Origin of the sequence: Variovorax ginsengisoli (assembly GCF_030486595.1) — a bacterium.
In the GTDB taxonomy this organism is placed as follows: domain Bacteria; phylum Pseudomonadota; class Gammaproteobacteria; order Burkholderiales; family Burkholderiaceae_C; genus Variovorax; species Variovorax ginsengisoli_B.
Genome location: NZ_JAUJZH010000011.1, coordinates 108721 through 165092, shown reverse-complemented (window position 1 = coordinate 165092; position 56372 = coordinate 108721). Strand labels below are relative to the sequence as shown.

Genomic DNA, 56372 nt, shown 5'->3' with positions numbered 1-56372 from the left:
GCGTCCTCGGTGCGCAGGCCGATGCCGGCCATCAGCACGGCGGCGCCGGTGCCGGCGCCGGCCTTCAGCCAGCTCCGCCGGCCGCAGCAATCCTGGATCGATGTCATGGGCGTTCCTCTGTGGTTGTCCGGCCGATGATGCGGCGATCGATGCCGAAAATCCAGCCGGCGCGCGGCGCTAGAAGACGCGCTTGACAAAGGTTTGCGAGCCATCGATGCTCGCCGCCGGATGTGTTCCATGGACTCGGCCGACGCGCACGACACATCGTGGGAACCCATGAGAACAACGAATCTGGAGGTTGGACGGGCACTTCGGTTCCGCCCTGTTGACCCTGCATGAGCACTTCGCAAGACCAGAAGCTTTCGCGTGGCGCCCTGATCGCGCTCGTCGTCGGGTCCATGATCGGTTCGGGCATCTTCGCGCTGCCCTCGGCCTTCGGCCGTTCGACCGGTGGCCTCGGCGCACTGATCGCATGGACCATCGCCGGCACCGGCATGCTGATGCTCGCGCTGGTCTTCCAGACCCTGTCGATGCGACGGCCCGACCTCGACACCGGCATCTATGCCTACGCCAAGGCCGGCTTTGGCAACTACCTGGGTTTCGCGTCCGCGGTGGGCTACTGGATCGGCTGCTGCCTGGCCGACGTCGCTTGCCTGGTGCTGATCAAGGCCACGCTGGGCCAGTTCTTCCCGGTCTTCGGCGATGGCTCGACCGCGGTCGCGATCGTCTCCGCCTCCGTGATCTTGTGGGGCGTGCATGTGCTGGTGCTGCGCGGCGTCAAGGAGGCGACGGCGCTCAACACCATCGCGACCGTGGCCAAGATCGTGCCGATCGCGGTCTTCCTGGTGGTCGCCGCCGCCGGCTTCAAGGCCGACATCTTTGCCTGGAACTTCTGGGGCGGCGAGGAGCGCAGCCTGTCGAGCGTCGCGAGCCAGGTCCGCAACACCATGCTGGTGACGGTGTTCGTGTTCGTGGGCATCGAGGGCGCCAGCGTCTATTCGCGCCACGCGAGAAAGCGCGAGGACGTCGGCGCCGCCACCGTGCTCGGCTTCCTGGGCGTGCTGTGCCTGCTGATCCTGGTCACGATGTTCTCGTACGGCGTGTTGCTGCGCCCCGACCTGCAGGCGCTGCCGACACCCGCGATGGCTGGCGTGTTCGCCTCGATCGTAGGTCCCTGGGGCCTGGTCTTCATCAGCGTCGGGCTGCTGATCTCGATCCTCGGCAACTACCTGTCGTGGTCGCTGCTCGCGGCCGAGGTGCTGCATTCGGCGGCCAAGAACCAGACCATGCCGAGCTTTCTCGCCCGCGAGAATGCCAACAAGGTGCCGTCCGCCGCGCTGTGGCTGACCAACATCGTGATCCAGCTCTTTCTGCTCGTGACCTGGTTCGCCGAGTACGCCTTCACGATGGCGCTGAAGATGACGAGCTCGATGACGCTCGTCCCCTACCTGCTGGTCGCCGCCTACGGGCTCAAGCTCGCATGGACCGGCAAGACCTACGAGCAGGACGGCCGCAGCCGCACGGGCGACTGGGTGCGCGGCGCCATCGCGACGCTCTACGCCGCGGGCATGCTGTATGCGGGCGGCCTGAAGTTCCTGCTGCTCTCGGCGATCCTCTACGCGCCGGGCACCATCCTGTACTTCCTCGCCCGGCGCGAGCAGAAGGAGCGGATCTTCACCGGGCCCGAGATGGTCGTCTTCGGCGTGCTGGTGCTCGCTGCGATGGCGGCGCTGTGGGCGCTGGTGTCCGGCTCGATCACGGTGTAGTGTGAGGGTGACCATGCCGATCCCCGTCTCGACCCGATGGCTCGCCGCCTTGGCCTTACTGCTGCTGCCGCTGGCGGCGCTGGCACAGACGGCCTCCACCTTGCAGGCGGTCAACATGCGGGCCGGTCCCGACCGCGTTTTCCCGGTCGTGAGCTGGCTGCCGGCGCGCACGCCGGTGCGGGTGTTCGGCTGCACCACGCGCTGGCGCTGGTGCGATGTCGCCGCCGGCCGCAACCGCGGCTGGGTCGATTCGCGCTATCTCTCGAATGCGGTGCGGCGGGCGCCGATCGTCAATTTCTCGGTGCCGACCTACTGGGACCGGCATTACCGCGGACGGCCCTGGGACGTCGATCGCAACCAGTGGTCGAACTGGCGTTCGCCCGGGTTCCGGCCGCCGCCGCCGCCGCCGATGCGGCCGCCTCGATGAACCACGCCGCTTCGCATTTCACCAAGGAGAGACCCCTCATGCACCGCTTCGTCTACATCGTGCTGATCGTGATCCTGGCCGGCATCGTCCTGCTGTTCAAGTTCCAGAACCTGGAGTCCGCGACCGTCTCGCTGTTCTCCATGAGCATCACGCTGCCGATCTCGGTGCTGGTGCTGCTGATCTACGTGCTGGGCATGTTCACAGGCGGCTTCGTGCTGAGCCTGCTGCGCTCGCTGGCGCACGGCGCCACGCGCCGGCCCTGAAGCCGCCTCTGTTTACTCGATTTTTCAACAAGCTAGAAAGACATCCATGAGCAATTTTTGGGACCTGATTCAATTGCTGCTGTCGACCTTCGTCCTGATCGTCTACCTGCTCATCCTGTTCCAGATCATCGGCGACCTGTTCCGCGACTCGGAGCTGGGCGGCGGATCGAAGGTGCTGTGGATCATCGGCCTGGTCGTGATCCCGGGCCTCACGGCGATCCTCTACATCGTGATCCGCGGCCGGGGCATGGCGGAGCGGCAGCGTGCCAGCCTGCAGCGCGCCAAGTCCGACACCGACGCCTACATCCGCGAAGTGGCCGGCAAGTCGCCGGCCGAGCACATCGCGGATGCCAAGGCGCTGCTGGACGCCGGCACCATCACCCCGGAAGAATTCGCCAGGCTCAAGGCCAAGGCCCTGGCCTGAGCAGCGCGCCGACGCGCGTCAGAGCAGGTCCTCGGGCACCAGCGGCTGCAGCAGCAGCCGTTGCAGCGTGTTCCATGGCGACACGCCCGGCTCGGTGTCGACGCCCTGGTCGTCGTCCTCGTTCGGCGACACCCACGCGAGCGCGCTGCCTTGCGTCTCCAGCCGCAGGGCGTAGGCCTCGTTCTTCATCGCGTCGATCAGGCGCAGCGCTTCCCTGGCCAGTGCCGGGCTGTCGATCGCGACCCCGAGCTCGGTGTTGCGTCGCGCCGAGCGCGGGTCGAGGTTGAGCGAGCCGAGCAGCACCACTTCCTGGTCGATCACCATCAGCTTCGCGTGCAGGCGACCGCGCGACGAGCCGCTGAAGAAAGGCTGGCTCGCATTGGCGGAGGGCTGGGCGCTGATCTCGTACAGCCTGACGCCGGCGCGCAGGATCGGCCGCCGGTAGCGCGCATAGCCGATGTTGACCAGGGCCGAGTCGTTGGCCGACAGCGAGTTGGTCACCAGCGTCATCTCGACGCCCTTGCGCTGCAGGCTGTGCATCACCGCCATGCCGCGCGTGCCGGGCACCAGGTAGGGCGAGCTCACCACCAGTTCGCTGCGGGTGCCGAGCATCTGGCTAACTGCGCCGGTCATCAGGCTGCCGGCCTCGAGCTCGTCGCCGATCTGCAGCCGCTTGGACGGCTGGTCGGCGACGGCGTAGGCGAGGCCGGGGACCAGGCTCAGCCGGTTTGCCGCCAGTTCCTTGCCGACCGGCTCGCGTCCCAGCAGGTCGCGCGCGGGCAGTCCGGGATCGATCGGTGCCGCGCTGTCGGGCAAGAGGCGCGCGAGCGCGGCCGTGCGCGCGGACTCGGGGCCGAGCGGTCGCACCAGGGACTTGGCCGGAAAGGATTCTTCGCTGTTCCAGTAGCGGTCGAAGAGCACGCCGAGCTGGGGCACCACGCGACCCGCGGCGATGGCGTCGAGGTCGATGAAGTTCGCCACCGGGTCGCGGCCGAAGTAGGCGTCGGCGATGTTGCGGCCGCCGATGATGGCCAGCGCGCCATCGGCGATCATCAGCTTGTTGTGCATCCGGTGATCGAGCCGGGGCAGGTCGCCGAGCGAGGTCGCGATGCGCCCGGCCAGGCTTTGGCGGGCGCAGCAGAACGGGTTGAACAAGCGGATCTCGAAGTTCGGCAGGTCGACCAGCGCCTCCAGCAGCGGCTCGGCGCTCGCGCTGTTGAGGTCGTCAAGCAGCAGCCGTACGCGCACCCCGCGCTGGGCGGCGTCGCGCAGCGCGGCGAACACGGCACGCCCGGACTCGTCGTTGTCCATGATGTAGACCTGCAGGTCCAGGGTGCGCGTGGCGCGGCCGATCAGCGCCAGCCGGGCATCGAGGCCGTAGGCGCCCAGCGGCAGCAGCCGGAAGCCCGACTGGGCGCTGGCCGGCAGCGCGGACTCGGCCAGCCGGGCCAGCGGGCTTTGATCCGGCGCGGCGGGAAGACTGGTCGACACCGGCCGCTCCACGCCTGCCGGCAGCGAGCCGCAAGCGCCCAGGGCCAGGGCCAGCGCAAAACCAAGCATGCAGGAACCGAAGCGTCGCCAATTCATGGCCGCAAGCCTACCCGGTGGCGGGCCAATATCCCTTCGGCGCTTGAATCCGGCCGATCCGCGCCAAGATAGCGGCATGATTCCGTTTTCAATCCTCGATCTCTCCCCCGTCACCGAAGGCAGCGATCCCGCGCAGTCCTTTCGCAATTCGCTGTCGCTGGCGCGGCATGGCGAGAAGCTGGGCTACCGCCGCTACTGGCTGGCCGAGCACCACGGCATGCCGGGCATCGCGAGCGCGGCCACGGCGGTACTGCTGGCCCACATCGGCGCCGGCACCTCGACGATCCGGATCGGCGCCGGCGGCGTGATGCTGCCGAACCATTCGCCGCTGGTGATCGCCGAACAGTTCGGCACCCTGGAATCGCTGTACCCGGGGCGCATCGACCTCGGCCTCGGCCGCGCGCCCGGCTCCGACCAGCGCACCGCGCAGGCGCTGCGGCGCGACCTTCAATCCGATTCGGACCAGTTCCCGCAGGACGTCGTCGAACTGATGGACTTCATGTCGAAGGAGCCGCGCCAGCCGGTGCTCGCGGTGCCCGGCCGGGGGCTCGAGGTGCCGGTGTGGATCCTCGGATCGAGCACTTTCGGTGCCCAGCTCGCGGCCCATCTCGGCCTGCCCTATGCCTTCGCCTCGCACTTCGCGCCGCAGCAGCTGATGCAGGCGATCCGCATCTACCGCGAGACCTTCAAGCCCTCGGCGCAACTCGCCAAGCCTTACGTGATGCTGGGCTTCAACGTGTTCGCGGCCGAGACCGACGAGGAAGCCGCGTTCCGCGCCACATCCTGGCAGCAGGCCTTCGTCAACCTGCGCAGCGGCCGGCCGGGGCGCCTGCCGCCCCCGGTCGCCAACTATCGGCAGAAAGTCGGCCCGGCCGAGAACGCCTTGCTCGATTCGGTGCTGTCGTGTTCGGCGGTGGGGTCGCGCGACACCGTGCGCGCCGGCATCCAGGCCTTCGTCGAGCGCACCGGTGCGGACGAGCTGATGATCACCTCGCAGGTCTTCGACCACGACGCGCGGCTGCGCTCCTACGAGATCCTGGCCGAACTCCGCGACCAGCTGCCCGCGCGCTGAATTGACCCGCCGCCGGCACCGGCTTGGCCGGTGCTGGGACAATGCCAGCCCTATGGAAAAGCAGCGCATCGTGGTGGGCCTGAGCGGCGGAGTCGACTCCGCGGTCACGGCGCACCTGCTGAAGCAGCAGGGCCACGAGGTGGTCGGCATCTTCATGAAGAACTGGGAAGACGACGACGACAGCGAATACTGCTCGTCGAACATCGACTTCGTCGACGCCGCCAGCGTGGCCGACGTGCTGGGCATCGAGATCGAGCACGTCAATTTCGCCGCCGACTACAAGGACCGCGTGTTCGCCGAATTCCTGCGCGAGTACCAGGCCGGCCGCACGCCGAATCCCGACGTGCTGTGCAATGCCGAGATCAAGTTCAAGGCCTTCCTCGACCACGCGATGCGGCTCGGCGCCGAGAAGATCGCCACGGGGCACTACGCACGCGTTCGCCGCAACGCGGCCAGTGGCCTGCACGAACTGCTCAAGGGACTCGATCCGGCCAAGGACCAGAGCTACTTCCTGCATCGCCTGAACCAGCAGCAGTTGTCGAAGACGCTGTTCCCGGTCGGCGAGCTGCACAAGACCGAGGTGCGGCGCATCGCCGACGAGATTGGCCTGCCGAACGCGAAGAAGAAGGACTCCACCGGCATCTGCTTCATCGGCGAGCGCCCTTTCCGCGAGTTCCTCAACCGCTACATCTCGAAGGAGCCGGGCCCGGTGCGCGACGAGCGCGGCCGCCAGATCGGCGAGCACCAGGGCCTGAGCTTCTACACGCTGGGCCAGCGCCAGGGGCTGGGCATCGGCGGCATCAAGGCCAAGGGCGCCCGGCGCGGCGCCGGCGACCACGCGCCATGGTTCGTGGCGCGCAAGGATGTCGCCGACAACACGTTGTGGGTGGTGCAGGGTCACGACCATCCGTGGCTGCTGTCGTCGGCGCTCGAGGCCGACGATGCGAGCTGGGTCTCGGGCCAGGCGCCGGCGCCCGGCGCGCTGGCCGCCAAGTCGCGCTATCGGCAGGCCGACGCGTCCTGCCGGATGGGCGAGGGGCGCGATGGCGCCTTCCGCCTCGAATTCGAAGAACCGCAATGGGCCGTCACACCGGGCCAGTCGGCCGTGCTGTACGACGGCGAGGTCTGCCTCGGTGGCGGCGTGATCGCGAACTAGGGCGTGTTAACACAAACGAAGTCCGTCGGCGATCAGCGCGAAGCTGATGAAGCCGATGAACATCACATCGAGTTTTTTGAAGCGAGAGAAGATCCGGCGGTAGCCTTTGAGGCGCCGAAAGAGGCGTTCGATCTCATTGTGACGTTTGTACATCGCTCGGTCGTACTCCCATGGCGTCATCGGGGTTTGCTTGGGCGGAACGACAGGAATGAAGCCCAGATCGAGTGCCAACTGCCGTGTCTCATTGCCCTCGTAGGCGCGATCCATGAGCAGGTGGAGAGGTCGGTCGGGTGCACCCAAGCTGCTCAGCAAAGCGCGTCCTGCGGGCGCGTCGTGCGCTTGGCCAGGCGAGAGGGAAAACGTTACGGCCGTTCGAGCATCCGCGGCAACCATATGAATCTTGGTGGTCCACCCGCCTCTGGATTGACCGATAGACTGGGGACCGTTTTTTTTTTTAACGCACCAGTGCCATCGGGATGAACCTTCACGATGGTGCTGTCCAGCGACACCGCCTCGATCTTGATGCGCACGACCTGGGCCTGCTGAAGCTCGGCAAACACGCGATCCAGCACGCCGCTCTTGGACCACCGATTCATGCGCGTGTAGATGGTGTGCCAGTTGCCGAAGCGCTTGGGCAGGCCGCGCCACTTGCATCCGTGCTCTGCAACATAAAGGATCGCATTCAACACGTCCAAATTCGAGAGGCTTACATTGCCGCGCTGCAGAGGCAGGCAGTGCTCGATCTGGGCGAATTGGGCTGGTGTGATCTCCATGCATGAATTATCTGTCGTCATCCATGGTCAACTCAGTTAGTGTTAACACGCCCTAGATCAACGACGGATCGACGCGCACGAGCTCCAGCGGGTAGCGCTTGCCGGCCGCGTGGTCTTCGACGCCCTGCAGCAGCAGCGGGCTGCGATGCCGCGCCACGCTGGCGCGGATTTCATCGATCGTCATCCACAGCGTGCGGACGATGCCGTGGTCGAGCGGCCGCGCCGGCTCGAAGGCGCCGAGCGTGCCCGTGAAGGCGAAGCGCAGGTAGGTGATGTCTTCGGGCTGCCGGGTGCGGGCCAGATAGATGCCGACGAGCGCGGTGGGGCTGAAGTGGTGGGCGGTTTCTTCCAGTGTTTCGCGCACGCAGCCCTGGACGGGCGATTCGCCGCGGTCGAGATGCCCGGCCGGGTTGTTCAGCCGCAGGCCGTCGGCCGTGTCTTCTTCGACCAGCAGGTAGCGGCCCTGCTGCTCGATCACGGCGGCCACCGTGACATTGGGTTTCCAGCGCTTCGCCATGCTCATGACTCCGTGAAAGGCGCCGCAAGTTCGGCCGCGGTCGGCCTGGGCAGCACCAGCGTGACGGTGCAGCCGGCATCGGCTGCGTGTTCGATGTCCAGGCTACCACCATGGCGCTGTGCCACGGTGCGGGCCAACTGCAGCGCCTGTCGCACCGGTGGGCCCGCGGCAGGCTCCCGCAGGGCGACGCGCCACTGCCCGTCGTGCGCCGTGACGGCGCACGACAGGATCGAGCCGGGCGGCGAGCGATCGAGCGCATGGTCGAGCATCGCGCCCAGTGCGCGCGTGAGCATGCCTCGATCGGCGACGCAAGGCGCGTCGTCGGGCAGGGGCCGCAGCAGGATCCGGACCCGTTGCCGGCCCGCCGTGGACCAGGCCGCGTCGACTACCATCCGCAGCAGCGCGGCGAGGTCCAGCAACTCGGTTTGCAGCGGCCGTGCCTGCGTCCTTGCCAGCTGCACGAAGCGGTCGGAGCGGTCGAGGCCGGCCTGCGCCTCGCGCTCGATGCCCTGCAGCAGCCGGCCGTCCGCCTGCGCCGCTTCCGGCCGCTGGCGCGCCAGGTCGAGCATGGCGAGGATCGTCGTCGCGGATTGGCGGGCGTCGTGGGAGAGGAATCGCAAGGCGTGGTCGCGTTGTGCCTCGGCCAACCACAGCAGCGTGACATCGACCAGCACGACCAGCCAGCCGTGCAAGCCCTGACCCTCGTCGACGAGCGGCAGGCAGCGCAGCAACCAGCCGCGGCCCTGCGCATCCTCGCCCTCGCCGCAGGTCGCTCGCGGGCCGCCGCGCAGCGCGGCCCGGGGCAGCAACGGCGCCCCGTCGCCGCGGCGGCGAAGACCGCTGAGCAGGCTGTCTGCAGGCTGGCCCTGCAGCGGCGCCCCGGCGCCTTGCCACTGGCCCTGTGCCACCAGGTTGGCGACCGCCACGCGGCCTTCGGGGTCGAGCAGCAGCGCCGCATCCGGCCAGTGGTCCAGGCTGTCGCGCAACCGGCGCCAGTCGGGCGGCGGCGGCGTGCGGGCGTGCCGCTTCATTCAGATGCGCCGGCCATGGAGCGCCTCGATCTGCTCCGACTCGAGAGGCTCCAGCCTGTAGCCCATGCCATAGACGGCGGACAGCAGGAAACCGTTGGAAGGCTGCAGGTCGAGTTTCTGCCGCAGTCGCGAAATGTGGGTGTCGAGCGATCGCGACGGTGTCTCGGTGTCGAGGCCCCAGACCGCCTCGCGCAGGTGGTCGCGCGACAGCAGGCGGCCCAGGTTGCGGAACAGGAACAGCGCCAGCGCGTGCTCGCGGCGGCTGAGTTCGACCAGTCTGCCGGCGATCCGAAGGGTGCGCGTCGCCGCATCGAAGCGATAGTCGCGAAACAAGAGCTGGCTCTCTTGCTGGGCCGGGTAGGTGCGGCGCAGCAGGGCGCGCACGCGGGCCTGAAGCTCGGCCACCCGGATGGGCTTGGTCATGAAGTCGTCGGCGCCGGCCGCCAGCCCTTCGACCAGGTCTTCTTCCTCGCGCCGGTTGGTGACGAACAGGATCGGCATGGCGCTCTTGAGGTCGTCGCGGATCCGTTTGACCAGCCGCGGGCCCTCGATGTCGGGCAGTCCCCAATCGAGGATCAGCAGATCGTAGGTTTCGCGGTGCAGGTCGCGCAGCAGCGACTTGCCGTCGCCATAGCCGTGGCACTCGTGGCCGATGACCTCCACAGCATGGCGGATCAGTTCGAGCTGAACCCCCTCGTCGTCAAGCGCAGCGATACGCATTCGATCCCCCTGAATCTTGTTGTCATGCGAAGCCGGCGTTCTTCGTTACGGTCATCGCGCCGACAGTGTACCCAGCGAAGCAGGTTCCGGAGTGCTATCGATTTGATAGCGAAATGGACAGCCAGGGCGCTCCAAGGTACCGCTGGCATCGGCACCTGGGGGACAACTTCCGGCTGGCGTCTTCGGGTAAGCTCGGCGCGAATTCCAATGCTGCCCTGAGGAGAAGTCCATGCTGATAGGCGTGCCGGTCGAAACCGTGCCAGGCGAAACCCGTGTCGCCGTGACCCCGGAGACCGCGAAGAAGCTGGTGGCGCAAGGCCATGTCGTTCGTGTGCAGTCGGGCGCCGGCGTGGCCGCCAGTGTGACCGATGCGGCCTACCAGGCCGCCGGCGCCGAGATCACCGATGCCGCGGGCGCCTTCGGCGCCGACATCGTGCTCAAGGTACGCAGCCCCGACGACCGCGAGTGCGCGCTGATGAAGCCCGCCACGGTGCTCATCGGCATGCTCAACCCCTTCGATGCCGCCGGCCTGCAGCGTCTGGCGACCGCAGGCCTGACGGCCTTCGCGCTCGAGGCCGCCCCGCGCACCACCCGTGCCCAGAGCATGGACGTGCTGTCGTCGCAGGCCAACATCGCCGGCTACAAGGCCGTGATGATCGCCGCCGACAAGTACCAGCGCTTCTTCCCGATGCTGATGACCGCCGCCGGCACCGTGAAGGCCGCGCGGGTCGTGATCCTGGGCGTCGGCGTGGCCGGCCTGCAGGCCATCGCCACCGCCAAGCGCCTGGGCGCGGTGATCGAGGCCTCGGACGTGCGGCCCTCGGTCAAGGAGCAGATCGAGTCGCTGGGCGGCAAGTTCATCGAGGTGTCCTACGACACCGACGAAGAGAAGGAAGCCGCGGTCGGCGTCGGCGGCTATGCCAAGCCGATGCCCCCGAGCTGGCTGGCCCGCCAGCAGGTCGAAGTCGCCAAGCGCGTCGCGCTGGCCGACGTCGTGATCAGCACCGCGCTGATCCCGGGCCGGGCGGCCCCCACCCTCATCACCGAGGACATGGTCAAGGCCATGAAGCCGGGCTCGGTGATCGTCGACATCGCCGCCGGCAAGGGCCCCGACGGCGTGGGCGGCAATTGCCCGCTGTCGGAGGCCGACAAGACGGTGGTCAAGCACGGCGTGACGATCGTCGGCGAGACCAACCTGGCGGCGCTGGTGGCGGCCGATGCGTCGGCGCTCTATGCGCGCAACGTGCTCGACTTCCTGAAGCTGATCGTGGCCAAGGAAGGCACGCTCAAGATCGACCTCGAGGACGACATCGTGGCGGCCTGCCGCATGGCGCAAGACGGCCAGGTCACCAGGAAGTAAGACAAGAAACCCCCGGAGGAGCATCGCCATGGATCCCGTATCCCATACCGTCATCAACCTGATCATCTTCGTGCTGGCGATCTACGTCGGCTACCACGTGGTGTGGACCGTCACGCCGGCACTGCACACGCCGCTGATGGCGGTCACCAACGCGATCTCGGCGATCGTGATCGTGGGCGCCATGCTGGCGGCCGCGCTGACCGAGACGGGTCTCGGCAAGACCATGGGCGTGCTGGCCGTGGCGCTGGCCGCGGTCAACGTCTTCGGCGGCTTCCTGGTCACCCGGCGCATGCTGGAGATGTTCAAGAAGAAGGACAAGAAGGCCGCACCAGCAGGTGACAAGGGGAACGCAGCATGAGCATGAATGTCGTCACGCTGCTGTACCTGATCGCCAGCGTCTGCTTCATCCAGGCCCTGAAGGGCCTGAGCCACCCCACCACGTCGATCCGCGGCAACCTCTTCGGCATGGTCGGCATGGCGATCGCCATCCTGACCACCGCGGCGCTGATCGTGCAGCTCTCGGGCGGCAAGGCCATGGGCATGGCCTGGGTGCTGCTCGGGCTGGTGGTCGGCGGCGGCTACGGCGCTTACCGGGCCAAGACGGTCGAGATGACCCAGATGCCCGAGCTGGTGGCCTTCTTCCACAGCATGATCGGTATGGCGGCGGTGTTTATCGCGGTGGCCGCGGTGGTCGAGCCCTGGGCCTTCGGCATCACGCCGCCGCCGGTGGCGGCCGCGGTCGGCGTGCAGACGCCCGAGGGCGCCGCGATCATCGACGGCTTCCTGCGCTATGCCATCCCCGCGGGCAACCGCCTCGAACTGTTCCTGGGTGCGGCCATCGGCGCGATCACCTTCAGCGGCTCGGTGATCGCCTTCGGCAAGCTCTCGGGCAAGTACAAGTTCCGCCTGTTCCAGGGCGCGCCGGTGCAGTTCAAGGGCCAGCACATGCTCAACCTGGTGCTGGGCCTGCTGACCATCGCGCTGGGCCTGGTCTACATGGCGACCGAGAGCTGGGCGGCCTTCCTCGCGATGCTGCTGCTGGCCTTCGTGATGGGCGTCTTGATCATCATCCCGATCGGCGGCGCCGACATGCCGGTGGTGGTGTCGATGCTCAACAGCTACTCGGGCTGGGCGGCCGCGGGCATCGGCTTCAGCCTGAACAACGCGATGCTGATCGTGGCCGGTTCGCTGGTGGGCTCGTCGGGCGCGATCCTGAGCTACATCATGTGCAAGGCGATGAACCGCTCGTTCTTCAACGTGATCCTGGGCGGCTTCGGCGGCGAGGCGGCCACGGCCGGCGGCGCGGCCCAGGAGCAGCGCCCGGTCAAGAGCGGCAGCGCCGACGACGCGGCCTACATGCTGTCCAACGCGGACACGGTGATCATCGTGCCGGGCTACGGCCTGGCGGTGGCGCGGGCGCAGCACGCGGTCAACGAGCTGGCCGAGAAGCTCACCCACAAGGGCGTGACGGTGAAGTACGCGATCCACCCGGTGGCCGGGCGCATGCCGGGCCACATGAACGTGCTCTTGGCCGAGGCCGAGGTGCCCTACGACCAGGTGTTCGAGATGGAGGACATCAACGGCGAGTTCGCGCAGGCCGACGTGGCGATCATCCTGGGTGCCAACGACGTGGTGAACCCGGCCGCGCTCACCAAGGGCACGCCGATCTACGGCATGCCGATCCTGGAGGCCTACAAGGCCAAGACCGTGATCGTCAACAAGCGAAGCATGGCCGCGGGCTACGCAGGTCTCGACAACGAGCTGTTCTACATGGACAAGACCATGATGGTCTTCGGCGACGCCAAGAAGGTGGTCGAGGACATGGCGAAGGCGATCGAGTAGCGCTCGCCGCGTCGCGAAGACCACGGGCCGCGCAATGTCGCGGCCCGTGCCGCATCCGAAGCTCAAGTTACGATGGCGGCAGATTTCCCCACAAGATTTCGTTCTGGAGACTGACAGTGATTGATCGACCCTGGCTCGGCAGCTATCCGCAAGGCGTGCCCGCCGACATCGATGCCTCGCGCTACGCCTCGCTGGTGGCGCTGATGGAAGAGAGCTTCACCCAATACGCCGACCGCACGGCCTACAGCTTCATGGGCAAGGACGTCAGCTACGCCGACGTCGACCACCAGAGCCGCGCCTTCGCCTGCTACCTGCAGGGCCTGGGCCTGGTCAAGGGCGACCGGGTGGCGATCATGATGCCGAACTGCCCGCAGTACCCGATCTCGGTGGCCGGTGTGTTGCGTGCCGGCCTGATCGTGGTCAACGTCAATCCGCTCTACACGCCGCGCGAGCTCGAGCACCAGTTGAAGGATTCGGGCGCGACCGCGATCGTGCTGATGGAGAACTTCGGCACCACGCTGCAGCAGTGCATCGGCGCCACGCAGGTCAAGCACGTGGTGCTGGCCTCGATGGGCGACCGGCTCGGCATGCTGAAAGGCGCGCTGGTCAACTACGTGGTGCGCAGCGTCAAGAAGATGGTGCCGGCGTTCAGCCTGCCGGGCGCGGTGCGCTTCAACGATGCGCTCGAGAAGGGTGCCACGCGCACCTTGAAGGCGCCGGCGCTGGGGCCGGACGACGTCGCGGTGCTGCAATACACGGGCGGCACCACCGGCGTGTCGAAGGGCGCGGTGCTGCTCAACCGGAACGTGATCGCCAACGTGCTGCAGTCCGAGGCCTGGAACGACCCCGTGATGCAGAAGGTGCCGGCCGGCGAGCAGCCGACCAGCATCTGCGCGCTGCCGCTCTATCACATCTTCGCTTTCACGGTGAACATGATGCTCAGCATGCGCACCGGCGGCAAGCTGATCCTGATCCCGAATCCGCGCGACATCCCGGCGGTGCTCAAGGAACTGTCGAAGCACACCTTCCACAGCTTCCCGGCGGTCAACACGCTGTTCAACGGCCTCGCGAACCACCCGGACTTCAACACCGTCAATTGGAAGAACCTCAAGGTCTCGGTCGGCGGCGGCATGGCGGTGCAGGCCGCGGTGGCCAAGCTCTGGCTCGAGAAGACCGGCTGCCCGATCTGCGAGGGCTACGGCCTGTCGGAGACCTCGCCCTCGGTGACCTGCAACCCGACCACCAGCATCGCCTACACAGGCACCATCGGCGTGCCCTTGCCGAGCACCGAGGTCAAGCTGCTCGACGACGACGGCCGAGAGGTCCCGCTGGGCAGCACGGGCGAACTCGCGGTCCGGGGGCCGCAGGTGATGGCCGGCTATTGGCAGCGGCCCGACGAGACCGCCAAGGTCATGACCCCCGACGGCTTTTTCAAGACCGGCGACATCGCGATCGCGGACGAGCGCGGCTACTTCAAGATCGTGGACCGCAAGAAGGACATGATCGTGGTCTCGGGCTTCAACGTGTATCCGAACGAGATCGAGGACGTGGTCGCGCTGATGCCGGGCGTGCTCGAGTGCGCCGCCGTGGGCATTCCGGACGAGAAGACCGGCGAGGGCGTCAAGCTGGTGATCGTCAAGAAGAACCCCGACCTCACCGAGGCCGAGGTCCGGGCCCACTGCCGCGCCAACCTGACCGGTTACAAGCAGCCGCGGGTGATCGAGTTCCGCACCGACCTGCCCAAGACGCCGGTCGGCAAGATCCTGCGGCGCGAACTGCGCGACGTTAAAAAGTAGTAAGGGTTCGGCCGAGGACCATAGCCGGCATCGCTCTTGCATATTGGGCGTGAATGTTCAGATTCATCCTGACCCGCGCCAGCCTGCTCGTGCCGACCTTCATCGGCATGACCTTGCTCGCCTTCTTCCTGATCCGTCTGGTGCCGGGCGACCCGATCGAGACGCTGGCCGGCGAGCGCGGCATCGACCCGGTGCGCCACGCGGCGCTGCTCAAGGACTACGGGCTCGACAAGCCGCTGTTCACCCAGTACGGCATCTACATCGGCCGCGTGCTGCATGGCGACCTCGGCAAGTCGGTGATCACGCAGGAGCCGGTGATGAGCGAGTTCCTGGCGCTGTTCCCGGCCACGGTCGAGCTGGCGCTGTGCGCCATCGCGTTCGCGCTGCTGCTGGGCATTCCGGCCGGCATCCTGGCGGCGGTCAAGCGCAATTCGCTGTTCGACCATGGCGTGATGGCGACCTCTCTCACCGGCTACTCGATGCCGATCTTCTGGTGGGGGCTGCTGCTGATCCTGTTCTTTTCGGTGCAACTCGGCTGGACGCCGGTGTCGGGCCGGATCTCGGTGCAGTATTTCATCGAGCCGGTCACCGGTTTTCTGCTGATCGATACGCTGCTGTCCGATGAAAAGGGCGCCTTCGTCTCGGCGCTGCAGCACCTGATCCTGCCGGCCATCGTGCTCGGCACCAACACCCTGGCCGTGATCGCGCGCATGACACGATCGGCCATGCTCGAAGTGCTCGGCGAGGACTACATCCGCACCGCCCGGGCCAAGGGCCTGGCGCCGCTGCGCGTGATCGGCCTGCATGCGCTGCGCAACGCGATGATCCCGGTGGTCACCGTGATCGGCCTGCAGGTCGGCGTGCTGTTCACCGGCGCGATCCTGACCGAGACCATCTTCTCCTGGCCCGGCGTCGGCAAGTGGCTGATCGAGGCGATCGGGCGGCGCGACTACCCGGTGCTGCAGGGCGGCATGCTGCTGCTCGGCGTGATCGTCATGACGGTCAACGTGGCGGTCGATGTCGCCTACGGGCTCATCAATCCGAGGATCCGCAGATGAGCGCCAGCGCCGTGGTGACCGACAAGAGCACCGCGCCACCCGGCCCGTGGCGCGAGTTCTGGGGCGCGTTCTCGGCCAACCGCGGCGCGGTCATCGGCCTGGCCGTGATCGTCTTGCTGCTGCTGGTGGCGCTGTTCGCGCCGTGGATCGCGCCGCATGCGCCCAACCAGACCGACAGCAGCGCCTTCCTGCGGCCGCCGGCCTGGCAGGAGGGCGGCACCGCCGCGCACCTGCTGGGCACCGACGCGATCGGGCGCGACATACTCTCGCGGCTGATGTTCGGCGCCCGGCTGTCGCTGTCGATCGGCATCGCCGTGGTGGCGATCTCGGCCGCGGCGGGCATCGCGCTGGGCCTGATCGCGGGCTTCTTCCGCGGCGTGCTCGAGATCGCGATCATGCGGCTGATGGACGTCGTGCTGACCTTGCCCAGCCTGCTGCTGGCGATCGTGATCGTCGCCATCCTCGGTCCGGGCCTGACCAACGCGATGCTCGCGGTGGCCGTGGTGGTGCTGCCGCACTACGTGCGCATCACGCGGGCCGCCGTCATCTCCGAAGTCTCGCGCGACTATGTCACGGCGGCCCGCGTGAGCGGCGCCGGCACGCTGCGGCTGATGTTCCGCGAGGTGCTGCCCAACTGCGCCGCACCACTGATCGTCCAGGCCTCGCTGGGCGTCTCGACCGCCATCCTCGACGCCGCGGCGCTGGGCTTTCTCGGCCTCGGCGCGCAGCCGCCGTCGCCCGAGTGGGGCACGATGCTCGCCGATGCGCGCGAGTTCGTGCTGCGTGCCTGGTGGGTCGTGACCTTCCCGGGCATGGCGATCCTCGCCGCGGTGCTGGCCTTCAATCTTCTGGGCGACGGGCTGCGCGACGCGCTCGACCCCAAACTCAAACGCTGAAATGCCTCTTCTCGACATCCGAGACCTCCATGTGGAGTTCCCGACCCAGGGCGGCACGCTGCATGCGGTCGACGGCGTGAGCCTGCGGCTGGAGCAGGGCGAGGTGCTCGGCATCGTCGGCGAATCCGGCTCGGGCAAGAGCGTCACGATGATGGCGCTGATGGGCCTGATCGGCTGGCCGGGCCGCGTGCGGGCGCAGCACCTTCGCTTCGACGGCCACGACCTGCTCGGCCTGTCGGACAAGGCACGGCGCGGACTGGTCGGCAAGGACGTCGCAATGATCTTCCAGGAGCCGACCACCAGCCTGAACCCCTGTTTCACGATCGGCTGGCAGCTGATGGAAACGCTGCGCCTGCATCTCCATCTCGACAAGCGCGAAGCGAAGAAGCGGGCCATCGGCCTGCTCGAGCAGGTCGGCATCCCGGCGGCGTCCTCGCGCCTGGGCAGCTATCCGCACCAGCTGTCCGGCGGCATGAACCAGCGCGTGATGATCGCGATGGCGATCGCCTGCAACCCCAAGCTGCTGATCGCCGACGAGCCCACCACCGCGCTCGACGTCACGATCCAGGCCCAGATCCTCGACCTGCTGCGCAGCCTCCAGAAGGAGCGCGGCATGGGCCTGGTGCTCATCACACACAACATGGGCGTGGTCAGCGAGATGGCGCAGCGCGTGGCCGTGATGTATGCGGGGCAGGTGATGGAGGAGCGCGGCGTGGCCGAATTGTTCGCGGCGCCGCAGCATCCCTACACCGCGGCGCTGCTGGCGGCGTTGCCCGAGCGCGCGGCCGGCGAGGGCCGGCTGGCCACCATCTCGGGCGTGGTGCCGGGCCTGCACGATCGTCCCGCGGGCTGCCTGTTCGCGCCGCGCTGCAGCTACGCGACCGCGCATTCGCGCGCCGTGCGGCCCGAGCTGCGCGACTGGATGGGCGGTCAGGTGCGCTGCCACTATGCGCTCGGCGATCCGCAGCGCGACGCGGCGATGGCGCGTGATGGCGCGCGGGTGGTGGAGTTCGTGCGATGACCGAATGGGTGGTCGAGGCCCAGGACCTGCAGCGTGTCTACGCGGTGCGCCGCGGGCTGTTCCGCGCACCGGCGCAGCTGCAGGCGGTCGGCAACATCTCGTTCAAGGTCGAGAAGGGCCGCACGCTGGCGGTCGTCGGCGAATCCGGCTGCGGCAAGTCCACCTTGGCGCGCATGGTGGCGCTGATCGAGAAACCGACCGCGGGCTCGCTCCGGCTGGTTGGCCACGACGCGGTCGATCCGCCGCACGAGCGCCGGCGCGAGCTGCGCCAGGCGGTGCAGCTGGTGTTCCAGAACCCCTACGGATCGCTCAACCCGCGCAAGAAGATCTCCTCCGTGCTCGAGGACCCGCTGGCGATCAACACCGCGCTCGGCAAGACCGAGCGGGCCGCCAAGGCGCGCGACATGTTGGCCCGGGTCGGCCTGCGGCCCGAGTACGCCAACCGCTATCCGCACATGTTCTCGGGCGGCCAGCGCCAGCGCATCGCGATCGCGCGGGCCCTGATGCTCGACCCGCGCCTGCTGGTGGCCGACGAGCCGGTGTCGGCGCTCGACGTTTCGATCCAGGCCCAGGTGCTGAACCTGCTGGCCGACCTGCAGGCCGAGCTCGGCCTGTCCTATCTCTTCATCTCGCACGACCTCGGCGTGGTGCGCCACATCGCGCACGAAGTGCTCGTGATGTACCTGGGCCATGCGGTCGAGCAGGGCCCCAAGGCGCGCATCTTCGCGCGGCCGCTGCACCCCTACACCCAGGCGCTGCTGGCATCGACGCCCGGTCTTGCCTCCGAACGCATCGTGCTCAAGGGCGAGCTGCCCTCGCCGCTCGCACCGCCGCCGGGCTGCGTCTTCAACACCCGCTGCGCGCATGCCACCGAGCGCTGCCGCAGCGAGCGGCCGCTGCCGCGCCTGCTCGACGAGCGCATGGTGGCCTGCCATCACGCCGAGAAATTCCTGCCCGCCGATGTTTCCCCGTCCGCGTCCGCGCGGCCTCAACCTTGAAGGAGTCGAACGACATGCCCACCACGTCCCCTCTCTCGCGCCGCGTCCGCGCGGCCGCGCTGCTGGCGCCGGCCGCGATCGCGCTGGCCTGCGGCAGCGCAGCGGCCAAGACCCTGGTCTATTGCTCGGAGGGCAGCCCCGAGAACTTCTATGCCGCTGTGAACACCACCGGCACCTCCTTCGACGCCACCACCCAGGTCTACAACAACCTGGTCGACTTCGAGCGCGGCACCACCAAGGTCGTGCCCGGCCTGGCCGAGAGCTGGACCATCTCGCCCGACGGCACCGAGTACACCTTCAAGCTGCGCCAGGGCGTCAAGTGGCACAACACGGCCAAGAGCTTCAAGCCGACGCGGGACTTCAACGCCGACGACGTCATTTTCATGATGGAGCGGCAGTGGAAGGAGAACGATCCCTACTTCAAGGTCACCAGCCCGAACCACTCGTACTTCAACGACATGGGCATGCCCAAGCTCTTGAAGTCCATCGACCGCATCGACGACCACACGGTCAAGTTCGTGCTCAACAAGCCCGAGGCGCCGTTCCTCGCCAACCTCGCGATGCCCTATGCGGGCATCCAGTCGAAGGAATACGCGATCGCGATGCTCAAGGCCGGCACGCCCGAGAAGATCGACCAGGACCCGATCGGAACCGGACCGTTCTACCTCGTCCAGTACCAGAAAGACGCGATCGTGCGCTTCAAGGCCTTCCCGCAGTACTGGGGCGGCAAGGCCAAGATCGACGACCTGATCTTCGCCATCACGCCCGATGCCTCGGTGCGCTGGGCCAAGCTGCAGAAGGGCGAGTGCCACGTCATGCCCTACCCGAACCCGGCCGACCTCGACGCCATCCGCAAGGACCCGAACGTGCAGGTGCTCGAGCAGGCCGGCCTCAATGTCGGCTATCTGGCCTACAACACGCAGAAGAAGCCCTTCGACGACGTGCGGGTGCGCAAGGCGCTCAACATGGCGATCAACAAGAAAGCCATCATCGATGGCGTCTACCTGACCACCGGCGTCGCCGCCAAGAACCCGATCCCGCCGACCATGTGGTCCTACAACGACGCCATCAAGGACGATCCCTACGATCCCGAAGCGGCCAAGAAGCTGCTGGCGCAGGCCGGCTACCCGGACGGCTTCACGACCGACCTGTGGGCGATGCCGGTGCAGCGGCCCTACAACCCGAACGCCAAGCGGATCGCCGAGCTGATGCAGGCCGACCTGGCCAAGGTCGGCGTCAAGGCCGAGATCAAGACCTTCGAATGGGGCGAATACCGCAAGCGCATGCAGGCCGGCGAGCACCAGATGGGCATGCTGGGCTGGACCGGCGACAACGGCGATCCGGACAACTTCATGTATACGCTCCTGGGCTGCGCCTCGGCGCAGTCGAACGGCAGCAACGTCGCCAAGTTCTGCTACCAGCCCTACGAGGAACTGGTCGTCAAGGCCAAGAACGTGCCCAAGCAGGCCGAGCGCGAGGCCCTCTACAAGAAGGCGCAGGTGGTCTTCAAGGAGCAGGCGCCCTGGTTCACGATCGCGCACGCGGTGCAGTTGAAGCCGGTGCGCAAGGAGGTCGTCGACTTCAAGGTGAGCCCCTTCGGGCGCCACATCTTCTACGGGGTCGACATCAAGCAATGACGATCGCCATCGTCGCCGCGATGCACGAGGAACTGGCTGCGCTGCTGGCGCAGATGCCGGACGAGCAGCGCGTGCGCGTGGCGGGGCGCGACTTCTGGGTCGGCCATCTGCAGGGGCAGCCGGTGGTGGCGGTCTTGTCGCGCATCGGCAAGGTCGCGGCGGCGCTCACGGCCACCGTGCTGCTCGAGCGTTTCCAGGCGCAGGCGATCGTCTTCACCGGCGTCGCCGGCGGGCTGGCGCCGGGTGTCCGGGTCGGCGACGTGGTTGTCGCCACCCGGCTGCTGCAGCACGACCTCGATGCCTCGCCGATCTTCCCGAAGTACGAGGTGCCGCTCACCGGCCATGCACGCTTCGCGGCCGACACCGCGATCAGCGACGCGCTGGCCGCGGTGGCCGCCGGCGTGCTGGCCGACACGGTGGGCCTGCTGGGCCAGAAGGCGGTAGAGGATTTTGGGCTGGCCGCGCCCGCGGTGCACCGCGGCCTGCTGGTGAGCGGCGACCGCTTCGTGTCGTCCGCCGCCGAAAGCAGCGCGCTGCGCAACGACCTGCCCGATGCGCTGGCGGTCGAGATGGAAGGCGCCGCGGTGGCCCAGGTGTGCCACGACTTCGGCGTGCCCTTCGCCGCGGTGCGCACCATCTCCGACCGCGCCGACGACGCGGCGCACGGCGACTTCACGCGCTTCGTCTCGGTGGTCGCGAGCCGCTACAGCCTGGCGCTGATCGATGGGTGGCTGGCGACCCTGCCGCCGCCCGACGAGCAAGACGAGGCTACTTGAGCCACCCCCGCCGGCGGAAGTACCACATCGGCCCCAGCGCGCTGATGATCATCAGCACGATCGCATACGCGTAGCCGTAGCTCCAGTCGACTTCGGGCATGAACTTGAAGTTCATGCCGTAGACGCTGGCGATCAGGGTCGGCGGCAGCAGCGCGACGCTCGCCACCGAGAAGATCTTGATGGTCTTGTTCTGGTTGATGTTGATGAAACCGACGGTCGCATCCATCAGGAAGTTGATCTTGTCGAACAGGAAGGCCGTGTGGTTGTCCAGCGACTCGATGTCGCGCAGGATCTGCCGCGCCTCCTCGAACTGCTCGGCGTTGAGCATCCGGCTGCGCATCATGAAGCTCACGGCGCGGCGGGTGTCCATCACGTTGCGGCGGATGCGCCCGTTCAAGTCTTCCTGGCGCGCGATCAGGCCCAGCACCTCGCCGGCCAACTCGTCGCTGACGTTGCCCGAGAGCACCTTCCGGCCGGCGATCTCGAGTTCGTCGTAGATGTTCTCCAGCGTGTCGGCCGAGTACTCGGCGTCAGCGTCGAACAGCTTCAGCAGCACCTCCTTGGCGTCCTCGATCAGCCCCGGGGCACGCCGCGCGCGCATGCGCAGCAGCCGGAACACCGGCACGTCCTCGTCGTGGATCGAGAACAGCACGCCGCGGCTGCGCAGCTCGGTGTTGTGCTGGTTCAGGATGAAGGCGACGCGCACCGAGCGTGGGTTCTCGTCGTCGGCGATCAGGAAGTCGCTGCGGATGTGGAGCTCGCCGTTGTCTTCCTCGTAGAAGCGGGCCGACTCCTCGATGTCCTCGTCCATCGCGTCTTCGGGGATCGACAGGCCGTAGTACTGCTTGATCCAGCGCTTTTCCTCGACCGTCGGCGATTCGAGGTCGACCCAGATCGGCTGGAACTTGGACAGCTCTTCAAGGGCCTCGATCTCTTCCTGGACGAGGCGGCCGTTGGCAAGCGTGAAGATGTTGAGCATGGCTCACTCCCTTGAAATGTCTGGCGTTGGGGCGAGGGGCGGGGCGCTTTCAACTCCCTCGCCAACGGCGCGTCAGAGGGGAAGTGAAAGCTGCCGAGACGGATCGATTTCCATGCGTGAGTCTCCGATTGCAGCGAGGCGCGATTATGTCATCCGGTCCCCGGTGCCGCCGCTGTCCGACTGGACGGACATACAGTACAGTTGCGTCGATGCAGCGCCTTGCCACCCCTCTTCCTCCCGCGGCCGGAAGCCAGGCCGAGCGGCTGGCTGAAGCGCTCGCGATCCTCAACGAGGCCCAGCGCTCCGCGGTCCTGCACGGCGTCGACGCCGCCCTGGGCCCGGCGCAGCAGGACGCGCGTCCGCTGCTGGTCATCGCCGGCGCCGGCTCGGGCAAGACCAGCACGCTGGCGCACCGCGTGGCGCACCTGATCGCCGGCGGCGCCGACCCGCAGCGCCTCCTGCTGCTGACCTTTTCACGCCGCGCGGCGCAGGAGATGGAGCGCCGCGCCGGCCAGGTGCTGCAGCGCGTGCTGGGCCTGGCCTCGCAGTCGCCGCCGGCACTGCCCTGGGCCGGCACTTTCCACGGCATCGGCGCCCGGCTGCTGCGCGCGTACGCGGCGCAGATCGGCCTGGGCGAGAACTTCACCATCCATGACCGCGGCGACGCCGAGGACCTCATGGGACTGGTGCGCCACGACCTCGGCCTGTCGTCCAGCACGCGGCGCTTTCCGCAGAAGGGCACCTGCCTGTCGATCTATTCGCGCACGGTCAACACCTGCGCGCCACTGGACGAGGTGCTGAAAGAGGCCTTCCCCTGGTGCGCCGAATGGGAGGCCGAGCTCAAGCGGCTGTTCGGCGCCTACGTCGAGGCCAAGCAGCAGCAGCAGGTGCTCGACTACGACGACCTGCTCCTCTACTGGTCGGCGATGGTTGCCGAGCCCGCGCTGGCCGAGGAGGTGGGGGGCCGTTTCGACCACGTGCTGGTCGACGAATACCAGGACACCAACCTGCTGCAGGCGGCCATCCTGCGCGCCATGAAGCCCGATGGCCGCGGCCTGACCGTGGTCGGGGACGACGCCCAGTCGATCTATTCGTTCCGTGGCGCGACGGTCCGCAACATCCTCGACTTTCCGCATCAATTCGGCCAGCCTGCGCGGATCGTCACGCTGGAGCGCAACTACCGGTCGACCCAGCCGATCCTCGACGTCTCCAATGCGCTCATCGCCGGCGCCGCCGAGCGGCACGCCAAGACCCTGTGGACCGACAAGCCCTCGGCAGGCAGGCCGCAGCTGGTGCTGGTGCCCGACGAAGCGCAGCAGGCCTGCTGGGTCGCCGACCGGGTGCTGGCCCATCGCGAGGGCGGCCTGGCGCTGAAGTCGCAGGCGGTGCTGTTCCGCACCTCCAGCCACAGCGCCGCGCTCGAACTCGAACTGGCGCGGCGCAACATCCCCTACGTGAAATACGGTGGCCTCAAGTTCCTGGAGGCGGCCCACGTCAAGGACCTGCTCGCGGTGCTGCGTTTCGCCCAGAATCCGCGCGGCCGGATGGCCGGCTTCCGGGTCACCCAGATGATCCCGGGGATCGGCCCGGTCAGCTCGGCGCGGCTGCTCGATGCCATGGACCAGGCGGGCGATCCGGGCGCCGCGGTGCGGGACTTCGTGCCGCCGGCCGCGGCGCAGGTCGAATGGGCCCGCTTCGCAGCCACCTACGCCGCGTTGCGCGCCCCGGGGCTGCCCTGGCCGGCCGACATGGAGCTGGCGCTCGACTGGTACCTCCCGCACCTGGAGCGGCTGCACGACGATGCCGCCGTGCGGCGCGGCGACGTCGAGCAGCTGGCCCGGCTGGCCGCCGGCTACGGCTCGCGCGAGCGCTTCCTGACCGAGCTCACGCTCGACCCGCCCGAGGCCACCAGCGATCGTCCCGGCCCGCCGCTGCTCGACGAGGACTACCTGATCCTGTCGACCATCCACTCCGCCAAGGGCCAGGAGTGGAAATCGGTCCACGTGCTCAACGTGGTCGACGGCTGCATCCCGGCCGACGTGGCTCAGGGCGCCCGCGAGCTCGAAGAAGAGCGCCGGCTGCTGTACGTCGCCATGACCCGTGCCCGCGACCACCTGCACCTGCTGGTGCCGCAGCGCTTCTACGTGACGCAGCAGGCGGCGCGCGGCGACCGCCACCTGTACGCGGGCCGCACCCGCTTCATTCCGGCCGCCGATGCCCAGCGCTTCGAGCAGCAGACCTGGCCGCCGCCGCCCGAGCGCGCGCCGCACGTGCCGCCGCCGGCCGCCACGATCGACCTGCTGAGCCGGATGCGCGCCGCCTGGCGCTGAACGCGCGGCCGGCGGCGGCTTCCTGTCCCTTCGGACTGCGGGGTCGAAAGCCCCCTCGCATGAGCCTGGGTTTGTTTCCAGTGGCGCCGGTCGGCCGCGCCGTCCGGCGCTTGTTGGCTATCAAATCGATAGCGTGTGACAAACTGCATTTGATCTGGCGCAGACCCCTGGCACGAAGGGATTGCAATTCGATGACAGCATGGGCATAGTGACTCGAAGCCTCTCTCTCCCTCCCCCTCTTTCCCCTCTCTCCTTCCCCTCATTCCCCTTTCGATTCCCCGGCCACGCCTCTACTTCCAGGGGCGCGGCCATTTCCCCAACCGTCAATTCCAGGAGGTCATTCATGAATTTGACGATCAGCGGTCATCACCTCGACGTCACACCTGCTTTGCGCAACTACGTTACGAGCAAGCTGGACCGGATCACCCGGCATTTCGACCAGGTGGTCGATGTGAAGGTGATCCTCACGGTGGAAAAGCAGAAGGAAAAGGAACGCCGGCAAAGGGCCGAATGCAATATCCACGTCAAGGGCAACGACATGTTCGCGGAGTCGAGCCACGCTGATCTCTATGCCGCCGTCGACGAACTGGTCGACAAGCTCGACCGCCAGGTCGTGCGCCACAAGGACCGCCTGCAGGATCACCACCACGCCGCCCCCAAGCGCGTGATGTAGTTCCGCTGTTCGGGCAAATACTCTTGCGGGCCGCCGTCAGGCGGCCCTTTGCTTTTTCCAGGGTGGGTGCATAATCGCCCCCGCCCCAACATGAACCGACTCGCGTCCATCCTGCCGCCCGCTCAAGTGCTCGTGAGCGTCGACGCCACTAGCAAGAAGCGTGCTTTTGAAGAAGCAGGGCTGTTGTTCGAGAACCTGCACGGTCTCGGACGCGCCCTGATCACCGACAGCCTGTTTGCGCGCGAGCGCCTGGGCTCAACCGGTCTCGGCCACGGCGTGGCGATCCCCCACGGCCGCATCAAGGGCCTCAAGTCGCCGATGGCCGCGGTGTTCCAGCTCGCCAACGCGATCGGCTTCGACGCCCCGGACGAACAGCCGGTGGTGCTGCTGATCTTCCTTCTGGTGCCGGAAGCCGCGACCCAGAAACATCTGGAAATACTCTCGGAAATCGCCGAGCTGCTGAGCGATGCCAATCTGCGCGAGCAGATCAAGTCCAGCACCGATGCGGCGGCACTGCACGCCCTGATCGCCGGATGGCAGTCCGCACAGGTGGCTTGAACTTCTTCGGCGCCGGACGGGTTCGGACATGAAGCCGACCGTCATCAGCGCCGATGCGATGTTCGAGGAGTTCCGCGGCTCGCTGCGCTGGGAGTGGCTGGCCGGGCTCGGCGCCTCCGAACGGCAGTTCGACCCCGACGTCATCAGCCGCGCCCAGTCGGCCGCCGACCTGGTCGGCTACCTCAACTACATCCACCCGTACCGGGTGCAGATCCTTGGCGCCCGCGAAGTCGCCTACCTGACCCGCGGCACCTTGCAGGACTGCGCCCGGCGGATCGCGCGCATCGTCACGCTGGAGCCGCCGATGCTGGTGCTGGCCGATGGCCAGCCGGCGCCCGACGAGCTGCTGTCGATCTGCGAGCGCGCCCAGCTGCCGCTGTTCGCGACCCGCGAGTCGTCGGCCTTCGTGATCGACCTGCTGCGGGCCTACCTGTCGAAGCATTTCGCCGAGCGCACCTCGATGCACGGCGTCTTCATGGACATCCTGGGCCTGGGCGTGATGATCACGGGCGAGTCGGGGCTGGGCAAGAGCGAACTCGGCCTGGAGCTGATCTCGCGCGGCAACGGCCTGGTGGCCGACGATGCGGTCGACCTCTATCGCATCAACCAGACCACGCTCGAGGGCCGCTGCCCCGAACTGCTGCAGAACCTGCTGGAGGTGCGCGGCATCGGCCTGCTGGACATCCGGGCGATCTTCGGCGAGACCGCCGTGCGGCGGAAGATGAGGCTCAAGCTGATCGTGCACCTGGTGCGGCGCGACAGCTTCGAGCGCGACTACGAGCGCATGCCGTCGGCGCCGTTGACCCAGGACGTGCTGGGCATCCCGGTGCGCAAGGTGATCATCCAGGTGGTGGCCGGGCGCAATATCGCGGTGCTGGTCGAGGCCGCGGTGCGCAATTCGATCCTGCAGCTGCGCGGCATCGACACCTATGCCGATTTCGTGGCGCGCCACCACAAGGCGATGGAAAGCGCGCGCGACGACGATTGACCCGCCCGAGGGCGAACGAGAGTCAGCGCTTGCTTACGCAATCCGCGCAGAGGCCGTAAAGCGACATGGCGTGGTCTTGCAGGATCCAGCCCTTGTCCTTGGCGATCATTTGCTGGCGGCGCTCGATCTCGGCGTCGTAGAACTCCTCGACCTTGCCGCAGCCGGTGCACACCAGGTGGTCGTGGTGCTTGCCTTCGTTGAGCTCGTAGACCGCCTTGCCGCTCTCGAAGTGGCTGCGCTCGAGGATGCCGGCCTGCTCGAACTGCGTCAGGACGCGGTAGACCGTGGCCAGGCCGATGTCGGAGTGGTCGTTGAGCAGCACGCGGAAGACGTCTTCCGCGGTCATGTGGCGCTGATTGCCGTTCTGGAAGATCTCGAGAATCTTCAGGCGTGGCAGGGTGGCCTTGAGGCCGGTGTTCTTGAGTTCGTCGATGTTGCCCATGGGTCGTTCCTCCGCCGGCCAGGCGGGCGAGGCCCGCCGGGGGCCAGCCGCTACAATGATTCGATCATATCGCCCAACCCTTTTCCCATGCCCGCCATTTCCCAACGCCGCCCATGGCTGCTCCTCGGCGCCGTCGCCGCGAGCCTGTGCCTGGGCGCCTGCAGCAGTGTCGGCGACAGCGCGCGCGGTGCACTCACGGCCGTCACGCCCTACAAGGTCGAGGTGGTCCAAGGCAATTTCGTGTCCAAGGAGCAGGTCGAGGCCCTCAAGCCCGGCATGTCGCGCCAGCAGGCGCGCGAAGTCCTCGGCACCTCGCTGCTGACCGATGTCTTCCATTCCAACCGCTGGGACTACGTATTCACGATCCGGCGCCAGGGCGTCGAGGCCCAGCAGCGCCGCCTGACGCTGTATTTCAACGGTGAACTGCTCGAGCGCTTCGAGGGCGACCCGATGCCGAGCGAAGAGGAATTCGTCGCCCAGCTCGACACCCGCAAGCGCCGTGGCTCGGTGCCGCCGCTCGAGGCGACCGACGACCAGCTCAAGAAGTTCGATCCGCCCAAGGAAAAACCGGCGGAAAGCCAGCCGGCACCCACCGCGCCGCAGCCGCCGTTGCCGGCGGTCTACCCGCCGCTCGAATCGACGCGCTGAGCGCGCACCCTGGCCGGGACCTCCGGCCTGCCCGCTCCTTTCCGTTCTTCCGCATTTCCAGAGGCTGAAACGCGTGACCGACTCCTCCGCTTCCAATTCCCAACTCCGGCGTGTGGCGATCGCCGGCGCTTCCGGCCGCATGGGCCACATGTTGATCGAGGCCGTGCGCGAGACGCCCGATTGCCGCCTGGCCGGTGCGCTGGATGTCGCCGGTGGCCCGGCGATCGGCAACGACGCCACCGCCTTCCTCGGTGCCGCGAGCGGCGTGCCGATCGTCTCCGACCTGCGCGCTGGCCTGGCCGATGCGCAGGTGCTGATCGATTTCACGCGGCCCGAGGGCACGCTCGCGCACCTGGCGGTTTGCCGCGAACTCGGGGTGCAGATGGTGATCGGCACCACCGGCTTCAGCGACGCGCAAAAGGCCGAGATCACCAATGCCGCCCAGGACATCGCGATCATGATGGCGCCCAACATGAGCGTCGGCGTCAATGTCACGCTCAAGCTGCTCGAGATGGCGGCCAAGGCGCTCGCCACCGGCTACGACATCGAGATCATCGAGGCCCACCACCGCCACAAGGTCGATGCGCCCTCGGGCACCGCGCTCAAGATGGGCGAGGTGATCGCCGAGGCGCTGGGCCGCGACCTCAAGGACTGCGCGGTCTACGCGCGCGAGGGCATCACCGGCGAGCGCGATCCCTCGAGCATCGGCTTCTCGGCGATCCGCGGCGGCGACATCGTCGGCGATCACACCGTGCTGTTCGCCGGCACCGGCGAGCGCATCGAGATCAGCCACAAGTCGTCCAGCCGCGCGACCTACGCCCAGGGCAGCCTGCGTGCGGTGCGCTTCCTGGCCGGCCAGAAGGCGGGCCTGTTCGACATGTTCGACGTCCTCGGCCTGCGCTGAGGACCGGCCCGGCATGAGCCCGCGCCCGGCCGTTCCGAAGGGGGCTCGCACCGCAGTGCGAAGCACGGAGGTCATTCAATGAGCATCCTCGAGTTGCTCCGCCATGGCGACGGCGTCAGCCGCGCGGTGGCGGCGCTGTTGCTCGCGATGTCGGTGGCGAGCTGGGTCGTGATCCTCTGGAAGGCCTGGCTGCTGCGCGGGGGCACGCGCGACGTGCTGCGCAGCATTGCGGCCTTCTGGCAGTCGGCGTCGCTGCAGGACGCCGAAGCGCGCCTGCAAGCCTTCGACCGGGCGCTGATGGTGCTGCCGGCGGTGCGCGCCCTGAACCGGCTGGCGCTGCCGGCCGAGGGCGCGACGCTCGGCGGCAAGGTCGACCGCACCCAGCGCCTGACACGGATCCTTCGCGACGCCCTGCACGCGGCCCTGCGCCGGCTGCAGGCCGGGCAGATCTTGCTGGCCACGGTCGGCGCCACGGCGCCCTTCGTGGGGCTGCTCGGCACGGTCTGGGGCATCTACGGCGCGCTGGTGGCCATTGCCGCCGAGACCGGCGGCTTCACCATCGACAAGGTGGCGGGGCCGGTCGGCGAGGCGCTCATCATGACCGCCTTCGGCCTGGCGGTCGCGATCCCGGCGGTGCTGGCGTACAACGTCTTCGGCCGGGTGGTCGGCCGCATCGAGGCCGAGCTCGAGGGCTTCGCCCACGACCTGCTCGGCATGTTCGGCGAGCCTGCATCGCGGGAGGCCCCCCTGCCGCCGGCGCGGCCGATGCCGGCCTAGGCGCCAAGGAGCCCGCACATGGCCTTCGGTCGCACCTCGCTCGGCAGCGCCGCCAGCGGCGGCCGCTCGACCGGCGCCGGCGGCCAGCGGCCGCTGTCGGACATCAACGTGACGCCGCTGGTCGACGTGATGCTGGTGCTGCTGGTGATCTTCATCATCACCGCGCCGCTGATGGCCAGCTCGATCAAGCTCGATCTGCCGCGCACCGACGCCGGCCAGCCCGGCGACACGCCGAGGTTCGTCACGCTGGTGGTCGATGCGGCGGGCAAGGTGTACCTGGACGACCAGGCGGTCAGCACCGACGAACTCGCCGCCGGCCTGGCCAAGGCCGCGGCCGGCAGCCGCGACACCGAGGTGCAGCTGCGGGCCGACCAGAGCGTGCCCTACGGCCGCGTGGTCGAACTGATGGGCATCGCCAACAAGGCAGGCTTGAGCCGCATCGGCTTCGTCACCGAGGCGCCGCCGAAGAAACCGTAGCGGCCTCCGCGGCCGGCCCCAGCGCCACCGGCCTGGTCTTCCAGATCTCGTGCGCGTACTGCGCGATCGTCCGGTCCGACGAGAACTCGCCCATGCCCGCCACGTTGAGGATCGCCATCCGGGTCCAGGCATCGGCGTCGCGGTACAGCGCGTCGACCTTGGCCTGGGCCTCGATGTAGCTCGCGTAGTCGGCCAGCAGCAGGTAGTGGTCGCCCCAGCTCACCAGGGCGTCGAAGATCTGCTGGTAGCGTGCCGGCTCGGCGGGCGAGAACAGGCCGTCGCGGATGCTGTCCAGCGTGCGCTGCAGTTCCGGGTCGGCTTCGTAGATGCCGCGCGGGTGGTAGCCGCTGGCGCGGATCTGGGCCACCTCCGGCGTGGTGTTGCCGAAGATGAAGAAATTCTCGGCGCCGACGTTGTCGCGCATCTCGACGTTGGCGCCGTCCAGCGTGCCTATGGTCAGCGCGCCGTTGAGCGCGAACTTCATGTTGCCGGTGCCAGACGCCTCGGTGCCGGCGGTGGAGATCTGCTCCGACAGGTCGGCCGCGGGCATGATGATCTCGGCCAGGCTGACGCTGTAGTTCGGCAGGAACACCACCTTCAGCAGTTTGCCGACCCGCTCGTCCTCGTTGATCACCTTGGCCACGTCGTTGATCAGCCGGATCACCAGCTTGGCCATCTGGTAGGCCGAGGCCGCCTTGCCGGCGAAGACGATCACGCGCGGCACATGGCCGGCCGTCGGATCGGCAAGGATGCGGTGGTAGCGCGTGACCACGTGCAGCACGTTGAGCAGCTGCCGCTTGTACTCGTGCATGCGCTTGACCTGGACGTCGAACAGCGCGTCGGTGTCGATGTCGATGCGCAGGTGCTCGTCGACCCAGTTGGCCAGCCGCAGCTTGTTCTCGCGCTTGGCATGGCGAAAGGCCCGCACGAAGGCCGGCTGCTGCGCCATCGGCCGCAGCGCCTGCAATTGCGTCAGGTCGCGCCGCCAGCCGCGGCCGATGCGGGCGTCGAGCAGCGCGGCCAGCGGCGGATTGGCCTGCGCCAGCCAGCGCCGCGGCGTGACGCCGTTGGTCTTGTTGTTGAAGCGCTCGGGAAACAGGCTGTTGAAGTCGGCGAAGATCGACTGCTTCATGAGCTCCGAGTGCAGCCCCGAGACGCCGTTGATCGAGTGGCTCGCGAGCACCGCCACGTAGGCCATGCGCACCCGCCGCTCGCCCGATTCGTCGATCAGTGAGAGCCGCCGCAGCAGCTCGACATCGTGCCCGTGGGCCTGGGTGACTTCGGCCAGGAAGCGCGAATTCATGTCGAACAGGATCTGCAGGTGGCGCGGCAGGATGCGGCCGAACATCTCGACCGGCCAGGTCTCGAGCGCCTCGTGCATCAGCGTGTGGTTGGTGTAGCTGAAGACCTTCTGGGTGTGGGCCCAGGCGGTGTCCCAGGGCAGGTTGTGCTCGTCGATCAGGAGGCGCATCAGCTCGGGCACCGCAAGCACCGGATGGGTGTCGTTGAGGTGGATGCTGACCTGGTCGGGCAGGTCGTCGAAGGTGGTGTGGTTGCGCAGGTAGCGGCGCAGCAGGTCCTGCACGCTGGCGCTGACGAAGAAGTATTCCTGGTGCAGCCGCAACTCGCGGCCGGAGGGCGTGGAGTCGTCGGGATAAAGCACGCGCGAGACGTTCTCGGAGTGGTTCTTGCTCTCCACGGCCTCCATGTAGTTGCCGCGGTTGAAGGCCGACAGGTCGATCTCCTCGGTGGCCTTGGCCGACCACAGGCGCAGGGTGTTGGTGGCCTGGGTGCCGTAGCCCGGGATGATGGTGTCGTAGGCCATCGCCAGCACGTCGTGTGTGTCGACCCAGTTGGCCGCGCCGTAGGGTGCGTGGATGCCCTCGCGCCGCTGCACGTGGCCGCCGAAGCGGACGCGGAAGGTGACTTCGGGCCGCTGGAACTCCCAGGGGTTGCCGCGCGTGAGCCAGTAGTCGGGCTGCTCGACCTGCTGGCCATCGACGATGCGCTGGCGGAACATGCCGTACTCGTAGCGGATGCCGTAGCCCATGCCCGGCACGCCCAGCGTGGCCATCGAGTCGAGGAAGCAGGCCGCCAGCCGGCCGAGGCCGCCGTTGCCGAGGGCGGCGTCGGGTTCGCGCTCGGACAGCGCCTGGATGTCGACCCCGAAGTCGGCCAGCGCCTGCTTGACGGTGCCCTGCAGCTCGAGCGCCAGCAGCGCGTTGGTGAAGGTGCGCCCGATCAGAAATTCCATCGACATGTAGTAGACGCGCTTGAGCTTCTGCGCGTACTGCGCCCGCGTGGTGCCCATCCAGCGCTCGACCAGCTGGTCGCGCACCGCCAGCGCGGTGGCGTGCAGCCAGTCGTCGGGGCTGGCGGCGAACGGGTCCTTGCCGACCGCATAGATGAGCTTGTTGGCGACCGCGCGCTTGAAGGCTGCGACGTCGCGGTCGGGGTGGTCGTATTTGAAGTCTTCGATGTTCATGGCGGTGGGGAGGGGCGTGGGTTCAGGGCCGCGGCATAGACGCCGAGGTATTGCGCGGCGGCGCTGCCCCAGTCGGCGGGGCGGCGCATGGCGCTGGCGCGGACGGCGCGCCAGTCGGCGGGGCGCTGGTAGAGCGCGAAGGCGCGGCGCACCGCGCGCGCATAGCCCTCGGCCCCGAAATCGTCGAACGCGAAGCCGGTGGCCTCGCCGCTGGCCAGGTCCTCGATCGTGGCGTCGACCACCGTGTCGGCCAGGCCGCCGATCCGGTGCACCAGCGGCAGGCTGCCGTACTTCAGCCCGTACATCTGGGTCAGGCCGCAGGGCTCGAACAGCGAGGGCACCAGCGTGACGTCGCCGGCGCCGAACAGCCGGTGGGCGGTCGCTTCGCTGTAGCCCAGCGTGACGCTGACCGACTGCGGCGCGTGGGCCGCGCGTTGCTTGAACGCCGCCTCGAGCCAGGCGTCGCCGCTGCCCAGCAGGGCCAGCTGGCCGCCTTGTGCGAGCAGCCCGTCGAGGCCTTCGAGCACCAGGTGCAGGCCCTTCTGCTCGGTCAGCCGGCTGACCAGCACGAACAGCGGGGCATGGGTCTGGGGCGCGAGGCCGAGCTCTTCCTGGAGCGCCGCCTTGTTGCGCACCTTGCCGGTCATCCGGCGCAGGTCGTAGCGGTGCGGAATCAGCGCGTCGGTGGCCGGGTTCCAGACCTGGTCGTCGACCGCGTTGAGGATGCCGGTCAGCACCTCGGCCCGGCTTCGCAGCAGGCCGTCGAGGCCGCAGCCCTGCTCGGGCGTCTGGATCTCGCGCGCGTAGGTCGGGCTGACGGTCGTGAGGCGGTCGGCGAAGCACAGGCCGCCCTTCATGAACGACAACTGGCCGTGGTATTCGAGGCCGTCGATCGAGAAGGCCGCCGCCGGCAGGCCGAGTTCGGCGAAATGCGAAGCGGCGAACAGGCCCTGGTAGGCCAGGTTGTGGACCGTGAAGACGCTGCCGGCGCGCGGCTGCCGCCCGCGCGGCGCGAAGGCCATGTAGGCCGGTGCCAGGGCGGCGTGCCAGTCGTGCGCATGCACGATGTCGGGCTGCCAGCCAGGGTCGAGCCCCTGGGCCAGCTGTGCCGCGGCCCAGCCGAGCAGCGCGAAACGCCGGTGGTTGTCGGCATAGGGCTGGCGGCGCGGGTCCTCATAGGGATTGCCGGGACGGTCGTAGAGCGCCGGCGCATCGATGACGTAGGCCGGCGTGTCGGGCGCGCCGGCGGTGGTGATCCGGCCGAGCAGCAGCCGTGCCCGCTCGCCCCAGGGCGCAGTCAGCTCGGCCACCGGCGCCGCATCGGCGACGCCGGCGAGGATGGCGGGGAAGCCCGGCAGCAGCACCCGCGCCTCCTGGCCGGCCGCCATCAGCGCCAGCGGCAGGGCGCCGGCGATGTCGGCCAGGCCTCCGGTCTTGAGCAGGGGAAACAGTTCGGCGCTGACCTGGAGGATCCTCATCGGTCTCAGGGCGCCAGGCGCTTGAGCATCTCGCGCGTCACCAGCACCACGCCGCCCTCGGTGCGCTCGAAGCGCGCGGCGTCGGCGGCCGGGTCCTCGCCGATCACCATCTCGTCGGGGATCACGCAGGCGCGGTCGATCACGACCTTGTTGAGCCGGCAGGCGCGGCCGACCTCGACGTCGGGCAGCAGCACGGCTTCGTTGATCTCGCAGAACGAATGGATGCGCACGCCCGAGAACAGCACCGAGCTGCTGACCTTGGAGCCCGAGACGATGCAGCCGCCCGAGACGATGGTGTTGACCGTCATGCCATGCTTGCCGTCGCGGTCGAGCACGAACTTGGCCGGCGGCAGCTGCCGCTGGTAGGTCCAGATGGGCCAGTCGGTGTCATAGATGTCGAGCTCCGGGGTGATCGAGGCCAGGTCGAGGTTGGCTGCCCAGAATGCATCAATCGTGCCCACATCGCGCCAGTAGGCGGCCGCGCCGGGGCCGCGGCTGGCCCGGGTCACGCAGGACATGCCGAAAGGATGGGCCAGCGCCCGCCCTTCGGCGACCGCGCGGGGGATGATGTCCTTGCCGAAGTCGTGGTCCGAGACGGGGTTGGCGCTGTCCTCCTCGAGCAGTTGGTAGAGGTACTCGGAATCGAAGACGTAGATGCCCATGCTGGCCAGCGCCATGTCGGGCTTGCCCGGCATGGCAGGCGGGTCGGCGGGCTTCTCGAGGAAGGCCGTGATGTTGCGGTTCTCGTCGACATCCATCACGCCGAAGGCCGTGGCCTCCATGCGCGGCACCTCGATGCAGCCGACCGTGCAGCCGCGGCCGCTGGCGACGTGGTCGGTCAGCATGATCGAGTAATCCATCTTGTAGACATGGTCGCCGGCCAGCACCACGACGTAGTCATGCGGCGTGGAGCGGGTCTGGATGATGTCGAGGTTCTGGTAGACCGCATCCGCCGTGCCGCGGTACCAGTGCTCGTCGCCGACCCGCTGCTGGGCCGGCAGCACGTCGACCATTTCGTTGAGTTCGGCGCGCAGGAAGCTCCAGCCGCGCTGCAGGTGGCGCATCAGCGAGTGCGACTTGTACTGCGTCACCACGGCCATCCGCCGGATCCCCGAGTTGAGGCAGTTCGACAGCGCGAAATCGATGATGCGGAACTTGCCGCCGAAATAGACCGCCGGCTTGGCCCGCCGGTCGGTGAGCTGCTTGAGCCGGGAGCCCCGGCCGCCGGCCAGCACCAGGGCGATGGTGCGGCGAACGAGTTGGTGGGCCTGCAGGGTCGGTTGCGCGATGTCTTCCATCAGATGTCTCCGTTGGTTTTCTCGAGTGATTCCAGCCTAGCACCGTGGTGCCGGCGCCTTCATGTTTTTGCGACCCAGAGGCTGCCCGGCGCCAGCGTCTGGGTCGCATCGAGGCGCTGGGCCGCGGCCTCGTCGTCGGCCGCGTCGCTGGCCAGCCGGCAGGTCCAGCGGCCCGGCGGCAGGGTGAAACCGACCGGGGCGGTGCCGGCATTCAGCAGCACCAGCCAGCGCTCGGCCGGTGGCGGCGCCTCGAACAGGATGGCCATTGCACGGCGATCACCGGCCTGCCAGTCTTCGTTGCGCATCGGGTGGCCCTCCGGCGCCAGCCAGCGCAGCGCGGTGGTGCCCGGCACGGCCTCGGCCGGCCACCACTGCGTGCTGCGCAGGGGAGCGGCTTCGCGGCGCAGCGCCAGCAGGCGGGCGACGAAGGCGGGCATGGCGCCGTCGGCACGGTCCCAGTCGAGCCAGGTGGTGTCGTTGTCCTGGCAGTAGGCGTTGTTGTTGCCGCGCTGGGTATGGCCGATTTCGTCGCCGGCCAGCAGCATCGGCGTGCCTTGCGACAGCAGCAGCACGGCCAGCAGCACCCGTTGCAGGCGCCGCCGCTCGGCGCGCACGGCGGGGTCGTCGGTCTCGCCCTCGACGCCGCAATTGCGGCTCAGGTTGTGGCCGCTGCCGTCGCGGTTGCCCTCGCCGTTGGCCAGGTTGTGGCGCTCGTTGTAGCTCAGCAGGTCGCGCAGCGTGAAGCCGTCGTGCGCGGTGATGAAGCTGACACTGGCCGTGGGCGCGCGGGCGTTGCGCCTGAAGTCGTCGCTCGAGGCCGTGAAGCGATGGGCGAATTCGCCCAGGCCCTCGATGCCCTGCAGCCAGAAGCCGCGCTGCACATCGCGGAAGCGGTCGTTCCATTCGAGCCAGCCGGCCGGGAACTCGCCGAGCCGGTAGCCCCCCGGGCCGATGTCCCAGGGTTCGGCGATCAGCAAGGTGCGCGCCAGCACCGGGTCCTGCGCGATGGCCGCGAGGAAGGGCGCGCGAGGGTCGAAGTCGCCGTCGGCGCCGCGCGCGAGCACCGGCGCGAGGTCGAAGCGGAAGCCGTCGACGCCGAGCTCGCAGACCCAGTAGCGCAGGCTGTCCATCACCAGCGCGAGCGCCCTGGGCTCGGCCAGGTTGAGGCAGTTGCCGCAGCCGGTCCAGTTCTGGTAGAGCGCCCGGTCGTCGGGGCGCAGGTGGTAGTAGAGCGCGTTGTCGATGCCGCGCAGGCTCAGCGTCGGCCCGAGCTCGTCGGTCTCGGCGCTGTGGTTGTAGACCACGTCGATTACCAGTTCCATGCCGCGTGCATGGACGGCATCGGCCAGGGCGCGGAACTCGCTCGCCGGCGTGGTGCCGGCTCGGCCGCTCCAGTAGCGGACCTCGGGCACGAACCAGCCGATCGTGCTGTAGCCCCAGTAGTTGCTGAGGCCGAGGGCGAGCAGGCGAGACTCGTCGGCGCGCTGCTGGACCGGCATCAGGCTCAGCGTGGTGACGCCGAGGCGCTGCAGATGGTCGAGCACCACCGGCTCGGCGAGGCCGGCGTAGCTGCCGCGCAGGGCCTCGGGGACACCCGGGTGGCGGCGGGTCTGGCCGCGCACATGGACCTCGTACAGTACCCGTTCACCGGCCGGGATGCGGCTGCGCCCGGGCGGCGCCGCGGGCAGCGGGGTCGTGACGCGGGCCTTGAGCGCGATGGCCGCGTTGTCGCGCGCATCGCGCTGCAGCGGCTGCGCGGGGTCGTGGCCCAGGAACAGGTCTTCGCCGCCATAGCGGCCGACGATCTCGCGCGCGTAGGGGTCGAGCAGCAGCTTGGCGGGGTTGAAGCGCAGCCCCTCGGCGGGCGACCAGGGGCCATGGACGCGCCAGCCGTAGACCAGGCCGGGCCGGGCACCCGGCAGGCGGGCGTGCCAGACGCCGTCGGTCCGGGCCTGCAGCCGCAGGCGCTGCTGCTCGTGGGCGCCGGTGCCGTCGAACAGGCACAGCTCCACGGCCGTGGCGTTGGGTGCAGCGAGCGCGAAATTGACCTCGTCGGGGCTCGCCGTGGCGCCGAGCGGCAGGGGCGTGCCGTCGTTCATGGGCGCTGCCCCGACCTCACGCGAGCACCCACATCACGGTTCCGAGCGGCGGCACCGACATCACCATCGAGCGTGCCCGGCCATGCCAGTGCACGGGCTCGCTGGCAACCGGCCCGTTGCCCACGCCGCTGCCCCCGTAGACGTGGTTGTCGGTGTTGATGATTTCGCGGTAGGTGCCGTCCGCCGGCATCCCGAGTCGATAGCCGATCCGCGGCACCGGCGTGAAGTTGCATACCGCCACCACGAAGCGGCCGTCGCGTGCCCGCCGCACGAAGGAGAACACCGAGTGGTCGGCGTCGTCGTGGCAGATCCACTCGAAGCCTTCGCCCTCGCAGTCGAGCTCGTGCAGCGCCGGGAAGTGCCGGTAGACGTTGTTGAGGTCGCGCACCAGCCGGCGAATTCCCTGGTGCGCCGGCTGGTCGAGCAGGTGCCAGTCGAGGCTGCGGTCGGCGTTCCATTCGGCGAACTGGGCGATTTCGCCGCCCATGAACAGCAGCTTCTTGCCCGGGTAGGCCCACAGGTAGCCGTACAGGTTGCGCAGGCCGGCGAACTTCTGCCAGTTGTCGCCGGGCATGCGCCCGATCATCGAGCCCTTGCCGTGCACCACCTCGTCGTGCGACAGCGGCAGCACGAAGTTCTCGCTGAAGGCGTACATCAGGCCGAAGGTGATCCGCTGGTGATGGTGCTTGCGGTAGATCGGGTTGATCCCGGCATAGGCCAGGGTGTCGTTCATCCAGCCCATGTTCCATTTGTAGTGGAAGCCGAGGCCGCCGTTCTCGGGCGGCCGCGTCACGCCCGGGAAGCTGGTCGATTCCTCGGCCAGGGTCATGGCGCCCGGCCGCTCGACGCCGACCACCCGGTTCATGCGGCGCAGGAACTCGATCGCCTCGAGGTTCTCGCGGCCGCCGAGCGCGTTCGGCACCCATTCGCCGGCCTTGCGGCTGTAGTCGCGGTAGAGCATCGAGGCCACCGCGTCGACCCGCAGGCCGTCGACGCCATAGCGCTCGAGCCAGTACAGCGCGTTGCCGACCAGGTAGTTGCGCACCTCGACCCGCGCATAGTTGAAGATCAGCGTCTGCCAGTCGTTGTGGAAGCCTTCGCGCGGGTCGGCGTACTCGTAGAGAGCGGTGCCGTCGAAGTTGGCGAGCCCGTGGACGTCGGTCGGGAAATGGGCCGGCACCCAGTCGAGGATCACGCCCAGGCCCGCCGCATGGGCGGCTTCGACGAAGTGGCGGAAGTCGCTTGGCGTGCCGAAGCGCGAGGTCGGCGCATAGAGGCCGATCGGCTGGTAGCCCCAGGAACCGTCGAACGGGTGCTCGCTGACCGGCAGCAGCTCGATGTGCGTGAAGCCCATGTCGCGGGCATAGGGCACCAGGGTGTCGGCCAGTTCGCGGTAGTCGAGCCATTCGTGGCCGTTCTTGCGCCGCCAGGAGCCCAGGTGCACCTCGTAGATGCTGATCGCGGCGTCGCGCGCGTTGGCATCGGCGCGTCCGGGCGGCAGGGCCACGGGGGCCGGCAGCGGCTGCACCACACAGGCGGTGTCGGGCCGCAGGCGGGCCGAGAAGCCGAAAGGGTCGGCCTTGCGCAGCACCTGGCCCTGGGCCGAGAGCAGCTCGAATTCGTAGGCGTCGCCGGGTGCCACGTGCGGCGCGAAGATCTCCCAGACCCCACACTCGCGCCGCAGGCGCATCATGTGCCGCCGGCCGTCCCACTGGTTGAAGTCGCCGACCACCGAGACCCGGCGCGCATTCGGTGCCCAGACCGCGAAGGCGACGCCGCGCACGCCGTCGATCTCGCGCAGGTGGGCGCCGAGCTGCTCGTAGGGCCGCAGGTGGGTGCCCTCGGCCAGCAGCCAGACGTCGGTCTCGCCGAGCACCGGCGGGAATCGATACGGGTCTTCGAGCGCCGATCTGTGCGCGCCCCAGTCGACCTCGAAGCGATAGCCGAGCCGGGCCTCCGAGGCCGGCACCAGGGCGGCGAAGAGGTCGCTGTCGCCCTGGCGGTCGAGTTGGGCCAGCGGCCAACCCGAGCCCGAGTGCAGCACGGCCACGGACTGCGCGCCCGGCAGCAGGGCGCGGACCCACAAGCCCTCGTCCGTCTCGTGCGGACCGAGCACGGCGAACGGGTCGCCATGTTCGGCGCGCATCAGTGCGCGGACTTCGGCTTCAGGCAGCATGCGGGGGTTCTCCCATGAAAACGCCATAGGGCGGCAGCGTCAGCATGCGGCCGTCGAGTCCGGCGCCGGCGAACGGCGATCCGGGCAGCGGCACCAACGGCGCGTCCAGTTGCAGCGTCGCCGGTGCGTCGGACAGATTGAACACCGCCTGCAGCGCCTTGTCACCTTCGCGCCGCTCGAACCACAGCAAGGGTTCGGGCGCATCGAAGAAGCGCATGCCGCCGGTCCGCAGCAGCGGCTGGGTGCGGCGCCAGTGCAGCAGGGCGCGGCTGTAGTGCAGCATCGAGCGCGGATCGCCGGCCTGCTGGTCGATCGCCAGTGCCAGGTGGGCTTCCGATACCGGCAGCCAGGGCAGCCCGTCGGTGAAGCCCCCGTGCGGCTGGTCGGCCCGCCAGGGCATCGGGGTGCGGCAGCCGTCGCGGCCCTTGAATTCGGGCCAGAAGGCGCGGCCGTACGGGTCCTGCAGCAGCTCGAAGGGCACCTCGGCCTCGGGCAGGCCGAGTTCCTCGCCCTGGTAGACACTGGCGCTGCCGCGCAGCGACAGCAGCAGCGCCAGCCAGAGCCGGTCGCGCCGGGTGTCGGCCGAGCCGGCGGCGTTCCATCGGCTGGCGACCCGGGGCACGTCGTGGTTCGACACCGCCCAGCAGCCCCAGCCGTCGGTCCTGGCCAGGGCGCTGTCGAGCGCCTCGACCTGGGTCCGCAGGTGGCGCGCGCTGTGTTCGCTGGTCAGCAGGCTGAAGCTGTAGGCCAGGTGCAGCCGCTTGTCGCGTTCGGTGTAGCGCGCCATCACGGGCGGCGCGTCCTCGTCGCCGACCTCGCCCAGCGCGACCGCGCCATAGCCGTCGAGCAGCCGGCGCAGCTTTTCGAGGAACAGCAGGTTCTCAGGCTGGCTCTTGTCGTGCAGGTGCTGCTGCATCGCATAGGGGTTGTCGGCCCGCACCGTGCTCACCTCGCCACCGCTGGCCGGCGGGTTGTCGCGCAATTGCGCATCGTGGAACTGGTGGTTGCAGGCATCGAAGCGGAAGCCGTCGACGCCGCGCTCGCACCAGAACTTCACCTCGCCCAGCAGCGCCTCCTGGACGGCGGGGCAATGGAAATTGAGGTCTGGCTGCTCTGCCAGGAAACTGTGCAGGTAGTACTGGCGCCGCCGCGAGTCCCATTGCCAGGCCGAGCCGCCGAAGACCGAGAGCCAGTTGTTGGGCGGCGTGCCGTCGGGTTGGGGGTCGGCCCAGACGTACCAGTCGGCCTGCGGGTTGTCGCGGCTGGCCCGGCTGGCGGCGAACCAGGCATGTTGGTCGGAGGTGTGGGACAGCACCTGGTCGATGATGATCTTGAGGCCGAGCCCGTGGGCCCGGGCCAGCAGGGCGTCGAAATCGGCCAGGGTGCCGAAGATCGGGTCGACCGCCCGGTAGTCCGAGACGTCGTAGCCGAAATCCTTCATCGGGGAGCGGAAGAACGGAGAAATCCAGATCGCGTCCACCCCCAGGCCCGCCACGTGGCCCAAGGTGCCCGTGATCCCCGGCAGATCGCCGATGCCGTCGCCATTGCTGTCCATGAAGCTGCGCGGGTAGATCTGGTAGATCACCGCGCCCCGCCACCAGTCCTTCGCCATGCATGTCCCCAGGGAATCGAATTCATTGTGGCATGCGAAAAGCATGCCGCTCGCCCCCAGGCAGGCGGTGGACGGGCTACATGAAGTGAGCCTAACCCGGGGGCGAGTATCAGTTCCCCGCGATAATCCGCCTTCCCCCGGCCGCCTGGCGCCGGGTCGTTGTCGAGTGCCCATGAACCCCAGCTACAAACCCGCCGATGTCGAGTCGGCCGCCCAGGCCCACTGGACCGCCGCCGATGCCTACCGCGTGACCGAAGACACGCGCAAGAAGAAGTACTACGCCTGCTCGATGCTGCCCTACCCCAGCGGCAAGCTGCACATGGGCCACGTGCGCAACTACACGATCAACGACATGCTCACGCGCTACCTGCGCATGAGCGGCTACAACGTCCTGATGCCCATGGGCTGGGACGCCTTCGGCTTGCCGGCCGAGAACGCAGCGCTCAAAAACGGCGTTCCACCGGCGAAATGGACCTACGAGAACATCGGCTACATGAAGGGCCAGCTCCAGGCCATGGGCCTGGCGATCGACTGGAGCCGCGAGATCGCCACCTGCGATCCGAGCTACTACAAGTGGAACCAGTGGCTGTTCCTGAAGATGCTCGAGAAGGGCATCGCCTACCGCAAGACCCAGGTGGTCAACTGGGACCCGGTCGACCAGACCGTGCTGGCCAACGAGCAGGTGATCGACGGCAAGGGCTGGCGCACCGGCGCCACGGTCGAGCGGCGCGAGATTCCCGGCTACTACCTCAAGATCAGCGACTACGCCGAGGAACTGCTCGAGCACACCCAGCACAAGTTGCCGGGCTGGCCCGAACGCGTCAAGCTGATGCAGGAGAACTGGATCGGCAAGAGCGAAGGCGTGCGCTTCGCGTTCACGCACAAGATCAAGGACGACCAGGGCCACCTGATCCAGGACGGCCGCATGTACGTCTTCACGACCCGTGCCGACACCATCATGGGCGTGACCTTCTGCGCCGTGGCGCCCGAGCATCCGCTGGCCGTCCATGCCGCGAAGACCAACCCCAAGGTGGCCGCCTTCATCGCCGAGGCCAAGGGCGGCGGCACCACCGAGGCCGAGCTGGCGACGCAGGAAAAGAAGGGCGTGCCGACCGGCCTCACCGTGACCCACCCGATCACCGAGGAGCAGGTCCCGGTCTGGGTCGGCAACTACGTGCTGATGAGCTATGGCGACGGCGCCGTGATGGGGGTGCCGGCGCATGACGAGCGCGACTTCGCCTTCGCCAACAAGTACGGCATCGAGATCATCCAGGTCGTGCTGGTCGACGATGAGCCGCACTTCGACTACCACCGCTGGCAGGACTGGTACGCCGACAAGCAGCGCGGCGTGACCATCAATTCCGACAACTTCAGCGGCATGCACCATGCCGAGGCGGTCAAGGCGGTGGCGCATGCCCTCGGCCAGAAGGGCCTGGGCGAGATGCAGACCACCTGGCGCCTGCGCGACTGGGGCGTGAGCCGCCAGCGCTACTGGGGCACGCCGATCCCGATCATTCATTGCGAAGAGCACGGCGCGGTGCCGGTGCCGGAGAAGGACCTGCCGGTGGTGCTGCCGACCGACTGCGTGCCCGACGGCCACGGCAACCCGCTGATCAAGCACGAAGGCTTCCATGCCGGCGTCGTGTGCCCGGTCTGCGGCAAGCCCGCGCGCCGCGAGACCGACACCATGGACACCTTCGTCGACAGCTCGTGGTACTTCATGCGCTACTGCGATCCGACGAACGACGAAGCCATGGTGGCCGACGGCGCGCAGTACTGGATGCCGATGGACCAGTACATCGGCGGCATCGAGCACGCGATCCTGCACCTGCTCTACGCCCGCTTCTGGACCAAGGTCATGCGCGACCTCGGCCTGGTGAAGGTCGACGAGCCCTTCAGCAAGCTGCTGACGCAGGGCATGGTGCTCAACCACATCTTCTACAACCGGGGCGAGAAGGGCGGCAAGAACTACTTCCCGCCCTCGGAGGTCACGCCGGAACTCGACGCGCAGGGGCGCATCGTCGGCGGCACGCTGGCCGACGGCACGAAGCTCGAATACGGCGGCGTCGGCAAGATGGGCAAGACCGAGCGCAACGGCGTCGACCCGCAGGACCTGATCGAGAAGTACGGCGCCGACACGGCCCGGCTCTACACCATGTTCACCGCGCCGCCCGAGGCCACGCTCGAATGGAACGACGCAGCGGTCGAAGGCAGCTACCGCTTCCTGCGCCGGGTCTGGAACTTCGGCGTCGCGCAGCATGGCGCCGGCGCCGCGGCGGCGCCGGCGGGCCAGCCGGTGTTCGGCAAGGAGGCCAAGGTGCTGCGCCACGAGATCCACACCGTGCTGCGCCAGATCGACTACGACTACCAGCGCATGCAGTACAACACGGTGGTGTCGGGGGCGATGAAGCTGCTCAACGCGCTGGAAGGCTTCAAGCCGGCCGCGGACGACGCCGGCAACCGCGCCGCGGTGCGCGAAGGCTTCGGCATCCTGCTGCGCTGCCTGTACCCGGCGACACCGCACATCGCGCACGCGCTCTGGCATCAGCTCGGCTACGACAAGGACCAGGGCGGCCTGCTCGATGCGCCCTGGCCGGTGGTCGACGCCAGCGCGCTGGCGCGCGACGAGATTGAACTGATGCTGCAGATCAACGGCAAGCTGCGCGGCTCGCTGCGCGTGCCGGCCGCGGCGACCAAGCCGGAGATCGAGAAGATCGCGCTCGCCTGCGAGGATTTCGTTCAGCACGCCGCGGGTGCCGCTGCCAAGCGCATCATCGTCGTGCCGGGCCGGCTGGTGAACGTGGTTCTATGAGACGCCGATCCAACCGCCGCGGCTTTCTGGCGGCCGCGGGCGCGATGGTGCTCGCAGGCTGCGGCTTCGAGTTGCGCAAGGCGCCGGAGTTCGCGTTCAAGAGCATCGCGGTGATGGGGACCTCCGCGTTCTCGAACTACCTGCGGCGGCAGCTGCGGGCCGCCGGCACCCTGGAGGTGTTGCCGGCCGACCAGGCAGACAAGGCCGAGGCGGTGCTGGAGATCCTGGGCGAGAGTCGCAACAACATCGTGCTCTCGACCACGCCCGACGGCCAGGTGCGCGAACTGCAGCTGATCCTGACGCTGCGCTTCAGGGTGCGGGGCCAGGGCGGCAAGGAATTGCTCGGGCCGACCGAGATCCAGCAGTCGCGCGACATCACCTACAACGAGACGGCGGCGCTGGCCAAGGAAGGCGAGGCCGAACTGCTGTACCGCGACATGCAGAACGACATCGCCCAGCAGGTGCTGCGCCGGCTGGCTGCGATCAAGGCCTTCTGACACGCCGTGCAACTCGCGACTGCCCAGCTCTTGTCCCACCTCGCGAAGCGGGTGGCGCCGCTCTACGTCATCCACGGCGACGAGCCGCTGCTGGCGCAGGAGGCCGCCGATGCGATCCGCGCCGCGGCGCGCAGCCAGGGTTATACCGAGCGGAGCGCCTACACCGTGGCCGGTGCCCATTTCGACTGGGGCGCGGTGCTGGCGGCGGGCGGTTCGCTGAGCCTCTTCGCGGACAAGCAGATCGTCGAGATCCGGATCCCGTCGGGCAAGCCCGGCAAGGACGGCAGCGCCGCGCTGCAGCAGATCGCCGAGGCCGCAGCCGGCGATGACAGCACCCTGACGCTGGTGCTGCTGCCCCGGCTCGACAAGGCGACTCGCAGCGGCGCCTGGTTCGCCGCGCTCGAGAGCCATGGCGTCAGCCTGCAGGTCGACACCGTCGAGCGCGCCGCGCTGCCGCAGTGGATCGCCCAGCGGCTGGCGCTGCAGGGGCAGCGCGTGAAGGCCGGCGAAGAAGGCCAGCGCACCTTGCAGTTCTTCGCCGACCGGGTCGAGGGCAACCTGCTGGCCGCCCACCAGGAAATCCAGAAACTGGCGCTGCTGCACCCTGAAGGCGAACTCGGCTGGGAGCAGGTCGAAGCCGCGGTCAACAACGTCGCGCGCTACGACGTCTTCAAGCTGTCGGAAGCGGTGCTGGCGGGCAATCCGCAGCGGGTCGCGCGCATGCTCGACGGCCTGCAGGCCGAAGGCGAGGCCGAGGTGCTGGTGCACTACACGCTGGCCGAGGACATCCGGGCCCTGAAGCGGGTCAGGGACGCGATGGCGGCCGGCCGGCCACTGCCGATGGCGTTGCGCGAGAACCGCATCTGGGGTCCGCGCGAGCGGGCCTTCGAGCGGGTGCTGCCGCGGCTCGACGACCGGGCGCTGGCGCGCATGCTGCGCGCCGCGCACGTGGTCGACGGCATCGTCAAGGGCCTCAAGCAGCCCGACTGGCCGGCCAACGGCTGGCAGGCGCTGCAGCGGCTGGCGCTGATGCTATGCCGGGCCTGCGGACCCGCCGCGTCGGCGCCCCGGGCCCGCTGACCGAGCGGGCGACGGGCCGGCGACGCACAAGAATGGTGCGCAACTGTCCCCTGGCGCACGCCGCCTTTGGCCCTCGCGGCACAATCCGGGGATGAATACGTTGAATGTTTCCGAGTACGTCCAGACGCTCGGGTTGCAAGCCAAGCTCGCTTCGGCCCTGATGGCACGGGCGGATTCCGCCACCAAGAACAAGGCCCTGAAGGCGCTGGCGCGCCGCCTGCGCGCCGCGGCCGCCCCCTTGGCCGAAGCCAATGCCAAGGACCTGGCGCGGGCCGAAGGCGCCGGCCTGTCGGCGCCGATGGTCGATCGCCTCAAGCTGACCCCCAAGGCCATCGAGACCGTCGCCCAGGGCTGCGAGCAGCTGGCCGCGATGTCCGACGTGATCGGCGAGGTCATCGGCATGCGGCAGCAGCCCAGCGGCATCCGGGTCGGCCAGATGCGGGTGCCGATCGGGGTCTTCGGCATGATCTACGAGAGCCGGCCCAACGTGACCATCGAGGCGGCCAGCCTGGCGATCAAGAGCGGCAACGCGGCGATCCTGCGCGGCGGCTCGGAGGCGATCGAATCGAACAAGGCGCTGGCGCTGCTGGTGGCCGAGTCGCTCGAAGAGGCCGGCCTGCCGGTCGACGCCGTGCAACTGGTGGGCACCACCGACCGCGAGGCCGTGGGGCAGCTGATCGCGATGCCGCAATTCGTCGACGTCATCATTCCGCGCGGCGGCAAGGGCCTGATCGAGCGCATCAGCCGCGACGCCCGGGTGCCGGTGATCAAGCACCTCGACGGCAACTGCCATGTCTATGTCGACCACACGGCCGAGCTCGACATGGCCCTGAAGATCGTCGACAACGCGAAGACCCAGAAATACAGCCCCTGCAACGCGGCTGAAGGCCTGCTGGTGGCCTCGTCGATCGCCGAGACCTTCCTGCCCGAGATCGGCGCCATCTTCGCCGCCAAGGGCGTCGAGATGCGCTGCGACCCGGTGGCGGCGCAGATCCTGCGCGCCGAGGGCGGGCACCTGCCGGCCGACAAGGTGCTCGACGCGGTCGAATCGGACTGGTCCGAGGAATACCTGGCCGCGGTCATCAGCATCAAGGTGGTCGAGGGCGTGGACGAGGCCATCGCGCACATCAACCACTACTCGAGCCACCACACGGACGCGATCGTCACCCGCGACCACATGAACGCCCAGCGCTTCCTGCGCGAGGTCGATTCGGCCAGCGTGATGGTGAATGCGAGCACCCGTTTCGCCGACGGCTTCGAGTTCGGCCTGGGCGCCGAGATCGGCATCAGCACCGACAAGTTCCACGCCCGCGGGCCGGTCGGGATCGAGGGCCTGACCTCGCTCAAGTACGTGGTTCTGGGCCAGGGCGAAGTACGGACCTGACCCGGGTGCCCGGACGCGAAGCGCCGGGCAAGCGGGGGCGAGCTTGTCATCGGGGCGTCCGTCCCCAAATCTACAATCCTTGGCTTAGCCCAGGCATAAATCCAACAAGGCCGCCGCATGGTCCCCCATCTCGTCACCGCCCTGACCGGCCCCATCAACGAACTCGAGCAGCGCGTGCTCGACTCGACGCCCGCCATCGAACGCTGGTTCCGGCTCGAATGGATGGAGCACACGCCGCCGTTCTACAGCTCGGTCGACATCCGCAACGCCGGCTTCAAGCTGGCGCCGGTCGACACCAACCTCTATCCGGGCGGCTGGAACAACCTCACGCCCGAGATGCTGCCGCTGGCGGTGCAGGCGGCGCAGGCGGCGATCGAGAAGATCTGCCCCGAGGCGCGCAACCTGCTGGTGATCCCCGAGAACCATTCGCGCAACACCTTCTACCTGGCCAACGTGGCCCAGCTGGTGCGGATCTTCCACATGGCCGGCCTGAACGTGCGGGTCGGCTCGATCGATCCGGCGATCAAGTCGCCGAAGAAGATCGAGCTGCCCAACGGCGATACGGTCTGCCTGGAGCCGGTGGCGCGCAGCAAGCGGCGCCTGGGGCTCAAGCACTTCGACCCCTGCACCATCCTGCTCAACACCGACTTGTCGGCCGGCACGCCGGGCATCCTCGAGGACCTGCACGAGCAGTACCTGCTGCCGCCGCTGCACGCCGGCTGGTCGGTGCGCCGCAAGAGCAACCACTTCCACAGCTACGAAGAGGTGTCCAAGCGCTTCGGCAAGCTGCTGGGCATCGACCCCTGGCTGATCAACCCGATGTACGCCAAGGCGGCCGAGGTCAGCTTCGCGACCGGCCAGGGCATCGACGTCCTGACCAGCCATGTCGACGCCCTGCTCACCAAGGTGCGCCGCAAGTACAAGGAATACGGCATCAACGAGAAGCCTTTCGTGGTGGTCAAGACCGACAACGGCAGCCCCGGCCTGGGCGTCATGACGGTGCGCGACGCCAAGGAGATCGAGGCCCTGGTCCGCCGGCCGCGGGCCAGCAAGGCCGGCGCCGCCAAGGAAGGGCAGGAGCCCTGCGACCTGATCGTCCAGGAGGGCGTGCTGACCAACGAGCGGGTCCACAACGGCGTCGCCGAGCCGGTGGTCTACATGATGGACCGCTACGTGGTCGGCGGTTTCTACCGCGTGCACGCCGAGCGCGCGCCGGACGAGAACCTGAACCTGCCGGGCGCCAGCTTCGTGCCGCTGGCGTTCTCGGAAAGTGCGCACTTACCACAGCCGGGCGCCAAGCCGGGCGCCAGCGCGCCCAACCGCTTCTACATGTACGGCGTGATCGGCCGGCTGGCAATGGTGGCCGCGAGCTACGAACTGGAAGCGACCGACCCGGACGCCGAAGTCTATGAATGATTTGGCGATGCAACTTGCAGACCGTCGCGGCGGCGGCAAAATAGCCACCCCATAACAACGTCGACGAGGGTGGGAGCCGATGCAGCGGCCGCAACGGGCCGCAACAGCGCCTCGTGGCGTGCTGCACGCCGCCGACCCTTTGCAGCCCTTCCGTGTCCGCCCCTAAATCCTCCTCCGCTGCGCTGATCCTCGCGGCCATCGGTGTCGTCTACGGCGACATCGGCACGAGCGTCCTGTATGCGGTCAAAGAGGTGTTCGGCCACGGCCACGTGCCTTTCACGATCGACAACGTCTACGGCATCCTGTCGATGTTCTTCTGGACGCTGACGGTGATCGTCTCGCTGAAGTACGTCGTGCTGGTGCTGCGGGCCGACAACGAAGGCGAGGGCGGCCTGGTCGCGATGCTGGCGCTGGCCTCCCAGGCGGTGGTCGACAAGCCGCGGCTGCGCCGGGTGCTGCTGGTGGTCGGCATCTTCGGCACCTCGCTGTTCTACGGCGACGGCGTCATCACGCCGGCGATCTCGGTGCTGTCGGCGGTCGAGGGCCTGGAGGTGGTGTCGCCGCAGTTCAGGCACTACGTGATCCCGATCACCCTGGTCGTGCTGTTCTGCCTGTTCGCGCTGCAGAAGCACGGCACCGCGGGCATCGGCCGCTTCTTCGGCCCGATCACACTGGCCTGGTTCTTCGCCATCGCGGTGCTCGGCGTGACGCAGATCCTGACCCATCCGGAGATCCTCAAGGCGCTGAGCCCGTTCTACGCGCTGCGCTTCATGTGGGAGAACCCGGGCACCAGCTTCATCATCCTGGGCGCCACCGTGCTGTGCGTGACCGGTGCCGAGGCGCTCTATGCCGACCTCGGCCACTTCGGCAAGAAGCCGATCCGCATCGCCTGGTTCTCGGTCGTCATGCCGGCCCTGACGCTCAACTACTTCGGCCAGGGCGCGCTGCTGCTCGAGAACCCGCTGGCCGTGAAGAACCCGTTCTTCATGATGGCGCCCGAGTGGGCCCTGCTGCCGCTGGTGCTGCTGGCCACGGCCGCCACCGTGATCGCCTCGCAGGCCCTGATCACCGGCGCCTTCAGCGTCACGCGGCAGGTGATCCAGCTCGGCTTCCTGCCGCGCATGAACATCGAGCACACCAGCGTGCGCACCGCGGGCCAGATCTACATCCCGTTCGTCAACTGGGGCCTGTTCGTGGCGATCGTGTTGGCGGTCGTGATGTTCCGTTCGTCGAGCAACCTGGCGGCCGCCTACGGCATCGCGGTGACGACCGACATGCTGATCACCACGGTGCTCACCTTCTTCGTGATCCGCTATGCCTGGAAATACCCGCTGGTCCTGTGCATCGCGGCCACCGGCGCCTTCTTCGTGGTCGACTTCCTGTTCTTCGCCTCGAACCTGCTCAAGCTGTTCGACGGCGGCTGGTTCCCGCTGCTGATCGGCGGCTCGATCTTCACGCTGATGCTGACCTGGAAGGAAGGGCGCCGGCTGATGGGCGAGACCCAGCTGGCCGAGGCCATCGACCTGCGCGGCTTCCTCGATTCGGTCTTCGTGAGCCCGCCGGCGCGGGTCGACGGCACCGCGGTCTTCATGACCGCCGAGCCGGGCGTGGTGCCCAATGCGCTGCTGCACAACTTGAAGCACAACAAGGTGCTGCACGACCAGAACCTGTTCGTCACGGTGCGCAACCACGAGGTGCCCTGGATCCCGATGGACAAGCGCATCGAGATGGAGCCGCTGGGCCATCACTGCTGGCAGGTGGTGGTGCACTACGGCTTCAAGAACGAAATCGACCTGCCGCGCGCGCTCGAACACGCGCGCCTGCGCGGCTGCCAGCTGGAGCCGATGGCGACCAGCTACTTCCTGTCGCGCGACGTCGTGATCCCGACGCTCGGCAGCGGCATGGCGCCCTGGCGCGAGAAGCTGTTCGCGCAGATGCACCACAACGCGAGCGGGGCGGCGGACTTCCTGGGGCTGCCGAACAACGCGGTGGTGGAGCTCGGCTCCAAAATAGAAATCTAGGCCCCGGCACAATCCAGGGATGCGGTTCTTCAAGGATTTGAGCCTCTCGGCCTTCACCGCCGGCTTCGTCGCCGTGCTGGTGGGCTTCACGAGTTCGGTGGCGATCGTGTTCCAGGCCGCCCAGGCCTTCGGCGCCATGCCCGAGATGGTGTCGTCCTGGATGTGGGCGCTGGGCATCGGCATGGGCCTGGCCTCGGTGCTTCCCTCGCTGTGGTGGCGCCAGCCGGTGATGATCGCCTGGAGCACGCCCGGTGCCGCCGTGCTGGCGGTCGCCGGCGCCGGCTACGGCATGGACGAGGCGGTCGGCGCCTTCATCGTCTGCGCGCTGCTGATCGCGCTGGCCGGCGCCACCGGCTGGTTCGAGCGCGTCATGAACAAGATCCCGATGGCACTGGCTTCGGCGCTGCTGGCCGGCGTGCTGGCGCGATTCGGCCTGCAGGCCTTCATCGCCGCCCAGACCGCGCTGCCGCTGGTGCTGCTGATGCTGGGCGCCTACCTGGTGGCCAGGCGGGTGCTGCCGCGCTATGCGGTGCCGCTGACCCTGGGCGTGGGCATCGCCTTCGCCGCCGCACGCGGCGAACTGGCCTGGAGCGCCGTGCATTTCAGCCTGGCGCTGCCGGTGTTCACGATGCCGGCCTTCAGCTGGCAGGCGATGGTCAGCCTGGCGCTGCCGCTGTTCGTCGTCACGATGGCTTCGCAGAACCTGCCCGGCGTGGCCGCGATCCGGGCCGCGGGCTACGACATGCCAGTGTCGAAGCTGATCACGATCAGCGGCCTGTTCACGCTGGTGCTGGCGCCTTTCGGCGCCTTCGCGCTGAACCTGAGCGCCATCACCGCCGCGATCTGCATGGGCCGCGAAGCGCACGAAGACCCGGCACGGCGCTACACGGCGGCGGTAAGCTGCGGCGCGATCTACATCGTGATCGGCGTGTTCGGGGCTGCCGTCACGGGGCTTTTGACCGCCTTCCCGAAAGAACTCGTCGCCACCATCGCAGGCCTGGCGCTGCTCGGCACCATCGGCGGCGGCCTGGCCGCGGCCGTGCGCGACGAGACGCACCGCGAGGCGGCGCTGATCACCTTCCTGGTCACGCTCTCGGGCGTCACGCTGGCGGGCATCGGCTCGGCCTTCTGGGGAGTGGTGGCCGGTGCGCTGGCGCTGGGCATCCAGCAGCTCGGCCGCAAGAAGGCCGCGCCGGGCAAGGACATCGCGCCTGCGTGCAAGATCAAGCAGGAAGCCAAAGCCGCTATTGGAAAGAACAGCCCGTGAACATTCTCTTCGTCGCCGACCCGCTCGAGCAATTCAAGATCTACAAGGACACCACTTTTTCGATGATGCGCGAGGCCCAGCGCCGCGGCCATGGCATCTCGGCCTGCGAGCCGCGCGACCTGGGCTGGCAGACCGGGCAGCCGGTGACGGCCGGCGTGCGCGACATCACGCTCACCGGCAACGGCGACGACTGGTTCACCGAAACCCCGCGCCGCCAGGCGGCGCTGCACGGCTTCGATGCGATCCTGATGCGCAAGGACCCGCCCTTCGACGCCGAGTACATCTACGCCACGCACCTGCTGGGCCAGGCCGAGCGCGAAGGCGCGAAGGTCGTCAACAAGCCGGCCGCGCTGCGCGAGCACCCCGAGAAGCTCGCGGTGATGGAGTTCCAGCAATTCACCAGCCCGACCCTGGTCACGCGCGACCCGGCGGCCGTGCGGGCCTTCCACGCCGAGCACAAGGACATCATCCTGAAGCCGCTCGACGGCATGGGCGGCATGGGCATCTTCCGCGTCCGCGAAGACGGGCTCAACCTGGGCTCGATCACCGAGACCCTCAACAAGAACGGCGCCGAGACCCTCATGGTGCAGCGCTTCGTGCCCGAGATCGCGGCCGGCGACAAGCGCATCCTGATCATCGGCGGCGAGCCGGTGCCCTTCGTGCTGGCCCGCATCCCGCAGGGCACCGAGGTGCGCGGCAACCTGGCGGCCGGCGGCAAGGGCGTGGCGCAGCCGCTGACGCCGAAGAACCGCGAGATCGCGGAGGCCGTGGGCCGCGCGCTGGCGCCGCGCGGGCTGCTGCTGATCGGCCTCGACGTGATCGGCGACTCCGTGACCGAGATCAACGTCACCAGCCCGACCTGCTTCCAGGAGATCACCGAACAGACCGGCTTCGACGTGCCGGCGATGTTCATCGATGCGCTGGAGGCCGAGGTCCGGCGATGAAGGTCGCCGGCGCCTGGAGGGCCACGCTGGCCCCAGAGTCTCCAGAATCCGCGGCAACTTTTTTTTGAGGCCTCAGCTGCAGCGTCGTCCGTCGACGAACACCGCCAGCTCCTGCGGCGCGAACGCCGTCCATTGCTCGTTGGTCGTGAGCGGCGCGGTCACCACCACGGCGACGCGGTCGTTCGGCGTGGTGTGCTGGGCGAAGTCGATGCTCAGGTCTTCGTCGGACAGCTCGGCCGTCAAGAACGGGTGCCGGCGCTCGACGTACCAGAGGTGCGTCGAGGCATGCGCCCACAGCGCCTGGCCGTTCGACAGCATGAAGTTGAAGGTGCCGTGGGCGGCCAGCCGCGGCGCGAGTTCGCGCAAGGTCAAGGTCAGCTCGTCGACGCTCGGCACGCCGGCATGCGACTTGGCCAGCTCCTGCATGATCCAGCAGAACGCGTGTTCGCTGTCGGTGCTGCCGACGGGATGGAAGTTGCCGTGCAGACGGGGCCGGAAATCCTTCAGGTCGCCGTTGTGCGCGAACACCCAGTAGCGGCCCCACAGCTCGCGCACGAACGGGTGGCAGTTCTGCAGGTTGACCGCGCCCTGCGTCGCCTTGCGGATATGGGCGATGACGTTGCGGCTCTGGATCGGGTAGCGCCGGATCAGCTCGGCCACCGGCGACTCGCAGGCCGGCTGATGGTCGACGAAATGCCGCAGCCCCCGGTCTTCGAAGAAGGCGATGCCCCAGCCGTCGGCGTGGTGATCCGTGCGGCCGCCGCGCTGGGCGAAGCCCGTGAAGCTGAAGGTCACGTCGGTCGGCGTGTTGCAGTTCATTCCGAGCAGCTGGCACATGCGGCTATTAGACCTGAAGCGGGCTCATGGCTGCGCGGCGGACGGCTTTACCCGCAGCTGCCAGGCCGCGACGATCGCCAGCGCACACAGGCCCGCCAGCATCAGGAACACCTCGTCGAAGGCCGCCAGCCGCGCCGGGCTGGTCGCCGCGTTGGCGAGCGAATCGCCATGGGCCGCCAACCGCCACTCGAGCACGATCGCGCACAGGCTGACACCAGCGGCGCCGCCGAGCATGCGCAGGAAGTTGATGGCGCTGGCGCCCTGGGGAATCAGCGGCTTGGCCAGCGGCCGCATCGAGCCCAGGTTGAGCGAGGGCAGGATGAAACCGAGTCCGATGCGCCCGATGACCGCGAAGGCCACCAGCAGCCAGAGCGCACTGTCGAGCTTCAGCACCACCATCAGCGCGAAGGAGACGGCCAGCAGCAGCAGCCCGGTGCACACCAGCAGCCAGGTCGGATGCCGGTCGGCCAGCCGGCCCACGCCCGCGATGGTGATCGCGAGCACGATGCCGGCCGGCAGCAGGATGGTGCCGACGTGAGACGCCGACAGCTGCAGCCCGACCTGCATGTAGACCGGCAGCAGGTAGGTCGAGCCGAACAGCGCCGTGCCGTAGATGAAGGCGACCACGCTGCCCATCGCGAACGGGCGGTACTGGAACAGGGCCAGGTTCATCAACGGCGCGCCGCCGCTCGCGGCCAGGCGCTTTTGCCACGCAACGAAAGCGCCGAAGGCGATGCCGGCGCCGGCCAGCAGCAGCGTCGCGTGCAGGGCCGACTCGCCGCGCAGCGCGACCAGGCCGTTCAGCAGGCAGAGCGTGCCGATCGTGCCGAGCGCCAGGCCGCGCCAGTCGAGGCCTTCGCTGCGTGCCGCGACCACGCCGCCGGGCGCGGTGGTCGGCACGAACTTGTAGGCCAGCCAGATCGACGCCAGGCAGAAGGGCACCACCATGAAGAAGATCGAGCGCCAGCCGAACAGGTCGACCAGCACCCCGCCGATGCTCGGTCCGATGGCCGGCGCCAGCACCACGCCCATGCCGAAGATGCCGCTGGCACGGCCCTGCTCGTGGGGCTGGAAGGCGCGCAGGATGATGATCGCCGGGATCGGCTGTACGACCCCGGCCGCCAGCCCCTCGGCCACGCGTGCGGCCAACACCAGCGTGAAATCGGTCGCCAGTCCGCCCGTCATCCCGCCGGCGAGCAGCAGCACCATGGTGCCGACGTAGGTGCGCCGGTAGCCGTAGCGCGAGAGCAGCCAGGGCGTGGTCAGCATCGACACCGTCATCGCCACCATGAAGCCCGAGCTGACCCACTGGGCCCGCTCCTGGCCGAGCGAGAAATGGTGGCTCATGCCGGGGATGGCGACGTTGACGATCGTCGACGACATGATCGAGGCCATCACGCCGACCATGACCGAGACGAGCAGGAGCCAGCGGTAGCGCTCGCCGTAGCGGTTGCTCAGGGACTGCGGGGGAGGATTGTTCATCAAGGAGGGAAATTGCCGCGCTCGGCCGTCCTACAAGGATATCGGCGTTTGCACCGCTCCGCGCCCCGATGCGCGCAGCCACAATCATTCGCCGTCCCCGCACGCGATCCAGACCGCCATGCAAGCCCAGAACCAGAACAACAGCCCCGACGCCGTCCCCGATCCGCTCGAAGCCGACGGCAGCGCCGCCGACAGCGCCGACACCGGCGGCTCGCTGGCCTCCGAGCTGCAGGTGCCGACACTGAGCCGGGCCTACCAGTGCCAGTGCGGCCGCCCGGTGTTCCTGCGCAACAGCCAGTGCCTGGCCTGCCTGACGCCGCTCGGCTACGTGGTCGAGCGGCTCGGCGTGGTGCCGCTCGCGCCTGCCAGTTTCGAGGGCGCCGAAGCCGACACCTTCACGCTCTTCGGCGACGTCCACGGCAAGGCTTACCGGCGTTGCGCCAACCTCATGACGCCGGCTGCCTGCAACTGGATGGTGCCGGCGCCGCGCGAGGGTGACGACCCGGCCTTCAACACCGAGGGCCTGGTGCCTGGCTTGTGCCTGTCGTGCAGCGTGACGCGGACCATTCCCGACCTATCGGTGGAGAGCAACGGCGCGCTCTGGCTGAGCCTCGAACTGGCCAAGCGCCGGCTGATCTCGCAGCTGCTCGCGCTCGGCCTGCCGGTGGTCACGCGCCTGAGCGACCCGGGGCACGGCCTGGCCTTCGACTTCCTGAGCCACGTGCCGGGCGGACCGCATGTCATGACCGGCCACGAGATGGGCGTCATCACGCTGAATGCCGAGGAGGCCGAGGACGCCGTGCGCGAGCGCATCCGGGCCGAGATGCGCGAGCCCTACCGGACCTTGCTGGGCCACTTCCGGCACGAGATCGGCCACTACTACTGGGACCTGCTGGTGGCGCCGACACCGTGGGTCGACGGCTTCCGCCAGCTCTTCGGGGACGAACGCGACGACTACGCCGCGGCCTTGCGCAACCACTACGACAACGGTCCGCCGCTCGACTGGGCCGATCGCTTTGTGACCAGCTACGCGAGCTCGCATCCCTGGGAGGACTGGGCCGAGACCTGGGCCCACTACCTGCACATGGCGGACACTGCCGACACCGCGGTGAGCTTCGGCGTCGACGCGCAGAACGTCGAACTGACGAGCGACCTGTTCGGGCCGTCGGACCTCTGGCAGCCGGAGCACGCCGAGGCAGGCCGTTTCCTCGATTTCCTCAATGGCTGGGTGCGGCTGACCAACGTGCTGAACGAGCTGTCGCGCAGCATGGGCCAGCCCGACTACTACCCCTTCGTGCTGCCCCGCGCGGCGGTGGGCAAGCTGCAGTTCATCCACCAGGTGATCATCGAGCAGCGCGAGCGCGGCGGGTTGCCGGCAATGGCGGCCAAGGAAGAGCCGCCGGTGGCTCAGTCCTGAAGCGCGTCCTGCGCCCCGCAGCGCGCGCAGATGCAGGCCATGCGCCGCTGCCCCTCCGGCACTCGCGCCAGCAGTCCCTCGCTGAAATCCGCCCCCATGCACCAGCAGGGAGGCTGCGCCTGGCCGGTCTCGCGCTCGATCTCCAGTGCGCAACGGTTCGACTCCCCGCAC

General features: G+C 68.4%; 50 protein-coding genes (2 of these 50 only partly in view). 33 read left to right on the top strand and 17 right to left on the bottom strand.

Annotated elements, in window-relative coordinates:
* Positions 1-107, bottom strand: the beginning of a protein-coding gene (locus tag QZH52_RS17155; RefSeq protein ID WP_301811172.1) for a carbonic anhydrase family protein. It extends 625 nt beyond the left edge of the window; the window shows 107 of its 732 coding nt (coding positions 1-107); its start codon is at positions 105-107; its stop codon lies beyond the left edge, outside the window.
* Between the two features lie 228 nt (positions 108-335).
* On the opposite strand from QZH52_RS17155, the gene QZH52_RS17150 reads away from it, so the two are divergent.
* From QZH52_RS17150 to QZH52_RS17135, 4 genes are read left to right on the top strand one after another with little or no spacing between them, the layout of a single operon-like run.
* On the top strand, positions 336-1766 hold the full coding sequence (locus QZH52_RS17150) for a basic amino acid/polyamine antiporter (protein WP_301811169.1): 1431 nt from the start codon (positions 336-338) through the stop codon (positions 1764-1766).
* Between the two features lie 13 nt (positions 1767-1779).
* Entirely contained in the window at positions 1780-2193 is a 414-nt protein-coding gene (locus QZH52_RS17145; RefSeq protein ID WP_301811167.1) for an SH3 domain-containing protein, read from the top strand.
* A gap of 38 nt (positions 2194-2231) precedes the next feature.
* A complete protein-coding gene (locus QZH52_RS17140; RefSeq protein WP_286519871.1) occupies positions 2232-2456 on the top strand; it encodes a LapA family protein in 225 nt (74 codons plus the stop codon).
* Between the two features lie 46 nt (positions 2457-2502).
* The gene (locus QZH52_RS17135; protein ID WP_286509795.1) at positions 2503-2880 is read left to right on the top strand and encodes an SHOCT domain-containing protein; all 378 of its coding nucleotides are present in this window, start codon (positions 2503-2505) and stop codon (positions 2878-2880) included.
* Positions 2881-2898: 18 nt separating this feature from the next.
* Here QZH52_RS17135 and QZH52_RS17130 read toward each other — a convergent pair whose 3' ends face one another.
* Positions 2899-4467 carry a phospholipase D-like domain-containing protein gene (locus QZH52_RS17130; RefSeq protein ID WP_301811163.1) on the bottom strand — a complete coding sequence of 523 codons (1569 nt, stop codon included), beginning with the start codon at positions 4465-4467 and terminating at the stop codon, positions 2899-2901.
* Between the two features lie 76 nt (positions 4468-4543).
* On the opposite strand from QZH52_RS17130, the gene QZH52_RS17125 reads away from it, so the two are divergent.
* Positions 4544-5539 carry an LLM class flavin-dependent oxidoreductase gene (locus tag QZH52_RS17125; RefSeq protein WP_286533523.1) on the top strand — a complete coding sequence of 332 codons (996 nt, stop codon included), beginning with the start codon at positions 4544-4546 and terminating at the stop codon, positions 5537-5539.
* Between the two features lie 52 nt (positions 5540-5591).
* The gene (mnmA, locus tag QZH52_RS17120) at positions 5592-6695 is read left to right on the top strand and encodes a tRNA 2-thiouridine(34) synthase MnmA (protein WP_301811151.1); all 1104 of its coding nucleotides are present in this window, start codon (positions 5592-5594) and stop codon (positions 6693-6695) included.
* A 6-nt stretch (positions 6696-6701) separates the two neighbouring features.
* Here the strand turns inward: mnmA and QZH52_RS17115 are convergent.
* From QZH52_RS17115 to QZH52_RS17100, 4 genes are all read right to left on the bottom strand, one after another.
* Positions 6702-7468 (bottom strand): IS5 family transposase gene (locus QZH52_RS17115; RefSeq protein ID WP_301811148.1). Its coding sequence is split into 2 segments (ribosomal slippage): positions 6702-7148 and positions 7151-7468, totalling 765 coding nucleotides; the frame shifts between segments, so codons are not numbered across the junction.
* Positions 7469-7520: 52 nt separating this feature from the next.
* A complete protein-coding gene (locus tag QZH52_RS17110) occupies positions 7521-7985 on the bottom strand; it encodes an NUDIX hydrolase (protein ID WP_301811145.1) in 465 nt (154 codons plus the stop codon).
* 2 nt (positions 7986-7987) lie between these two features.
* Positions 7988-9016, bottom strand: coding sequence for a sensor histidine kinase (locus tag QZH52_RS17105; protein WP_301811143.1), 1029 nt, complete (start codon positions 9014-9016; stop codon positions 7988-7990).
* Positions 9017-9736, bottom strand: coding sequence for a response regulator transcription factor (locus QZH52_RS17100; protein WP_301811140.1), 720 nt, complete (start codon positions 9734-9736; stop codon positions 9017-9019).
* 229 nt (positions 9737-9965) lie between these two features.
* Here QZH52_RS17100 and QZH52_RS17095 point away from each other — a divergent pair, with 229 nt between their 5' ends.
* The 10 genes from QZH52_RS17095 to QZH52_RS17050 all read left to right on the top strand — a co-directional run bounded on the left by QZH52_RS17095 (position 9966) and on the right by QZH52_RS17050 (position 21120).
* Positions 9966-11096, top strand: coding sequence for a Re/Si-specific NAD(P)(+) transhydrogenase subunit alpha (locus tag QZH52_RS17095; protein WP_286519878.1), 1131 nt, complete (start codon positions 9966-9968; stop codon positions 11094-11096).
* Between the two features lie 28 nt (positions 11097-11124).
* Positions 11125-11454 (top strand): NAD(P) transhydrogenase subunit alpha part 2, encoded by a 330-nt coding sequence (locus QZH52_RS17090; RefSeq protein ID WP_301811134.1) that lies wholly within the window; start codon positions 11125-11127, stop codon positions 11452-11454.
* Positions 11451-12938, top strand: a complete 1488-nt coding sequence (locus tag QZH52_RS17085; RefSeq protein ID WP_301811133.1) for an NAD(P)(+) transhydrogenase (Re/Si-specific) subunit beta — start codon at positions 11451-11453, stop codon at positions 12936-12938. The genes QZH52_RS17090 and QZH52_RS17085 overlap by 4 nt, the downstream gene beginning before the upstream one ends.
* A 116-nt stretch (positions 12939-13054) precedes the next feature.
* A complete protein-coding gene (locus tag QZH52_RS17080) occupies positions 13055-14734 on the top strand; it encodes a long-chain-fatty-acid--CoA ligase (RefSeq protein ID WP_301811129.1) in 1680 nt (559 codons plus the stop codon).
* A gap of 53 nt (positions 14735-14787) precedes the next feature.
* A complete protein-coding gene (locus QZH52_RS17075; RefSeq protein ID WP_286519883.1) occupies positions 14788-15792 on the top strand; it encodes an ABC transporter permease subunit in 1005 nt (334 codons plus the stop codon).
* Positions 15789-16688 (top strand): ABC transporter permease subunit, encoded by a 900-nt coding sequence (locus tag QZH52_RS17070; protein WP_301811126.1) that lies wholly within the window; start codon positions 15789-15791, stop codon positions 16686-16688. Before QZH52_RS17075 ends, QZH52_RS17070 begins: the two co-directional genes overlap by 4 nt.
* A 1-nt stretch (position 16689) precedes the next feature.
* Positions 16690-17709 carry an ABC transporter ATP-binding protein gene (locus QZH52_RS17065; protein WP_301811124.1) on the top strand — a complete coding sequence of 340 codons (1020 nt, stop codon included), beginning with the start codon at positions 16690-16692 and terminating at the stop codon, positions 17707-17709.
* The gene (locus QZH52_RS17060; RefSeq protein WP_301811121.1) at positions 17706-18707 is read left to right on the top strand and encodes a dipeptide ABC transporter ATP-binding protein; all 1002 of its coding nucleotides are present in this window, start codon (positions 17706-17708) and stop codon (positions 18705-18707) included. The genes QZH52_RS17065 and QZH52_RS17060 overlap by 4 nt, the downstream gene beginning before the upstream one ends.
* Positions 18708-18721: 14 nt before the next feature.
* On the top strand, positions 18722-20344 hold the full coding sequence (locus tag QZH52_RS17055; RefSeq protein WP_301811119.1) for an ABC transporter substrate-binding protein: 1623 nt from the start codon (positions 18722-18724) through the stop codon (positions 20342-20344).
* Entirely contained in the window at positions 20341-21120 is a 780-nt protein-coding gene (locus tag QZH52_RS17050; RefSeq protein WP_301811116.1) for a 5'-methylthioadenosine/adenosylhomocysteine nucleosidase, read from the top strand. The genes QZH52_RS17055 and QZH52_RS17050 overlap by 4 nt, the downstream gene beginning before the upstream one ends.
* Here the strand turns inward: QZH52_RS17050 and corA are convergent.
* Positions 21113-22099 (bottom strand): magnesium/cobalt transporter CorA, encoded by a 987-nt coding sequence (gene corA, locus QZH52_RS17045; protein WP_286519890.1) that lies wholly within the window; start codon positions 22097-22099, stop codon positions 21113-21115. The two genes, QZH52_RS17050 and corA, sit on opposite strands and share 8 nt — an antisense overlap.
* 209 nt (positions 22100-22308) lie before the next feature.
* Here corA and QZH52_RS17040 point away from each other — a divergent pair, with 209 nt between their 5' ends.
* The 4 genes from QZH52_RS17040 (at position 22309) to hprK (ending at position 26648) form a co-directional block, all read left to right on the top strand.
* Positions 22309-24429: an ATP-dependent helicase gene (locus tag QZH52_RS17040; protein WP_301811113.1), complete on the top strand. Its 2121-nt coding sequence runs from the start codon at positions 22309-22311 to the stop codon at positions 24427-24429.
* A gap of 343 nt (positions 24430-24772) precedes the next feature.
* Positions 24773-25102 (top strand): ribosome hibernation-promoting factor, HPF/YfiA family, encoded by a 330-nt coding sequence (hpf, locus tag QZH52_RS17035; protein ID WP_093381418.1) that lies wholly within the window; start codon positions 24773-24775, stop codon positions 25100-25102.
* A gap of 90 nt (positions 25103-25192) precedes the next feature.
* Positions 25193-25660 (top strand): PTS sugar transporter subunit IIA, encoded by a 468-nt coding sequence (locus QZH52_RS17030; RefSeq protein WP_286372102.1) that lies wholly within the window; start codon positions 25193-25195, stop codon positions 25658-25660.
* Positions 25661-25688: 28 nt separating this feature from the next.
* Complete coding sequence (gene hprK / locus QZH52_RS17025; protein WP_301811103.1) at positions 25689-26648, top strand: HPr(Ser) kinase/phosphatase; 960 nt, start codon at positions 25689-25691, stop codon at positions 26646-26648.
* A gap of 22 nt (positions 26649-26670) precedes the next feature.
* Here hprK and fur read toward each other — a convergent pair whose 3' ends face one another.
* Positions 26671-27090: a ferric iron uptake transcriptional regulator gene (fur, locus tag QZH52_RS17020; RefSeq protein ID WP_286533540.1), complete on the bottom strand. Its 420-nt coding sequence runs from the start codon at positions 27088-27090 to the stop codon at positions 26671-26673.
* Positions 27091-27177: 87 nt separating this feature from the next.
* Here fur and QZH52_RS17015 point away from each other — a divergent pair, with 87 nt between their 5' ends.
* The 4 genes from QZH52_RS17015 (at position 27178) to QZH52_RS17000 (ending at position 29896) form a co-directional block, all read left to right on the top strand.
* On the top strand, positions 27178-27738 hold the full coding sequence (locus QZH52_RS17015; protein WP_301811099.1) for an outer membrane protein assembly factor BamE: 561 nt from the start codon (positions 27178-27180) through the stop codon (positions 27736-27738).
* A gap of 73 nt (positions 27739-27811) precedes the next feature.
* Complete coding sequence (gene dapB, locus QZH52_RS17010; protein WP_436411595.1) at positions 27812-28642, top strand: 4-hydroxy-tetrahydrodipicolinate reductase; 831 nt, start codon at positions 27812-27814, stop codon at positions 28640-28642.
* A 78-nt stretch (positions 28643-28720) separates the two neighbouring features.
* Positions 28721-29419: a MotA/TolQ/ExbB proton channel family protein gene (locus tag QZH52_RS17005; RefSeq protein WP_301811097.1), complete on the top strand. Its 699-nt coding sequence runs from the start codon at positions 28721-28723 to the stop codon at positions 29417-29419.
* 18 nt (positions 29420-29437) lie between these two features.
* Positions 29438-29896, top strand: coding sequence for an ExbD/TolR family protein (locus QZH52_RS17000; protein ID WP_301811094.1), 459 nt, complete (start codon positions 29438-29440; stop codon positions 29894-29896).
* On the opposite strand, the gene QZH52_RS16995 is transcribed toward QZH52_RS17000, so the two are convergent.
* The 6 genes from QZH52_RS16995 to QZH52_RS16970 are packed head-to-tail and all read right to left on the bottom strand — an operon-like array spanning position 29868 to position 41044.
* A complete protein-coding gene (locus QZH52_RS16995; RefSeq protein ID WP_301811091.1) occupies positions 29868-32381 on the bottom strand; it encodes a glycogen/starch/alpha-glucan phosphorylase in 2514 nt (837 codons plus the stop codon). The two genes, QZH52_RS17000 and QZH52_RS16995, sit on opposite strands and share 29 nt — an antisense overlap.
* Positions 32378-33859 carry a glycogen synthase GlgA gene (gene glgA / locus QZH52_RS16990; protein ID WP_301811089.1) on the bottom strand — a complete coding sequence of 494 codons (1482 nt, stop codon included), beginning with the start codon at positions 33857-33859 and terminating at the stop codon, positions 32378-32380. Before glgA ends, QZH52_RS16995 begins: the two co-directional genes overlap by 4 nt.
* A 5-nt stretch (positions 33860-33864) precedes the next feature.
* On the bottom strand, positions 33865-35157 hold the full coding sequence (gene glgC / locus QZH52_RS16985; RefSeq protein WP_301811086.1) for a glucose-1-phosphate adenylyltransferase: 1293 nt from the start codon (positions 35155-35157) through the stop codon (positions 33865-33867).
* A 59-nt stretch (positions 35158-35216) separates the two neighbouring features.
* Positions 35217-37256 (bottom strand): glycogen debranching protein GlgX, encoded by a 2040-nt coding sequence (glgX, locus tag QZH52_RS16980; RefSeq protein ID WP_301811084.1) that lies wholly within the window; start codon positions 37254-37256, stop codon positions 35217-35219.
* Positions 37257-37272: 16 nt separating this feature from the next.
* Entirely contained in the window at positions 37273-39432 is a 2160-nt protein-coding gene (glgB, locus tag QZH52_RS16975) for a 1,4-alpha-glucan branching protein GlgB (protein WP_301811081.1), read from the bottom strand.
* Positions 39422-41044 (bottom strand): alpha-glucosidase, encoded by a 1623-nt coding sequence (locus tag QZH52_RS16970; protein ID WP_301811078.1) that lies wholly within the window; start codon positions 41042-41044, stop codon positions 39422-39424. The genes glgB and QZH52_RS16970 overlap by 11 nt, the downstream gene beginning before the upstream one ends.
* 172 nt (positions 41045-41216) lie before the next feature.
* Between QZH52_RS16970 and leuS the strand changes: the two genes are divergently transcribed.
* The 8 genes from leuS to gshB all read left to right on the top strand — a co-directional run bounded on the left by leuS (position 41217) and on the right by gshB (position 52465).
* Entirely contained in the window at positions 41217-43856 is a 2640-nt protein-coding gene (leuS, locus tag QZH52_RS16965) for a leucine--tRNA ligase (RefSeq protein WP_301811074.1), read from the top strand.
* Positions 43853-44353, top strand: a complete 501-nt coding sequence (locus QZH52_RS16960; RefSeq protein WP_301811072.1) for an LPS-assembly lipoprotein LptE — start codon at positions 43853-43855, stop codon at positions 44351-44353. The genes leuS and QZH52_RS16960 overlap by 4 nt, the downstream gene beginning before the upstream one ends.
* Before the next feature lie 6 nt (positions 44354-44359).
* Entirely contained in the window at positions 44360-45433 is a 1074-nt protein-coding gene (gene holA / locus QZH52_RS16955) for a DNA polymerase III subunit delta (protein ID WP_301811070.1), read from the top strand.
* 91 nt (positions 45434-45524) lie between these two features.
* On the top strand, positions 45525-46817 hold the full coding sequence (locus QZH52_RS16950) for a glutamate-5-semialdehyde dehydrogenase (protein WP_301811067.1): 1293 nt from the start codon (positions 45525-45527) through the stop codon (positions 46815-46817).
* Between the two features lie 117 nt (positions 46818-46934).
* On the top strand, positions 46935-48233 hold the full coding sequence (gshA, locus tag QZH52_RS16945) for a glutamate--cysteine ligase (RefSeq protein ID WP_286533557.1): 1299 nt from the start codon (positions 46935-46937) through the stop codon (positions 48231-48233).
* 152 nt (positions 48234-48385) lie between these two features.
* Complete coding sequence (locus QZH52_RS16940) at positions 48386-50254, top strand: potassium transporter Kup (RefSeq protein WP_301811064.1); 1869 nt, start codon at positions 48386-48388, stop codon at positions 50252-50254.
* 19 nt (positions 50255-50273) lie between these two features.
* The gene (locus QZH52_RS16935; RefSeq protein ID WP_301811062.1) at positions 50274-51521 is read left to right on the top strand and encodes a benzoate/H(+) symporter BenE family transporter; all 1248 of its coding nucleotides are present in this window, start codon (positions 50274-50276) and stop codon (positions 51519-51521) included.
* On the top strand, positions 51518-52465 hold the full coding sequence (gshB, locus tag QZH52_RS16930) for a glutathione synthase (RefSeq protein WP_301811060.1): 948 nt from the start codon (positions 51518-51520) through the stop codon (positions 52463-52465). The genes QZH52_RS16935 and gshB overlap by 4 nt, the downstream gene beginning before the upstream one ends.
* 72 nt (positions 52466-52537) lie before the next feature.
* Here the strand turns inward: gshB and QZH52_RS16925 are convergent, their stop codons facing one another.
* Both QZH52_RS16925 and QZH52_RS16920 read right to left on the bottom strand, forming a co-directional pair.
* A complete protein-coding gene (locus QZH52_RS16925; RefSeq protein WP_301811057.1) occupies positions 52538-53302 on the bottom strand; it encodes a class II glutamine amidotransferase in 765 nt (254 codons plus the stop codon).
* Positions 53303-53326: 24 nt separating this feature from the next.
* Positions 53327-54784: an MFS transporter gene (locus tag QZH52_RS16920; protein WP_301811056.1), complete on the bottom strand. Its 1458-nt coding sequence runs from the start codon at positions 54782-54784 to the stop codon at positions 53327-53329.
* 118 nt (positions 54785-54902) lie between these two features.
* On the opposite strand from QZH52_RS16920, the gene QZH52_RS16915 reads away from it, so the two are divergent.
* The gene (locus tag QZH52_RS16915; protein ID WP_301811054.1) at positions 54903-56201 is read left to right on the top strand and encodes a zinc-binding metallopeptidase family protein; all 1299 of its coding nucleotides are present in this window, start codon (positions 54903-54905) and stop codon (positions 56199-56201) included.
* On the opposite strand, the gene QZH52_RS16910 is transcribed toward QZH52_RS16915, so the two are convergent.
* On the bottom strand, positions 56192-56372 hold the 3' portion of the coding sequence (locus QZH52_RS16910; protein WP_301811052.1) for a cysteine-rich CWC family protein. It continues 41 nt past the right edge of the window; the window shows 181 of its 222 coding nt (coding positions 42-222); the start codon falls outside the window, past its right edge; its stop codon occupies positions 56192-56194. The two genes, QZH52_RS16915 and QZH52_RS16910, sit on opposite strands and share 10 nt — an antisense overlap.

What these genes read in the sequence shown, in the direction of transcription:
- QZH52_RS16970 (WP_301811078.1), bottom strand. Translation starts at nt 41,044, where the DNA reads ATGGCGAAGGACTGGTGGCGGGGCGCGGTGATCTACCAGATCTACCCG.
- QZH52_RS17050 (WP_301811116.1), top strand. Translation starts at nt 20,341, where the DNA reads ATGACGATCGCCATCGTCGCCGCGATGCACGAGGAACTGGCTGCGCTG.
- QZH52_RS17090 (WP_301811134.1), top strand. Translation starts at nt 11,125, where the DNA reads ATGGATCCCGTATCCCATACCGTCATCAACCTGATCATCTTCGTGCTG.
- QZH52_RS17030 (WP_286372102.1), top strand. Translation starts at nt 25,193, where the DNA reads ATGAACCGACTCGCGTCCATCCTGCCGCCCGCTCAAGTGCTCGTGAGC.
- QZH52_RS17145 (WP_301811167.1), top strand. Translation starts at nt 1,780, where the DNA reads ATGCCGATCCCCGTCTCGACCCGATGGCTCGCCGCCTTGGCCTTACTG.
- QZH52_RS16995 (WP_301811091.1), bottom strand. Translation starts at nt 32,381, where the DNA reads ATGAACATCGAAGACTTCAAATACGACCACCCCGACCGCGACGTCGCA.
- QZH52_RS17110 (WP_301811145.1), bottom strand. Translation starts at nt 7,985, where the DNA reads ATGGCGAAGCGCTGGAAACCCAATGTCACGGTGGCCGCCGTGATCGAG.
- QZH52_RS16935 (WP_301811062.1), top strand. Translation starts at nt 50,274, where the DNA reads ATGCGGTTCTTCAAGGATTTGAGCCTCTCGGCCTTCACCGCCGGCTTC.
- QZH52_RS17005 (WP_301811097.1), top strand. Translation starts at nt 28,721, where the DNA reads ATGAGCATCCTCGAGTTGCTCCGCCATGGCGACGGCGTCAGCCGCGCG.
- glgA (WP_301811089.1), bottom strand. Translation starts at nt 33,859, where the DNA reads ATGAGGATCCTCCAGGTCAGCGCCGAACTGTTTCCCCTGCTCAAGACC.
- QZH52_RS17100 (WP_301811140.1), bottom strand. Translation starts at nt 9,736, where the DNA reads ATGCGTATCGCTGCGCTTGACGACGAGGGGGTTCAGCTCGAACTGATC.
- QZH52_RS17105 (WP_301811143.1), bottom strand. Translation starts at nt 9,016, where the DNA reads ATGAAGCGGCACGCCCGCACGCCGCCGCCGCCCGACTGGCGCCGGTTG.
- QZH52_RS16920 (WP_301811056.1), bottom strand. Translation starts at nt 54,784, where the DNA reads ATGAACAATCCTCCCCCGCAGTCCCTGAGCAACCGCTACGGCGAGCGC.
- glgX (WP_301811084.1), bottom strand. Translation starts at nt 37,256, where the DNA reads ATGAACGACGGCACGCCCCTGCCGCTCGGCGCCACGGCGAGCCCCGAC.
- QZH52_RS17070 (WP_301811126.1), top strand. Translation starts at nt 15,789, where the DNA reads ATGAGCGCCAGCGCCGTGGTGACCGACAAGAGCACCGCGCCACCCGGC.
- QZH52_RS17060 (WP_301811121.1), top strand. Translation starts at nt 17,706, where the DNA reads ATGACCGAATGGGTGGTCGAGGCCCAGGACCTGCAGCGTGTCTACGCG.
- QZH52_RS16925 (WP_301811057.1), bottom strand. Translation starts at nt 53,302, where the DNA reads ATGTGCCAGCTGCTCGGAATGAACTGCAACACGCCGACCGACGTGACC.
- QZH52_RS17015 (WP_301811099.1), top strand. Translation starts at nt 27,178, where the DNA reads ATGCCCGCCATTTCCCAACGCCGCCCATGGCTGCTCCTCGGCGCCGTC.
- QZH52_RS17065 (WP_301811124.1), top strand. Translation starts at nt 16,690, where the DNA reads ATGCCTCTTCTCGACATCCGAGACCTCCATGTGGAGTTCCCGACCCAG.
- gshA (WP_286533557.1), top strand. Translation starts at nt 46,935, where the DNA reads ATGGTCCCCCATCTCGTCACCGCCCTGACCGGCCCCATCAACGAACTC.
- leuS (WP_301811074.1), top strand. Translation starts at nt 41,217, where the DNA reads ATGAACCCCAGCTACAAACCCGCCGATGTCGAGTCGGCCGCCCAGGCC.
- glgC (WP_301811086.1), bottom strand. Translation starts at nt 35,157, where the DNA reads ATGGAAGACATCGCGCAACCGACCCTGCAGGCCCACCAACTCGTTCGC.
- QZH52_RS17000 (WP_301811094.1), top strand. Translation starts at nt 29,438, where the DNA reads ATGGCCTTCGGTCGCACCTCGCTCGGCAGCGCCGCCAGCGGCGGCCGC.
- fur (WP_286533540.1), bottom strand. Translation starts at nt 27,090, where the DNA reads ATGGGCAACATCGACGAACTCAAGAACACCGGCCTCAAGGCCACCCTG.
- QZH52_RS17055 (WP_301811119.1), top strand. Translation starts at nt 18,722, where the DNA reads ATGCCCACCACGTCCCCTCTCTCGCGCCGCGTCCGCGCGGCCGCGCTG.
- QZH52_RS17085 (WP_301811133.1), top strand. Translation starts at nt 11,451, where the DNA reads ATGAGCATGAATGTCGTCACGCTGCTGTACCTGATCGCCAGCGTCTGC.
- QZH52_RS17130 (WP_301811163.1), bottom strand. Translation starts at nt 4,467, where the DNA reads ATGAATTGGCGACGCTTCGGTTCCTGCATGCTTGGTTTTGCGCTGGCC.
- QZH52_RS17135 (WP_286509795.1), top strand. Translation starts at nt 2,503, where the DNA reads ATGAGCAATTTTTGGGACCTGATTCAATTGCTGCTGTCGACCTTCGTC.
- QZH52_RS17125 (WP_286533523.1), top strand. Translation starts at nt 4,544, where the DNA reads ATGATTCCGTTTTCAATCCTCGATCTCTCCCCCGTCACCGAAGGCAGC.
- hprK (WP_301811103.1), top strand. Translation starts at nt 25,689, where the DNA reads ATGAAGCCGACCGTCATCAGCGCCGATGCGATGTTCGAGGAGTTCCGC.
- mnmA (WP_301811151.1), top strand. Translation starts at nt 5,592, where the DNA reads ATGGAAAAGCAGCGCATCGTGGTGGGCCTGAGCGGCGGAGTCGACTCC.
- QZH52_RS17040 (WP_301811113.1), top strand. Translation starts at nt 22,309, where the DNA reads ATGCAGCGCCTTGCCACCCCTCTTCCTCCCGCGGCCGGAAGCCAGGCC.
- QZH52_RS17140 (WP_286519871.1), top strand. Translation starts at nt 2,232, where the DNA reads ATGCACCGCTTCGTCTACATCGTGCTGATCGTGATCCTGGCCGGCATC.
- QZH52_RS17150 (WP_301811169.1), top strand. Translation starts at nt 336, where the DNA reads ATGAGCACTTCGCAAGACCAGAAGCTTTCGCGTGGCGCCCTGATCGCG.
- hpf (WP_093381418.1), top strand. Translation starts at nt 24,773, where the DNA reads ATGAATTTGACGATCAGCGGTCATCACCTCGACGTCACACCTGCTTTG.
- QZH52_RS17095 (WP_286519878.1), top strand. Translation starts at nt 9,966, where the DNA reads ATGCTGATAGGCGTGCCGGTCGAAACCGTGCCAGGCGAAACCCGTGTC.
- QZH52_RS17075 (WP_286519883.1), top strand. Translation starts at nt 14,788, where the DNA reads ATGTTCAGATTCATCCTGACCCGCGCCAGCCTGCTCGTGCCGACCTTC.
- QZH52_RS16960 (WP_301811072.1), top strand. Translation starts at nt 43,853, where the DNA reads ATGAGACGCCGATCCAACCGCCGCGGCTTTCTGGCGGCCGCGGGCGCG.
- QZH52_RS16915 (WP_301811054.1), top strand. Translation starts at nt 54,903, where the DNA reads ATGCAAGCCCAGAACCAGAACAACAGCCCCGACGCCGTCCCCGATCCG.
- corA (WP_286519890.1), bottom strand. Translation starts at nt 22,099, where the DNA reads ATGCTCAACATCTTCACGCTTGCCAACGGCCGCCTCGTCCAGGAAGAG.
- QZH52_RS16950 (WP_301811067.1), top strand. Translation starts at nt 45,525, where the DNA reads ATGAATACGTTGAATGTTTCCGAGTACGTCCAGACGCTCGGGTTGCAA.
- glgB (WP_301811081.1), bottom strand. Translation starts at nt 39,432, where the DNA reads ATGCTGCCTGAAGCCGAAGTCCGCGCACTGATGCGCGCCGAACATGGC.